We start from the raw sequence: 57,671 nt of genomic DNA, 5'->3' as shown, positions 1-57,671 counted from the left end.
GATGTTGGTGTTCTTAATTCATGAGATGCGTCAGATGTAAATTGTTTTTCACTTTCGAATGATGTCTCCAATCGCTCAAACATTTTGTCAAAGGTTTGTGCTAAATGATACATTTCGTCTTTCGGTGAACCTTGTAAATTAATTCTCTTCGAAAGGTCTTTACCATCACCAATTTTACTGGCTGAATCACTCATTTGTTGCACAGGTCGAAACGCTCTTTGCGTAATAAAATATCCCCCGACTGCCGCAATGAGAATAAGTAATGGGAATGAGATGATTGTTACCACAATAAGCGTATTCATCGTTGAGGATAATTGGTTCATAGTCATTATTCCACGAACCCAGACTTGCTCATCGCCGCCTGCATTATGGAGAAAATCATATACAATCCATTCTTTATTGCCGTCTTTAATGGTTTGTATTTCATCGGATTTAAGCGATATCTTTTTATTAAAGCTTGTTGGACTATGTCCTACCAACAGCTCACCTTGTTTACTATAAATACTAATATTTACTCCATCTTCTAAGGTTTCAAAATCATCGTCAATCTTTAACTGCCCATGCTTATATTTGATATCTTCCATGCTTTCTTTTACTGTGCTCTTCAATTGATCTTTCATATTAAAAAGCAAAACTTTATCTGAAGAAGTTAAAATAAAAGCTAACACGAGTGCCATAATAATTACAATTAGCCCCGTATACCACAGGGTCACTCTCATTTTTATTGATAGTCTATTCATGATTCTACTCGCAATACGTAACCAGTTCCGCGCACTGTATGAATTAACTTCGTTTCAAACTGGCTATCAATTTTTTTACGAAGATAGCGGACGTAAACATCAATAATATTCGATCCGCCTTCATAGTCGTAATTCCACACATGTTGCTCAATTTTATCTCGTGTCAGCACAACTTCTTTATTACGAATCATATATTCTAAAATAGCAAATTCTTTACTGGAAAGAGTGATAACTTGGTCTCCTCTTGTTACTTTATGCATATTGCAATCTACCACTAGGTCAGCGATTTCAAACACATTAGATGTATTTCCTGTTTTTCTTCGCATTAACACTCGAATTCTTGCTAACAGTTCATCAAAAGCAAACGGCTTTACTAAATAATCATCTGCACCTAAGTCGAGTCCTGTTACACGATCATCAATTGTATCTTTAGCTGTAAGAAGCAAGACAGGAGTTGCATTATTGTCCGCGCGTAATCTTTGTAATACGCGTAAACCATCTATTCCGGGAATCATAATGTCAAGGACAATCAAATCGTAGGTAGCCATGTTTATATAATCCAGGGCATCTTCTCCATTCCCACATGCATCGACACTATAATGTTCTGCATTTAATCGTTTCACCAATATATTTTGTAAGTCTTGTTCATCTTCGACGATAAGAACTCGCATTAACATTCTCCTTCTCTTCTTATTAATATGTATCACTATAATTCCAAAACATTAAAGAAAGATTAGAAACTAGTTAATTATATCATTTTATCCCGCATTAACGGGCAGTAAGACTCCTCCCTCAAAATTCGGTGAATGCGAGGTAGGTAGGGATTAACTGCCTGTAAAAGCCTTCACTTTATTTTTTTGTACATTAATCTTCCTTTAATGTTTGTTCAGTAATATAAAGGCAAGGATAAGGTGCACATGTAAAGGGAGGAAAACAGAATGGGAAAATGGATGCTGATTGGAGCAATGTCCTGTTTATTCTTAACAGCTTGTTCTACTCAAGTTGATAACAATACAGAAGTACAACAACTGAAAGTGGAAAATGATAAATTACAAAAAGAAGTCGCTCAACTACAACAAGAACCAAACAAAACACAAGCTGCTACAAATGATAAGAAACAAATACAAGATTTCAAAAACGAAGTCTCATCTATTGTAGAAAAGGCAAATAACACGAAACCAGTTGGAGCAAAAGAAGATAACTTAAATACGTACTTAGCAGCAAAAAAAGAAATTGACCAATTGGATGACAAGATAGATCTATCTGATAATCAGCTAGAAGCAGATTATCACGCTGGAACGATAACTGTTGAGCAATATCAAACGCAAGAAAAAGAACACGATATACTGGAAGATCAATTAGAGCAAGCAGAAAATGCACTTGAAGCAAGATTTGGAATAGAGGATTAATCATTAAGGAGTGGATGAAAATGTTAAAACATAAAAAGAAAATAATTATAAGTGTAATTACTATTTTAGTAAGTGGTATTGCTATTGTTGGTGGATATTATGGTATGGGTTACAATTATGCAAAAAAGAATGAAAACTACACAGAGAAACAAGTTCGTGAAATTTCTTTAGCTCATACAAATGGAGAAATTATTAATGTGAAAAAAGAATTTGAATTAGAAGATGACAACTTAGCACAATCAAAATTTGAATATGAAGTGGAAATCAAGACACCTGATAATCTGTTAAATATTTTAAAAGTTAGTGCTAGAACAGGTACAATAGAACTCAATAATGAAGATTAAATAAATATCGCTTATTTGAAAAAACTCCTAACAAAATTTGTTAGGAGTTTTTTCATGTTTATACTTTACTATTTTAAAATGTGGAAAATCTCCATACTTCTACAATCTATATAAATGACTCAAGCTTCGTATCTTTTGAATGCCCTGAAGTGCTAAACCTAAGTAAAATAATGAACTATCCTATGGAAGAAAGTTGAGGGAGCTAATCGCATATATTTTATTGAAAGGATGTGATTGAATTATGGAACGGCCGAATTGGGGAATTGGAGGATTAGTATTCGTTGGCTGTATGTTTCTTGGTGGAGGAGTGGGATCTATGTTAGGTAATGCCCAAACTGGATGGCTAATAGGAATGGGCATTGGATTTCTTGGGATGGCTTTAACGAGACTAATGAGAAAATAATGTAACTGAGATTCTTCTTCTGGTAAATAAGGAAATATGTAAGTAATTCATGGCATCAGAGCTCTATAAATTATAGTTAGAAGCTTCTCTTTTCTAAATTTCTCCATACATAGATATGATTCTCAAATCGGAGAATGGCACCTTAAGGTGTCTTTTTTATGCTCTTTAAAAATGTCTTAACATATATAGCCGAGTTAATTTAAATAATCAAGAATAATTGAGCTAATAGCTCTCGGTAGATTGCCATCATTTTTTTAATAGATTAGATTCATTACCGTTTCAGACCTATGTATTCATTCATAACTTAACAGTAAAAGGGGGGATGATTAAAGGTATGGCGTTTAATGATGAATTAATTTGTCAACAGTTTGCAAGAATTATCGGCGGGCAAGAAGGATTCGCCGGTGGGAAATGCGTGGCAACAATAAACAGGGATGAAATACGAGCAACAATCTTAGGAAAACGTTTTAGAGTAACAACTTCCTTTTCATTCGAATCACGAGACAATAAAACTGGACGGGCATTATGCCTAGGCCGAGTAGCACTCTTACAAAAAGAAGTCACTGAATTTGTGGCGACAATTATTAAACAAGGAATAATCGTTTCGTCTATACACAATGAGTGGTTATGTGATGATCCAAATTTGATTTACGTTAATATCGAAGACGTTGATGATCCACTAAATTTTGCAAGAAAAGTGAGAAGAGCGTTATGCACGTAATCAATTTCTTTAGTTAAACGAGTGATTATATTAAATTGAAAAGTTCAGCGTGTTGGATGGTTTTATAAAACGAAAGAAGGTGTTTCATATTTGGAATGCCTTTTCTTTATGTTTTCGTTACTAATGTGGGTGGTTAACGGATTATATGCTGTTTATCTTGCAACAGCAAAAACTGGACGAGGTATCTTTAAAAGTTTTTGACTGTCCGTATATACCATATTTTATCAAATGTTATTAGCATATCATAAAACGACAGGGGAGAAATCGCCAGAGAAATACGTCAAATTAGTCATTCCTTCTATAATCTAAGGGGACGTTTTTGTTTTCGAAAAATAATAGGTAAATCATTTGACAATTAAAATAATCTACTTTAATATATATGCCATAGCATATATATGGTGAAACAAATACATTCATTGTGAATGATTGACTGGTATGCTATATCCTTTTATATCTTAATTTATAGAGGTGATATATGAACTTACATGATTTAATAGGCTATCTTGTTCATCGTACTGATGTGAAAATGACCAACTATTTTACGAAGAAATTAAAGCCTTATGGAGTTACGCCAGAGCAGTGGGGGATTATTAGTGTTCTTTGTAGCCAAAGGAGCACTACTCAAAAAGAGTTGGCGGAAGCTATTGATAAAGATCAAACTACTGTTGTTAGAATGATACAGTCAATGGAGAGAAAAGGGATTGTAAAGAAGGCTTTGAATGACCAAGATAGGCGTTCACATAACCTATTTTTAACTGAAAAAGGTGACGAGTTAAAGAAAACAATCTTGCCTGTAGTGAAAGACGCTCACCATTTCGTTACGAGTAATTTCAGCGAGGAAGAAATTAAAGTATTACAATCGTTATTAAACAAATTGTATGATACACACTATTAATATTTGTTCCTTATTGATGCTACGCTATTCATAAGGAACAAACTTTGTTTTAGGTATTGCATATGCTATAGCATATAATTTTTGTTTGGACGAATGGGAAGATAACTTTATTTTGTATGATATCTGATTCAGGGTCACTTTTTTGCCTAGTACCAGTCAAATTTTTGTATTATATATGCTATAGCATATAATTTTCGGCCCTTTAATATTGAGAAGGGTAATGTAAATTGAAGCGACTTCCATACGGGTAATCTCAGGAAATAGGGTAAAGGTAGTGACTACTACCTGAACAATACTGAGTTTTTATCAAATAATAAGAAAGGTGTGATTACTATTTTAATTTTCATCAATATTGTAAAAGTAGTGTTGTTTCTGTTCTTTTTAATGACAGGAACGAAAATTATATCCGGGAAAATGGCAGATGAATTCAAACGATTTGGTTTACCTTCGTTTTTTAATTTCTTAACTGGAGCTTTTGAGATTGTAGGAGCGATTGGAATGTTGATAGGAATTTGGATTCCAACAGTAGCTTTATTAGCAGGATTGTTATTAGGCGGTACGATGCTTGCAGCCGCATTAACTCTAATTGTATTAGCGAGAGATCCCTTTAAGAAAGCAATACCTGCACTTGTTTTGTTTGTCCTTAGTTTAGGGATAAGTTTGTATCACATTTTTTAAACATAACTGAAAACTATTAAACTTTCACTTTATGCGTTCAAGTTACTATCGTTTTGTGATTATGTTACAAATAGGGGGATTCTCCAATTAGTGCTTGAATAATAATAGCAATACGAATTTAGACATTACGATCATTCGGATCATAATCAGTAAAAGAATGGGAAGAATTTTTATACAAAGGAATTCCCGATGAATTTTATATTAAAAATAGGAGTGAGTGAAAATGGCATATTTATTACAAGTTGATTTTCCGTTTGAAGGTCCTTTTGGTGAAGAAATGGAAAAAGGATTTTGGGATTTAGCAAATAGTATTAACGAAGAAGAAGGATTCCACTGGAAAATATGGACTGAGAATGAAGAAACAAAAGAAGCTGGAGGCATTTATATATTTGAAGAAAAACAAGATGCTGAAAAATACGCGGAAATGCACAAGAGCAGACTTGAAGCAGCTGGTGTTAAAGATATTAGAGTAAGAATTTTTAACATCAATGAAAAATTAACGGAACTGAATCGTGGGTATATTAAATAATTTCGACAGTTGGAGCAAGCGTAAAAAGGAGGGGGATAATCCCCTCTTTTTTTAATTCTTAAATTGATGGTAAGGGGGCTCACATAAAAAATAATCAATTATAAAAGTGATTTTGAACGTAAGGAATTTGTAAGGAAGAGGTAAGAAAAAAGAGATTTTCCTTGTGTAAGATGAAAATGGAAAGAAGAGTGAGAGGAGAAAAATACTATATATTTCTATAAAAAACAAATCAATTAATAAGACTTGTTTGGAGGAAAAGAGACATTACAGATTCAATGTCGTCCTTTTGCAGTGGGTTAAGAAGAAAGCTGTGTGATTAGTTCCAAACAGCAAATAACCATTTATACAATATGAATAGGGGAGAGGATTATTTTGATGAAAAAGCATCGTCAAATTACATGTACAGGTTTAGCCCTTTTAATAACTGGAGGTTCCCTGTTTTATACAACTCCAACCTCAAGTGTAAAAGCGGAGTCCATTCAAAATGTATCTAGTTCGTTACAAACAAGCAACCAAAGAAATCGAAATTCCGTCAAAGAGGCCATGCGGGATACATTGAAACTTGGATATCCAGGGATACTTGCTAAAACTTCTGAGGGTGGAAAAACATGGAGTTATGCGGCTGGTGTAGCTGATCTGAGTAACAAGAAAGCAATGAAAACAGATTTTCGTTTTCGGATTGGCAGCGTGACAAAGACGTTCACTGCAACAGTTGTGCTTCAATTAGCAGGAGAAAACCGCCTAAATCTAGACGATTCTATTGAAAAATGGTTGCCTGGTGTCATTCAAGGGAATGGATATGATGATAAACAAATTACTATCCGGCAATTATTGAATCACACAAGTGGTATCGCTAATTACACAAGGTCAAAGGATTTTAATATGATGGATACAAAAAAATCCTATACTGCTGAAGGATTAGTAAAGATGGGAATATCCATGCCTCCAGATTTTGCTCCAGGAAAGAGCTGGTCGTATTCAAATACAGGATATGTATTACTAGGAATTCTTATTGAAAAAGTAACTGGGAACAGCTATGCGGAAGAGATTGAAAATCGAATTATTGAACCACTTGAATTAGCGAATACATTCTTACCTGGAAATTCAAGCGTCATTCCAGGAACCAAGCATGCCCGTGGATATATCCAATTAGACGGAGCAAGTGAGCCGAAAGATGTTACTTATTATAACCCAAGTATGGGGAGCTCGGCCGGAGATATGATTTCTACAGCTGATGATTTAAACAAATTCTTTTCTTATTTACTTGGGGGCAAATTATTGAAAGAACAGCAACTAAAGCAAATGCTTACAACAGTCCCTACAGGAGTAGATGAGCTTGGCGATTCCGGGCTTGGAATTTTCAAAATGAAGCTTTCAAACGGTGAATCGATATGGGGGCATGGAGGAACCATTCCTGGCTTTTTAACTTTTGCTGGGGGCACACTTGGAGGCAAGCATACATTGGCCGTCAATTTAAACAGTATTAAAGCTGATAGTCCTGATCCTTTTAAAAATATTTTACTTGCTGAATTTAGCAAGTAGGTCAAAGAGGAGAACGGATAAATTTTATCATATTTTCATAGTGGAACAAACAAATGATGAAAACGGTCACTTATCTAAGGAGGTAATTCCGTGATGAAAAATAAGCTAACTGGTGTGTTAGCCACTGCATTAGCGGTAACTATGATTCTACCAACAGGAGTGAAAGCATTTTCTGAAAGTGAGACTACAGTTGTAACTGGTGAAGAAGTAGCTAGTCAGGAACTGAAGAAGATTGCAGCAGAGAAGGCGGAGCTACTTACAAAGTCTTATGAAGCGAATAGCGTGCAGTATGCGCTAATTGATAATGGAAAACTTATTTTGTCGGGTCAGGCTGGCAAGAATGATTTGGAAGGGGAAAAGCCGCTAACCAAAGATACTCAATATGGGATTGGTTCAGTCAGTAAAATGTATGCAACAGCGGCTGTAATGAAATTGGTCGATGAAGGAAAAGTCGATTTAGATGCTCCTGTTGTCCGCTATGTTCCTGATTTTAAGATGAAAGACGGTCGATATAAACGTATTACACCACGTATGTTATTGAACCACTCCTCTGGATTGCAAGGTTCTACGTTAGGTAATGCATTTTTATTTAACGATAATGATACCTATGCCCATGATACCTTGTTACAACAATTGTCAAATCAAAACTTGAAGGCGGACCCTGGTGCTTTCTCGGTATACTGTAACGATGGCTTTACGCTGGCCGAAATTTTGGTGGAAAGAGTTAGTGGTATGGGCTTTACCGAATATCTACATCAAAGCTTTACAGGACCCTTAAAGATGAATCATACGAAAACGCCGCAGGACAAATGGAGGGATGAAAATCGGGCTGGACTATATTTCCCGGCGTACCAAGGACAACTTCCAATTGAATCGGTGAATGTTATTGGTACGGGAGGCATATCTTCTACGGCAGAAGATATGGTGCGATTCTCACAACTATTTATGGGACAGGGAAAAGGAATCCTCTCTGATAAGGTAGTCAAGGCGATGGAGCAAGATGAATATAAAAAAGGAATGTGGCCGGGGGATGGTGATAATATTTTTAACTATGGTCTTGGCTGGGATAGTGTGAAACTATACCCATTCAGTGAATATGGGATCAAAGCTTTGACTAAGGGCGGCGATACGGCACTGCAACATGCTATATTAGTCGTGCTTCCGGAACAGAAAATAGCAGCGGCTGTATTGTCATCTGGTGGACGGAGCTCTACAAATCAACTAATGGCAACTGAATTGCTACTCGCCACGCTTAAAGAAAAAGGTACTATTAAGGACATCAAGCCGAACAAATCCTTTGGCAAGCCGGTCAAAGTCAAAATGCCTCAAGGCGTAGCAAAGAAAGCTGGATTTTATGGTAATAGCGAAACTCATTTTAAGATTGAAATTACGAAGAACGGTGAACTATTCTTACCATCTAATCCACAAGAAAAATATGTATATACTGCTGATGGAAGCTTTATTAATGAGGGGGGTACTTCCAAGCTCAACTTCGTAACCGAGAAGAATGGAAGAACTTATTTGAAGGAGAGCACATATAAATCGCATCCAGGTTTAGGGCAAAGTGTGATGACCCACTATTTAGCTGAGAAACTAGAAGACAACGTGCTTTCGAAGAAAACCGCTGCTGCATGGGCAAAGAGGGAAGGTGTCAAGTTTTATCTTGTGAACGAGAAATTTAGTTCTATTCAATATCTCGTTCAACCGAAACTTCTTAGTACTCAAATTACTCGCAAGGAAGGCCCAGCAGGCTATTGGGATGGCAGAAAAATTACAGGTCCGAACACCGCGGTGCATCAGATCCAAGTACCCGTGATGAATGGTCGTGATACGACGGAAACGCATTTCTATACAGAAGGCGGCAATGAATATATGGAGATGGCTGGATTGTTATACGTAAGTGAATCTAATGTAAAACCAATTGATGTAGGCCAATCATCCAAAGTTACGTTGGATGCAAATGGATATGCGAAATGGTTTACAATTCCACAAGCGGCAACAGACAAAAGGATGACCGTAACGCTGCCATCAAATGGTTCATTTGCGGTGTATGATGAGAAGGGAGTTTGCGTCAACTTCACCATTGTGAGTGGCAATAACAAGGTGGAACTTCCGAAGAACGGAACAATCGTATTCGCTGGGGCACCGAAATCGGAATTTGCAATCTCGGTGAACTAGCTATAATTTAAGATGATCTTAAACAAAACCAGTACGGTACAGAAAAGATGTATTACTGGTTTTGTTTGTATTTATGCATTCTCAATGAAAAAACTTGAATAATATCACTCTCAAGCACTATAAAAACATCAAAACTAGAAAATTAGTATCTCTAGAAGATGTACAGTTTTTTGGGAGTTGAATAATTTTAACAGCGTAGAGAGATTAAATTTCTACTCTTTTTCTTCTTAATTGGGGTACGACCTCAATTAAGAAGGTTTCTTCAATTAATAGAAATGTATGTACATACACATTGTATTTTCATTCCATAACTTTTAAAATTTTGTTCACGATAGTTTGATATTGTAAAAAAAGAAAATATGTGGCACGACATCACTTTGTTTTTTATATAGCTTTGTAATTAAACTATAGTATTATATTTTTTCTTCATTATTGAAATTAGTAATAATAAAATGTATTATTGAAAAGCACAATTTATAATTCAAGTAATCAAGCATATGTACCTATAATAATTTGAACATTCAGAAATTATAATATTGTCTAAAAACGAGGTGAGATTCATAGAAACAGTACATATTAAGTGGTATGGCATGTATAGTATAAATGACTTTTATAATAGGGAAGAAGCTTCTAAGAAGGGGATATTTGCAATCTCTAGAGTATATGCTAAGAATGTAACATTGCTCTATATAGGACAAACCAAAAGAAGCTTTATACAAAAGATAAGAGAACTTAATAAAGAGTGGACTTTTGATGAGAGCGAATTAAAGATTACATTAGGAATAATAGAATTTCCTAGTGGTGAAATTTACTCTGAAAAGAAGGTAAAAGAGATAAAATCTCTTTTGATTTTACGACATACCCCATTAGAAAACGAAACATCTTTATTATACTATAGAGGGAAATTTAATTTAAAAATTATAAATAAGGGAAGAAGAGGCTTAATTGTTAAAAAGCTTTCTACAGGAGATCTAATGTGGACGTAATTGGAATCACCTTTGAATAAAATTGAAGGTTTCTTAAGTGCAGAAGCTTATCAATTTTTAATGTATTAAACTATTTTGAATAACATATGTCAGATACTTGAAAAAACACAAATTATATTATGATATGAAATCCTGTATGGAAAGTGTAGTTTATTTCTATTGTTTAATAAAAATATTAAGAATTTTAGGGATAATACATAAAGAGTAGAGGAGAAAGTAAAAACGGAGGTTTGAAGAATGGGACAAGTAAGCAGATTTCAAGAAAAACAACAGAATCGTCGTCAAAAGGCAATTTTTAATATTGCATTTACTTTGGTATTAGTGACAGTTGGTATAGTGACATACCAGTTGTTTACCCCTTCTAATACATCAAAGAAAGCAATTGCTCAAGAAAAGAAAGTAACAAAGATAGAAGAGAAGAAAACTGAAGATAAAGAAACAGCAAAGATAGAAGAGAAGAAAACTGAAGATAAAGAAATGGCAAAGATAGAAGAGAAGAAAACTGAAGATAAAGAAACAGCAAAGATAGAAGAGAAGAAAACTGAAGATAAAGAAGCAGCACAGTTAGAAGGGAAACAAAAAGTAGAAAAATCGGTAAAAACGAGCGGAAATGAAAATAAAGAGGAAGAAAAAACGGTATCTCAAGAAAAGGATTCTCAAACTAATCCTTCATGGAAGCCAATTGGTACAGAGCAAGGAGCAAAACCTGAAATGAAATTTAAAGAAGGAACAGTAGATTGGAGTGAGATGAAAAAAGCAATCTCTTATGCTGTTAATGTTCCAGAGAGCCAATTGATTTTCGATTTTATTGGAAATAATGGTAATAATAAAGCCTACGGTAATGTACGAGATAAACAAAGTAATAAAAAATATAAGGTTAATATTGATTGGGTAGAGAATCAAGGGTGGAAACCAGCATCTGTACAAGTGGTAAAATAAAGAATAGAAATGTAATTATATGTTTAAAAGTTTATACTTGTAAAAACTCATAAAAGAGTTTGTTTCAATCAGGACTCTTTTTGTTATGTTGACAGCATTAATTACTCAGGCTCAATTGTGAGATCCTGATGCAGACAAAGTTTGAAGTTTATTAAAATCTACCTGATTTAGTGCTTCGAAAGGTTCAAAATTGCATTTTTAAAGCACTAAATAATTTATGGTACCTTTTGAAATATTTTTGGTCTCATTTCATTAGAAACAATTTCGTCTATATAACTAAAAAATGTATTATAATATCTATTGAACAGATGAATAGGATAACAATTACCTGCTGTTAGCAAGTTGCAGTATATCTAATGAAAAGATCACTTGTTTCTAAGACAAGTGATCTTTTCATATACATTTCCTTTACTTTACTATTTTTGAAATTGAATAGATATTTCAATCTGTGTAATTACAATAGACTTGATTAAAATTAAAACTGCAACAAGGATAATACCGTCCATATTTGTAGTAAGAAATATATATATAATATCTTAATGCAAGGTTGGCCTATATTCTATGAAGATATTAAAAGATTATAGGAAACACTGAGAAACCGGAATTATTTTTATTACAATATTTATGCATATTTAGGTCTAAATAGCTGGGTATTAGCTAAGAAACTTGAGATATTAGACTCCTATTAAGTTAAAAATGGCCTTAAGTATATTTCCCATAAAGAAAATTATGTAAATAAGCTGTCCATATGGGCAGCTTATTGTATTTTTTGGCTTAGCTTGTTTTTTCCGAAGTGCTGGCGCTTCCTCTACAAGTATTCTTGCATTTAAATTATTTTTAATATATTATATTTATATGGTTATATAGAAATGGACGTATACAAAAAGTCTCAAATCTATTAATAAGATTTAAGTCCTTTTCAAAGATAAAAAGATTGTACCGAAATGGAATAAAACTTATACTTTTCTTTTTAATATGTATCTAGTAAAAAGACATTTTTCATCAATAAAATTGTATTTTCAATATAAACGGAAGTTTATTTATTTTCAATGATAGGAAATAGTGGGTCTAGAACATAGAGGAACAAGGAAACATATAGAGAAATCTGAAGAACCTGAAAACTATTGTATGTAGTTTGTTCATCTCAAGTACAATAAAAGAGTCTTACCTCTGTAGGCAAGACTCCACTAGTGTAGCTGTATAATATTTACATATCAACTAAAAAACAGAAACCATATAACACCAAGTAGCAGAATCCTAATATTCCTCCTACAGCTAATACTTGTTTAAACCAACTCTTAAATTTTATATTACTGTAAATATCTTGAACTTTTTCCATATTTCCTCCTATTAAGGCGAATCCTTAAAGACTCTCACTTCGTTATGGTACCATTAAAGAATGGCTAATAGAGGTCAAATATTGTCAAAACGTATAAATATGCAATATTGCATACAGAAATGTATTGTTACAAATGTAAGCGTTTACTATAATAAGTGTATAAAGTTTAATCACATCCCAGTACTAACAAAAGAGGAGGAAATAATATGGAAATCGCAATGGCAGTTTTAAAATTTATAGGTGGAGCAATCCCATTAGTTCAAGAGCTTCTAAAAGCATTTATGTAAATTCACTATTTAGCAATTATTTATAAAAATTATCATTCGTATGAGTAAAGCCCCTTTAACAATATTAGGGGGCTTTTTAAATTTCTACATATTTAAGGTTACGTCACATCAATATCAAGTTAAAAGTAAATTTTAAGAATAAACCTATAGAGGATATTTTATAGTGAATCAAGATCCTTTTACAAAGTTGTAGGCATTAAACTCCTACGGCTTTTATTATACTTTATTGAAGTAAAAAGTCTCTTCAGATTATCTCTCCGTTTCAAAAAACTCAATCCACTCCCCATCAGGACCAGCGAAGAATATGTAACGTGTTCCATCTGGTAATGTTTCGATTTCTTCTCCTAGTAAAAAGGTTACTGCGTGTTTCTTTAGTCTCTCGATTTCATCTTCTAATGAATCTACCTTAAAGCATATGTGATGTACTTTTCCTTCTGCTGGCAAGGAAGAATTGTAGCCTTCAATTAATTCGAGTATCGTTTCTTTCGATTCTTCCACACCTAAAAAAGCGAGTTTTAAGTCTGGATTCGGGTGCCCCATACGTTGAAGGAGCTGTAAGCCGACTACTTCTTCATAAAATGAGATAGATGCTTCTAAGTTTGCAACCATAAGTCCTACGTGTTCAATTCTTCTAACTGGCATGTAGATTCCTTCTTTCTGAAAATTATATACAATATATTATTGAAAATTAAGAAAATAAGCAAGATAAAAACCTTACAAATTTTAGCGTGTTGTATGGTATAGTGAGAAAGTATGTTTGGGGAGAAGGAAGGAGATTATACGATGAATACACCTACTCAAACTCCTTCATTATCAGAAACGATGAAAGAGTGGCATTATGCATTAGCATATGAAATTAAACATTGGAAAACGATAGGTGGTAGTAAAATTTCTATCATGAACGGTCGTTTTTTATATACAGATTATGAGAATACAGTGTATGTATTTCAGCTTATTTCGGAAGTAAGCTTACCTGAAGGTTCACCAATTCGAATTGAGTTCGATGGTGAGGAAGCGACAGGAGAAGTATTATCTGTACATGGATTAGAAATAGAACTGAAATTAAATGATTATATACAAGGTGAAATAAGAGAAGCGGTTTTATACAGTGAACCGTGGCAACTTTTAGAGCAACTGCAAGAGCGATTGAAAGAAGCACGTAAAGATAAGCTAAAACGTAATCGTATAAAGCGTCTCGTTGATGGGACGAGCAGTCCGAAACATATTGAGAAGATGAAAAATCCGAAAAATGAACTGGCATATCGCGCATTTTACAATCCGACAACGTACGTATGGGGACCACCTGGAACAGGGAAGTCTTACAATTTATCACGTATTATTTCGGCTCATTATCAAAAAGGAAAATCGGTACTTGTGTTAGCTCATAGTAACGCGGCAGTAGACGTATTAATGAGTGAAGTAACGAAGCAAATTGAAAAGAAAAAGAAATGGACGCCTGGCGAAATTGTTCGTTACGGTTATAGTCAGCATGAACATATACGAAATCATGAAACGTTACTTGCATCGAAATTAGTTGAAACGACGAACGGATCATGGGGTGAGGAAAGACTCTACTTAGAAGAGACACGCCAAGATCTTCGTGAAAAAATCTTATCGTATAAAGCAACATCTGCTGATAAGAAGCGTATACAAGAGATTGAAAGTGAGCTTCGAAAGCAAAAGGCGAAAATTAAAGAAGTAGAAAAAGAATATATTGAAAATGCGAAAGTAATTGGTGCAACTTTATCGAAATGTGCCATTGATTCACTTATTTATGAGCGTACATTCGATTTAGTTGTCGTAGATGAAGTGAGTATGGCGTTCGTTCCGCAAATCGCATTAGCTGCTTCACTTGGGAAACGTATCGTCGTTTGCGGTGACTTTTTACAGTTACCTCCAATTGCGATGGCGAACCATGAACTCGTTCGCAAATGGCTTGGGGAAGATATGTTTTACCATGTTGGGATTGTTGAGTCTGTTAATAAATCAGAAGCACACCCAAACCTATTTATGTTGCAGGAACAAAGACGTATGCATGCGGATATATCGAAGTTTACGAATTCGTTTATTTATAAAAATAGAGTATACGATCATCCGTCTGTTTCAGAGCGTAAAGAACTTGCGCAATTGCAGCCGTTCGCAAATGAAGCGAGTGTTTTATTTGATACGAGCCAAATGGGAGCTTTTTCGTTAAAAGATGCTGCTTCTGGTTCCCGTTTTAACATTATGTCTGGTTTAGTAGCGATGCAAATGATGTTAATCGGATTGTTAGACGGTGTTCAGTCGATTGGTGTTGTGACACCTTACAGGGCGCAGTCACGCTTTTTATCGACGTATATTAGAGAAATGTTGCAGAGAACGAAATATCAAAACATACCAGTTTTAGCGGCGACAGTTCATAAGTTTCAAGGTTCTGAAAGAGATATGATGATCTTTGATACGGTTGACAGTTATCCGCAAGAACGACCTGGCGTGTTATTCTTTGACCATAAAAATCATCGCCTCGTCAATGTAGCAGTGACAAGGGCGAGAGGGAAGTTCATTCAATTATCAGATTGCCATTATATGCGTAAAAATCTTTCTAGAAAACAAGCGTTATCACAATTAACAGCTCATATAGAACGTCACGGAGATGTGTATGATCGCACGACATCAAGACAATTGTGGGAACGGAAAATTTCGAAACGTTTACGCTGGTTTATGGAAATGAATCTTGAAGAGCCGAAAGGGCTATTAAAAGATATTTTAGCCGCAAAACGAAAAATTATTATTTCACTGCCAAGTACGAAACAAGTAGATAAACGAGTATGGCAAGCGTTAATGCGTACAAATGCACAAATAACAGTTTATAGTGATGGACCAGTTCCGCTGAAAAATGTAAAGTTACAAAGACAAAATAAAGCATTCCCATTCTTAGTAATTGATGATGAAATCTTCTGGGCAGGCGCACCGCTTACATCTCAAATGATATTTGAAGGTAGTACGGAATTTTCGTACGTATGTGCAAGACTGCAAGCACCTGAGACAATTGGTGTATTAAAAGGATTTTTAGATATTCGGTAAATTCGGATAGGAATTCCTTGACTTTTACTTGGAATGAACTTAGAATAAAAAATAATTTAATATAATTTTATGAAAATTCTTATCACGAGAGGTGGAGGGACTGGCCCTATGATACCTCGGCAGCGGATTCGTTATGAATACTGTGCCAATTCCAGCAAGGTAACTTGAAAGATAAGAAAGAAGCTCATTTTGACTGTATATACAGAAGCCTCTTTCTATCTTTTAGAAAGAGGCTTTTTTACGTGAAAATAAAAGGAGGAAGAACAATGGGAGCGACAGGAGTAACGTCACAAAGAAAAACAATTGAAGAGAGTATCGAAAGAAATAAGGAAAAGTACATAGAAACAAGTCATGATATTCATGCGAATCCAGAGATTGGTAACCAAGAGTTTTACGCATCTAGGACGTTAAGTTTATTGCTAGGCAGTGCAGGATTTCAGTTGCAGCACAATATAGCTGGACATGAAACGGGGTTTATTGCGCGAAAAAGTTCTGGAAAACAAGGACCGGCAATTGCATTTTTAGCGGAGTACGACGCTTTACCAGGATTAGGCCATGCGTGTGGTCACAATTTAATTGGCACAATTAGCGTTGCAGCAGCAATTGCATTATCAGAAACACTTGAAGAAATTGGCGGGGAAGTTGTCGTGTTTGGTACACCAGCAGAAGAAGGTGGGCCAAATGGTAGCGCGAAATCAAGTTATGTAAAGGCAGGTTTATTTAAAGACATTGATGCGGCGCTTATGATTCATCCGAGCGGAAAAACAGCGACAACGAGTCCTTCACTAGCAGTCGATCCACTTGATTTTCATTTTTACGGAAAAACAGCTCACGCTGCAGCTTCACCAGAAGAAGGGATTAATGCATTAGATGCGGTTATTCAGCTCTATAACGGTATAAACGCACTTCGCCAACAACTTCCGTCAGACGTGAGAATTCATGGCGTCATTACAGAAGGCGGAAAAGCACCTAACATTATTCCTGACTATGCCGCGGCTAGGTTCTTCATCCGTGCAGCAACGCGAAAGAGATGCGCGGAAGTAACAGAAAAAGTAAGAAACATTGCTGAGGGAGCAGCGTTAGCAACAGGTGCAAAAGTAAAAATCCATCAATTCCAAAATGAAATCGATGAATTACTCGTAACAAAAACATATAACGATATCGTAGCGGAAGAACTAGAACTATTAGGTGAAGATGTAAATCGTAAAGAAAGAGTAGGGATTGGTTCAACCGACGCAGGAAACGTCAGCCAAGTTGTGCCGACAATTCATCCGTACATTAAAATTGGTCCAGATGACTTAATTGCGCATACGAATGAATTTAGAGAAGCAGCACGTTCAGAACTAGGAGATAAAGCATTAATTACATCGGCAAAAGCATTAGCGAATACAGCGTATCGATTAATTACAGAAGAAGGGTTGTTAGAGAAGGTGAAGGAGGAGTTTAGGGAGGCACAGAGGAATCAGGGGTAAGGGGATTAAGGCGCTCTTTTCGAAGAGCAATCTAATTAATAAGTAGAGATATAAAAAGAACATTGAAAAATCAATGTTCTTTTTTGTTTGCTAGTCATTGATTTTGTTGGTTTTTCTCAAGAAAGAGAAAATTTTACTGTTAGTGAGGATAATACGTATCCCTTTATTAGAATGACAATTTCTCCTCGAACTCACTCTTTAAAACAATTAAAGGAGATGATAATCCGAATTGCATTAACGAGTCTAAAAACGCAGCGAGGGAATCCATCGAATCGCTCATGACCTTCATCATATAATTAAATTCCCCGCTAATTCGATATAAATCAGTTACTTCAGGAGCGGCATTACAATATTGGATGAAATCAGAGCATTGGCTCGTTTTAAACATGATGAATGCTTGAATGCTTTTATTAATTTTGGAAGGCTCAAATTTCGTTCGGTAAGCCGCTATAACTCCTTGATCTTCAAGTTTATTCATACGCTCCTTTACAGCAGGTTGCGTCATGGATATAATCCGTCCTATTTCTGAAACAGAAATTCTCGCATTTTCATATAACAGGTTCATAATTTTATGATCGATTTCATCCAATTTTACAGCGTTTTGCATTGTGTAGCCTCCTTATTATGTTTTCTAAAGTGAATCACAAATTATAACTATAATATCATAAGTGAACGAACTAAATTACCTATAAATCTGTATTTAAAATGTTTGGTTTTTGCATGAAAATATAAGTATAGGATTTATCAAAAGGGAATTTAGGAAGGTTGGAAATATATGAAGAATCTTGATGGGAAAGTAGCGTTAGTAACAGGGGCGAGTCGAGGAATTGGTCGTGCGATTGCGATGAGATTGGCAAACGACGGTGCATTAGTTGCGATTCACTACGGCCGAAATAAGGCAGCTGCAGATGAAACAATTAGTGAGATTGAATCTAATGGAGGAAAAGCGTTTTTAATTGAAGCAGAACTCAATTCAATGGATGGTGTCAAACAGTTAGTAGAACAATTGAAGAATGAATTACAAATAAGAGTTGGTACATCAGAGATTGATATTTTAGTAAACAATGCAGGGATAGGTACACAAGGGACGATTGAAAATACGACAGAAGAAATTTTTGATGAAATTATGGCCGTAAATATTAAGGCGCCATTCTTTTTAATTCAGCAAACATTACCGTTACTACGAGTAGAAGGGCGCGTTATTAACATTTCATCAGCGGAAGTAAGACTTGGTTTTACAGGGTCCATTGCATACGGTTTAAGTAAAGGTGCACTAAATACGATGACACTTCCTCTAGCTAAACATCTTGGAGAAAGAGGTATAACAGTGAATACAATTATGCCTGGATATACGAAGACAGATATAAATGCGAAATTGCTAGATGATCCGGAAATACGAAATTTTGCTACGAATTCATCTGCGTTCGGACGAATAGGGCAAGTTGAAGATATTGCAGATGTAGTAGCATTCCTTGCTTCTTCTGATAGCCGCTGGGTAACAGGGCAAATTATAGATGTCTCTGGAGGGTTTTGTTTATAGGGGCACTACTCCATAACCAGCAAGCTAATTAAGTAAATTACTAGTTATGAAACGATCCTCGTTTCATAACTAGTAATCTATAGAAAGGTAGGGATGATAAAGAAGTCTATTAAAACGTGATTTTTTGGCTAGGCAACTTGAATAAGGGGGCATTTCTTTTTCTTAAGTTGATGGGTATGTATGGTGACCTCTATTAGACGATAGTGAATTAACAATTTCGGGGTTCAGTTCAACTTTATTCAAAATAAGATTTTTTTGCAGTAAAATCAATGTTAGTGGAACTTTTTTAATCAAACTTTTTTAAAAATTAACATAAATACTTGCAATGTTTAAATTAGTACTATATAGTTCTAGTTATGACAAAGGTAAAATTAATGAATCAAAAACGTGTGATTGAAGTAGCTGCAACATTATTTTTAGAAAAAGGGTTTGCTTATACAAGTATGGATGAATTAGTACGTGTAAGCAAAGTTTCAAAGTCTAATGTGTATTATCACTTTTCTAATAAGGAAGTATTATTAGAAGGGGTCGTTGATTATTGGATTGAAATGTATCAATCTGCAATTGATGACGTACTTTCTCAGAACCAATTTTTAGTTGAAGATCGTATCCAACTGTTTTTAAAGCAATTATCACAAGGAGTTCAGTCGAGAGAGTATAAGGGGAGCTGTCCATTTATTACTCTTTATATTCAAAGTCCTAAACAGGCCACGCAAATAAAAGAAAAAATAGGTCTTTTTTTTACAGGATTACAAAAGAAAGTTTCTCTATTACTTAAACAAGGGGTAGAGAATGGAGAATTTAGAAATACGATTCATATTGATGAGGTTGCATCACTTTTTATTACAAATCTTGAAGGAGCGTTATTTATTTCAGAAACATTGAAGGATGCAACTGTAATCACGAAAACAGCAGATCATTTTTTAAAATTGCTTCGATAAAAGAAGCATTTTTTTTTAATCAAATTAGTACTGATTAGTACTAAAAGGGGGATTTTATATGAGAACAGTATTTTTAACTGGTGGAACAGGCTTTATTGGACAGCAATTAGTGAAAGAATTAGCCAAAGAGGATGTTAAAATTCTTCTTTTAGTAAGGTCGAAAAGTAAAGCAATACGCCTTTTTCAAGAAAGAGGAAACTTAAAAAAGGAAGTTATGCACTTTATTGAAGGTGATTTGACGAAAATAGATTTAGGTCTAAGTGCTGAAGATAAGGAGAGGGTATTGAAAACGGATGTGATTATTCACGCAGGAGGCCCCATGGATATTCAAGCGACAAGTAAAGAGGCAGCTTCCGTATTTTTACATGGTGCCAAACATATTAGTGACTTAGCTAAAAGTATTCATCAATTGAAGGGCTTACAACAATTTATTCATGTTGTAGGTTATATGAGTCCCTTTGATGATAAAAATAGCAAGATTGCAATTGATGTGTTTCAAGAAGGAAATAATTATTTGAAAATAAAAAATCCATATGAGAGAACAAAATTTTTAGCAGATCTTTATATCCGTCAGCAGGCATCAGCAGTAGGTTATCCGCTTTCTGTAATTAATCCGCCAACTGTAGTCGGTAGTAGTAAAACAGGGAGTACAGAGCAGATAGCAGGATTAGGTTTGCTTGTGATGAGTATGCGAAGAGGGCTCATGCCAATGATTCCTGGAGGTAAGGGATATAGGTTACCACTTATTTCAAACGATGAGCTTGCGAAGTTTATTGTGCAGGTTTTCAGATTAGAGCAACCGACTATTCAAACATATACACTTGTTGAAGACAAACAGCACGATCAGAACATTGCTGAGTTATTAAGTATTATGTCAGAAAGTATGAATATGAGGGCACCAAAGATCTCGGTTCCAATGCCGCTTATGAAAACAATTATGAATAGTGGGGTAAGTAAAATAACAAAAATTCCTTCTGATGGACTGAATTTTATTACAAAACGAAAATTTTCAAATGTTTCAGCGAAAAAAATTATGGGAGGGGATTGGTTTAAGAAGACGAGTGTAATGAAATTTCTCCCTGCCGTAGTAGCTGATCTGGATTATCGAATGATAGATCAAAATGGCCAGCATAATCATTTATTTAAACGAACATTATGCGATAACACTACCCTTTACCAATTACAAGGAGAGGGTAAACCGTTTATTTTATTACATGGTTTATTGAGTGATGGAGAGGATTTATTTCCTTTAGCACAAGAGCTTCATGAAAAAACTGGTCAACCTGTATGGATCTTGGATCTTCCAGGTTTGGGACGTTCTCCTTTTAAACGAGAGAAAAATCTTCTAGATATCTATTTGAATGTAGTGAAAAAGTTATTGGAGAAAGCTACTAATGGTGCACATCTAATTGGTCATTCATTCGGTGCATTTATTCTTCTGGAAGCATTGGTACAAGAGTACATAGATAAGAAGTATTCAATCACTTTACTTCAGCCACCTGTTGTTAAAAAAAATGCTAAATCGCTAAATGTTCCTCAATTTATGAACAAATGGAAATTAAAACTGGCAACTACTAATTTCATAGAGCGATATTTATTAAGTAATGGTTTGTTTGAAAGTATAGAGAGCATCCCTGAACATTATATTGAAAAAATAAGGAACAGTTTTACTTCTCCTAGAATTTTAAATACTACGGTTCAGCTTAACAGTTTACTACTGAAAAACGATCAAGGTGATTTCAATGAAGTAACAAAGTATAATCTTCACATTATTTGGGGGGATTATGACAGAGGTTATTCTGCTCCATCGTATCTTGGTAAGGTTGATTTTGTTCCATATGGCCATCATTTTCCTCTTAGCCATCCGAGTGAAACGGCAAGATTAGTAATGAAAAATAGTAATACTAGCAGATGAGAGTTTGGGATAAATAAAAAGTGTGTAGTAAAATCGTTGTGTTTTTGAAATAAAATCGTACTGTGTGGGGGCCCACCCCATCACTATCAGACTAAGAAACGCAAATACCTCAAAACGAAAAAATGAGCATTTTATTACAAGATAGTACAAAATTTCGTTCTGGGGATGCTATAAAATTTTAGCTTGATGGCGATGTGGTGCTACCCCACATCCATCAACTTAAGGATTTTGTGCTGGTTTAAAATAAAGTTTGGTTAAAAAATCATTCTAAACCCATAATTTCAATGCATATAAAAAGCCATTGTTTTAAACAGTAATTGAACAAAACGATGGCTCTCTTTTATTTTCCAGAACTGTTTTTCATAAAAAAGTCTGATTAATTTAATTTTCCTTATACCACTAACGCACCATTTAGTTTAATAAGAATGAATGGATTTAAACTTTCTTCCAATAAAGTTAGCAGGTACAGGGTTGAGTTCTATTTCTCTTGACCAAACAGAGAGTTGACCAATGTGGTGAATCTCATGAGCAATTATATGATGTAATATTTCCTCAACAGTATATTTATCTTCATCCCAAGCAACACATACAGCTTTCTCTTTTAATTCATCTAAATTTTTTTTGAGAAATTCAGCTATTTCATTCCGGAATCTATCTGAAAGAGATTTAACCCTTTCAAGTGTATCATAATCAGCAAATTCAACTACTATGTCTTCTTTGCCTTGAATACCACGAACCCAACTATATTCAACATCAATAATGTGAAAAAGGGTATATAAAATACTTCCTACTCCTCCAGTTCGCTCTTTTATCAACTCTTCATTTGATAGTTGATTACACCATTCAAACCATTCGTCTCTTACTTGCCAGTTATATTTAAAAAAATTTATCAATGTAAATACTCCCCTATATAATTGTTTATAGCAATAAGAATTAGCTTTTGTCACTAAAACCCCTCTTTTTATTGAAGTAACCTGCCCTGGTAGTTCAATAAAACAAGCTCTAGATAAGTAATCTCGAGCAAAAGCGTTGCACCTTATTAAAACAACACGTCTTTTTTAAACTTCGTGACTTTATTCCAAATCCGTATATAGACTATTTTTGGAGTTAAAAGCACGTTACTATTCTCTTATATTAATGAGAAAGGGTGACGTACTTTTTATGAATATCCACCAAAAACAAGAGTTATCTTTATTTGCCGAAGAGTTATATCGATATATGTCTCCCGCTACACTTAATCAATTAGCTATAGAAGCAGGCGGGATGAAACGAAAACGTAAGTGCCATGGGCACCATTTCTTATCTTTGTGTGTATGGTTAAATCAACAAGTCGCTACTACCTCTCTTACTCAACTTTGTAGTCAGTTAGAAACCTCAACAGGAATTTTATTAAGTCCGGAGGGACTTAATCGACGCTTTAACTCAGCCTCTGTAGCTTTCTTTCGAACTGCATTTACTACACTTCTACAAGCTAAAATTGGAGGTTTATCTAAGATTTCTCATTCTCTTTCAGCTTACTTTGAGCGCATTCGCATCCTTGATTCTACAACCTTCCAAGTTCCAGATCGATTCGCAGCTACTTATCCTGGTGCCGGAGGATGCAGTCATAAAGCTGGTGTGAAAATTCAACTAGAGTATGACTTGTTGAGTGGGGAATTTTCTGATGTGGAAATTGAACCAGGAAAACGAAGTGATCAGGCATATAGTGCGACTCGAACAGGTATGGCACAAAAGAATGAACTATATATTCGTGACTTAGGATATTTTCGTTTACAAGACTTTAAGTCTATTCAAGACAAGCAAGGATATTATTTATCACGTCTTAAGTTACCAACTAAAATATACAGAAAAAAGTTCGAAACAGTTGTATTTAAAACAAAGCCCACTCAATTGAGACCGGTATATATACAAATTCATTTGGAAGACATCATGACACAATTACAACCTGGCCAAGTGTATGAATTACATGATGTTTATGTAGGGAGTAAAGACAAACTACCTACTCGCATTGTGGTTTATAGATGTACCGAGGAGCAAAAACAGAAACGCCTACGTGACCGAGCTATTCGCGAAAAGAAAAAAGGAATTACTTATACAGAGCGTACGAAGCTTTTACAAGGTATTACGGTATATATGACAAACATTCCTACGGAATGGGTACCAAAAGAGAAAATCTATGATTTATATTCACTACGTTGGCAAATTGAACTGTTATTTAAAATATGGAAATCTTGGTTTCAAATTCATCGTTGTAAATCTATTAAACAAGAACGATTAGAATGTCACCTTTATGGGCAACTCATTAGTATTCTATTATGTTCTTCTACCATGTTTAAAATGCGAGAACTCCTGTTACGGAAGAAACAGAAAGAGCTAAGTGAATATAAAGCGATGTACATAATTAAGGATTATTTTTCACTTTTTTACCAAGCATTACACAAAAACACCCAAGAATTATCAAAGGTTCTCCTTCGTCTGTTTAACCTCCTACAGCACAACGGACGAAAATCTCATCGATATGAGAAAAAGACAGTCTTTGATATTTTGGGTGTTGTGTATGATTATACCACTTCTACTCATCATGTAGCATAGTAAAAAATTGAAGCCTGTCAGGGTTTATTTGATATGCCCACTTTTATAAAATCTATAAAAGATAATAAAAAGCTATATGGAAAGACCGCATTTTGTATAAAAATATACCTTAAGTTGATGGGCATGGGGTAGCACCACATGCCCATCAACTTAAGAATGTAGAACTCCCCAAAAAAATTATGAGTTTTTTGTTACAAGTTATCACAAAATTTCGTTTTTGGGTAGTTTTATTTTCTTAGCTTGATGGCGATGAGCGGTACCCCATAAAGGCCCCTGATACATAATTGATGTTCTGCCATTTGTAGAAAACAATCCACTTATACCATTTTAACAAGAAGAAATATCTCGTCCATGTTGTAATATTGGCTTACGTTAAGCTTGTGAAAAAAACATATTCATGTATAATACAATTGATGTATGATGCATTAGTTGTAGGAGGGTGACCTATTTGAAAAGAGAAGATGCCTTAAAACTAAGAACGGATATTAAGAAAATGATTATAATAACTGGGGTTTTTGAATCTCAAAATTTGCCCAATGGACCATTTGAAAAACCTTTACCAACTTCTCAAATGATGGCGTTAGAGGAACTAGAGGTGGAAAAATTAACTGTTTGGCAACTATCCAATAAACTTAGATTAGAGACTTCAACTGTAAGTAGATTGGTAGATAAGTTAGTAAAAAAGGGGCTTGTTTATCGTGAAGTAAATGAAAAAAATAGAAGAGAACTTTTTCTGCACCTCACAGAAAAAGGTCACATAACTGTTAATTGCTTAAGAGAGCAATCCATTACATTTTATCAAAGTATTCTCAATAATTTATCAGAATCAGAACAAAAAATAGTTGTGGATGGTTTTGAATTATTTATTGATTCTATTTCTAAGTCTTTTGATTAGAGTGAGGTAAGTCATAACATTTGGAGGATAAAATGAGTTTGCATTTTGAACGTCCTATTATTGAATTAAAAGAGAAATTTGATGAATTAAAGAAAATTATGAAAGAAAATAATGTAGATTTATCGTCAGAAATTCATGAATTAGAAAAACGTTTAAATAAAATGCAAGATAAAATTTATTCTAATATTACACCTTTTCAACGAGTTCAAATTGCAAGGCTACGTAACCGACCCACGACATTGGACTATATACCTTTATTGTTTACAAACTTTCTCGAACTTCATGGTGATCGATTATATGGTGATGATAAAGCAATGATAGGTGGTATTGCAAAATTTAAAGGAATGCCCGTTACGGTTATTGGTCATCAAAGAGGTAGAAATACAAAGGAAAGTATAGAAAGAAATTTTGGAATGGCACATCCAGAAGGTTATAGAAAAGCGCTAAGACTTATGAAACAAGCTGATAAATTTAATCGCCCTATTATTACATTTATTGATACAATAGGCGCCTATCCAGGGATAGGGTCTGAAGAACGTGGAATTTCTGAAGCGATAGCTCGAAATCTATTTGAAATGACTACACTTAAAGTGCCAATTGTTTGTATTGTAATTGGAGAGGCATCAAGTGGTGGAGCTCTTGGCATTAGTGTCGGTAACCATATCCATATGTTAGAGTATTCATGGTACTCGGTGATTTCGCCAGAAGGAGCAGCATCTATCCTATGGAAGGACGCTAAGTATGCTCCAGAAGCTGCTGAACATATGAAAATTTCAGCAAAAGATTTAAAACATTTAGGAATTATTGATGAAATCATTCCTGAAATTAAAGGTGGAGCACAAAATGATATAAAATCACAGGCAAAAATGATTGAATCTGTAATCGAATTATCTCTAAAAAAATTGATACTATTATCCTCAGAAGAGCTTATACAACAGCGGTATGAAAAGTATAGACAAATAAAGAATTATAAATGAAAATATTTAAAGTCCGTATTACATTTCGGAGGATTCTCGCGGAAAAATTTTAAATATTTTGTAAGTAACCTCTTAAACTGGGATATGCTGATACTATTACTCTACAAAAGATGTGTGATCGGTATGGAAAAGGAAAATTTGTTCAAATGGAAGCATTATCACATACCCATCAACTTAAGAAATTGATTGTTCCCCAAAACGAAAAAATGAGCTGAATTCTCATAAATAATTGTAAAAAGGTGAAAATTTCGTTATGAGGGGGATCACAAAAGCTTAGGTTGATGGCAATGGGGTACCGCCACATCGCTATCAAGCTAAACTTCTGAAATATCCCCAAAACGAAAATTTCATCCTTTCATAGTTGTCCATAGGATCTTAGGGTGATTTTCATTTTTGAGAAGAATACATTTCTCAAATTGATGGCAATTATGGAGGGGTAAAAATAATGTTACGATGTTTATAAAAAATATGCGAAGAAATATGTTAATAGATTTTTTAATAATATTCATATAAAATACTATTTTGACTTAGATTAAACTTTGTTTCAAACAAACATTAAAATTTATTTTAAAGAAAGGGAAATATGGTAGAAAATGAAAGCAAATATTAAAATTATTGAAAAGCTTAAAGAAGAATCTTGTACCTTCTACATTCACAAAGTAACATCTTTTATTCTAGATATGGTATCAACACTAGAGAATAGTTCTGATAACTATTTAATAGTTAATTCTACTCACAAAGGTGAACAAGAAAAAATTTCTTGCTCAACTGTTATTTATTTGGAATATCTTGAAAGGAAAATTTTTGTTTATACAAAAGAAAATATATTTGAGATAAAAAGTCCTTTATATAAATTACAATCTGAACTTCCAGATAATTTCACTAGAATTTCAAAAACTATAATTATCAATATTCATTTTTTAAACAAATTCTCCGCTAAAGCAAACGGAAATTTGGAAGCACTGCTTTCAAACAGAGAAAAAGTAATTGTATCAAGAAAATATGTTTCTTCATTAAAAAAACAGCTAAAAAACCATTCCCGATAACCACTTATGTATTGATTTTTACCACTTATGTTTAAAAGCATTTCTTTATATCTCCTTTGATGTAAATATTAATAAAAACAAAGGAGGATATACAATGTATACTATGATTAAAGAAGTATTTATAAGAACTCCATTATGGGTATGGATATTATTATTCATTTTAATAAAAAGGGGTATTGCTATTTCTCAAGAAAGACCAATTAATTTATCTAAAATGTTCCTTGTTCCCATGATTTTTATGATATGGGGGTTAGATAAAATTATCACTAAATTTTCTTACTTAGGATATTGTTTAATAAGCTATACGATTTTCATTCTTCCAGGTATTATGATTGGATATTTGTTATATGTAAAATATCAAATTTTCTTCAAACAAGAGACGGTTACTTTCAGGAAGAAATGTTACCTTCCATTAATAATTATATTGATTAATTTCTTTGTAAAATATCTCTTAAATGTAACTTTAGGAATGTATGCATCATTTTATGATGATATTTCGTTTAATATAATTTATTCTGCCATAAGTGGACTATCTGTAGGTTTATTTTTTGGCGGAATATTCTACACATTTTATATACAATCAAAATTAAATAACCTTATCTTAAAATCATAAAAAAAGAAGGGAAAGACTTTATTGAAACTAAAAAAACGACTGTATACAGGTTTAGGAACTGGTTCATTTATATACATGATAGTTTTACTATCAAGAAACTATAACATATCTATTACACGAGCTGAGATAATAAGTGTTCTTATAATCTCAGCTTGTGCAGGCATTTTTACATTCATTTTTGATATTGAAAAAATCAGCTATTTGTTCGCCTTGGTAATCCATTTTTTCATGATGATTATAGTTGTCTTTCTTATATCTACATATAACCATTGGATAGAAATATTCCCAACTGCTGATTTTCTTGAAAGTATAGTTTTAATATATGTATTTTCTTGGTTAATATCATTTTTAAATACAAAAAAAGATGCTAAAGAATTAAATATGTTACTAAAAAATAAGAAAAACATTTAAAGTGTCCTTCTTATAAGAAGGATTATGGTAATTAATCAGGTCGCTTGTTTAACAAAAACAACCCTTTTTACGTATGTAAACTTTGGTTAGTTTACGTTGTCTTCCGTTTTCGAACCTCATGTCATCTACGTTTACAATACGATAGCTACATGAAAATAAAAAATAAGTAAAAAAGTGGAGGGTGATTTGTCTAAAAATATAGAATTTTTAACAAAAATTCATAAATATGTTATATAATGATGTTAACAAACTATATTTTAGGCATTACCCCCGATTGTGTAGAATAAATAATTTTTCGATGAGCTAAAGTATTTGGCTAAAAGAACTTGTAGCGGGGCCTTGCTACAAGTTCTTTTATTTTTTCAGTAAAGGAAAATAAGAAAAAAGAAGGGGACACGAGTATGATTGGAAATTTAAAGAAAGCAGCATTGAATTCGTTAGATGGGAAATGGGGGGTAGGTATAGGAGTATCAGCTTTATTCTATTTTGTACCAATCTTAAGTGCATCAGCAATCGCCTTTTTTATGTATTTAATATTTGTACTGTTTATCGGGATAATTGGTCCTGATGCATTATTTATTTATTCAATAGGTGGGCAACCACAAGTAGATCCGGTAGCACTTGCTGCACTTATTCTAAGTTATATTGGTTTATGGGAGGTATGTTTCCTAATTTACAGTGTCATTCAAGGTATCTTTAATTATGGATATTCTGTTTTTACTTTACACTTAGGGAAACAAGAAGAAGTTAAGGTAGACGATGTATTTTCAGGATTTAAAAAGAAGAATTTGTTTAAATCAATGAAGTTAGGTTTAATGCAAGCTATTTTTATTTTTTTATGGAGCCTATTATTTATTGTTCCAGGTATTATTAAATATTTTTCTTATTCCATGTCGTATTACATATTAGTTGAGAATCCTGATTATACAGCAAGTGAAGCATTGAGAGAAAGTAAAAGAATAATGAAAGGACAAAAGCTAAAGTTATTTGTTCTTTGGTTATCATTTATAGGTTGGTTTTTATTAGCAGCATTTATCGGAATGTTTACATTTAATCTATCATTTATTTTTATTTCTCCTTATTACAACACAACTGTCTCACATTTTTACTTAGATTTAGTTAAAAAGCAGGATATTGGAGAAGCGAAGGTAAGTATATAAATAGGAAAAAAGTATGTTTAAGGTGAAAAATATTCGTAGTTGAAAGTGGATATGTGTTTAAGCATATCCACTTTTTAATATTATATTAAAAGTCTTAAGCTACTGGTTATTGTGATTTGGATAAGGATACCGCAAACGTGTTGCAAGTTAGATGGGATAGGGCAAGAATACCGCAAACGTGTTGCAAGTTAGATGGAATAGGTGTAGCACTACATCACTTGTAAGCTACGGTTATAAAATCCTCCTGAACAAAGAATATCCCTTTACAATTACTTATGAGTATTTAGTTCAGCTTTATCAAGCATATACTTACCTACTGTTTGCTTTTTATATATTATAGTAAAGACAGAAATCGGTTATGGCTATAATTCTATATAGGCTTTTTCTCCACCTGGAATCTTGAATGTATTTACATCAAATTCTTTAATTATATATATCTTTATCGCTTCAAAATCCTTACCAAAAGCGAGAGATGGATTTTTTAAGAAATATATTATTTTTTCCTTGTCATAGATTCGGGCTGTAATTATTTCTTTGTCCGAGTGAAACGATAAATTGACTCCTTTGTAAAAATATTCGTAATATCCCTCTTCATCCTGCTCACTCTTATCTTCAAAAGGAACAGATTCAATATAATATATAGTGCCATTTACATTTATTGATTTCATATAGCATTACTCCCTTTTCAAGAATATCCATAAGGAATTATATAGTCTCTGTGTATTATACCAAAAATAGGGAATCTACTTTTGGAATTGTAAATAATATATAGGATCAAATTAAAATCTTTATATTATTTTTCATATTAGGGGTCGCCATATGTGCCCATCACTTAAGAATTTAAACCCTCAAGATGAAAATTTTGTGTATTTTTTACAGAAAACAACTAATTTTTCATCTTGGGGGTATTTGCTTTTCTTATCTTGATGGCAATGGGGTCCCGCCAACAAGATAAGAATTTTGCACGCTAAGCAAAAATACAATAAGCTGTCCATATGGGCAGCTTATATACATAATTCTCGTTATTGGAAGTTATTCTATATTGTTCTTAAATAAACTTAATATTTGTTGAGCATCTGTATCCCTTATTATATAATGTTCGAGATTTTTTTGTTCTTCATTGTCTTGACGAGCAATTACAACTTTTTTATTCTCTAGCCAAATTAAATATGTTTCACTGGAACTATCTTGGTAATTTACATTCATTTGATAATCAATATTTGCTTTGGCCTCATCATCTAGCAAAAGAGGAATAACTCTTTCTCGATCCTTATCTATTCCTGCATGTTCCATAGATTTAATAATTTGATCAAACTCTAGATTTATAGCTGTTTTTTTATTTTTTACCTTAGTTGATATAAGCTCAATTTTCTTTATTTCCTTTCCTTGAAAGAAAATTTGTTTGCGATTTTCCTCTTGTTGTATTGAGGCAGTTTTTACTTTTGGTTGTTCAGTAGTAGATGTACTACCAGTGTTTGTCTCAGTCGAACAAGCGGATAAATATAGGAATAATGATAAGGTCAGAAATGATATATTTTTATTCATAAATTAACTCCTTTTTTTATGGATAATATTCTCTTTCACCATGTAATAAACCTTTTTAAAGGGGAGAAGCTATCTACTCTTCGTATGAATACCTTATACACTTGAAGTTAACATAACGTCTCATTGTCGGTAGCAAGTTTTTCATAGCATCCTTATTTTTACTAAATTTTTTGTCTCTATGTCTATCTATCACTTATACAAGATTTTATACATCATTGATATAGCGGAGATTTTAGGGATCTTCGCTATTCTTTTTCGCATAAAATCTTGTATAAAAAAGTAGTTAGACTAGTGTGTTTTACTCCAATTCATTTCAAAATATAATTGGAAATTCATCTTTAAATTTAAAAAAGAAGGGGTTACCTATATATATTAATAACTTCGAAATATTGTATAACAGATAATTTTTATTGTGCTAACGAATCAGGATAGTGTGGCGACCGACCAACTAAATAGTTGCTTCTCCTCAATTATTAGAAGGGAAGTTCTATCATTTCGCGAATTTATTAGACATAGATGAGTGCTATAATTTTCTATATTTACATAAAGAGGTGACTATGCATGAATCAAAGACCGTCAGAAGAAGAATACGCCGGGAACTCCGGTGAATATATCCGTTTGGTGCCGGACGGTAACATCATCAACATTCTGCTCGCCCAGGAAAAGCAAATGACTGAGCTCCTGGCATCGTTGACCGAAAGCCAGGCCGCATATCGGTATGCGGAAGGAAAATGGACGCTGAAAGAAGTCGTGGGCCACATTACAGACGCGGAACGCGTCATGACCTACCGCCTGCTCCGGTTCGCAAGAGGGGACCAGACGCCGCTGACCGGTTTCGATCAGGAATTGTTCATGCCTCCTTTTGGAAGCTGGACAATCGCGCAACTGGCCGAAGACTACCAGGCCGTCCGGCAATCAACGATCACATTGCTGCGCGGGCTACCGGCTGAGGCGTGGAATCGTAAGGGTACAGCCAACAACCTAAGCATTACGGCGCGCGCCCTCGCGTACGGCATCGCAGGACACGAACTTCATCACATGGGGGTCATCCGAAACCGGTACTTGAGTTAATCGTCGGCTGAGGCCTTTTGAATGGAACTAACACCTTTCATACAATCTTAGATACCGTTCTTATTGGGGCCCGCCCCACAACCATCAACTTAAGGATTTAGACTATTTTTGAAATTGAAAGCACGTTACTATTCTCTTATGTTAATGAGAAAGGGTGACGTGCTTTTTATGATTATGCACTAAAAACAAGAGTTATCTTTATTTGCCGAAGAGTTATATCGATTTTTCTCATTTTGGGGTATTTGTTTTTCTTAGATTGATGGTGATGGGGCACTACTCTATAATGATCAAATTAAAATTTAAAATAGTTATAGAGACTCCATTTCTCGGAAATATTGTAACTATTAAGTTGTAAAAAGATATAATGGGAGGAAGTTTTTCTAAATCAAAAAAATTGATTAATAAGTTGCATAATAAACTCACTAGCGTATATACTATAAACATCAAAAAAAGTTGATGAAGGGAAGTGAACTACAGTGGCACAAAATTTTCAGTTATATGAGAAAAAGTTTAAAGCGTTGGCTGATCAAAAACGTTTAGAAATCATGTATGAACTTTGCCAGCGAGGCCAGACTTGTGTATGTGATTTAACAGAGATTTTTGAAATGACGCAATCTAAATTGTCCTATCATTTAAAGATTTTATTAGATGCAGGTTTAATTGTAAAAGAAACAAAAGGTACGTGGAGTTATTATGATTTAAATGATGCGGAAGTGAATAATTTGTTATCAGAAGAATTGTGCTGTATCTTTAGAAAAACAGGCAAAGGTAGTTGTTGTTAAAATTTTGCGTTATTAATCAAAAAAAATTGATTAATAACATATAAAGAGGAGGAATAAGCTATGAGATATGTTCATGTCGGTATAAATGTTACGGATTTAGAGAAGTCTATTGAATTCTACGAAAAGGTATTTGGTGTGTCACCAGTTAAGGTGAAAGTAGATTATGCAAAATTTTTATTAGAGACGCCAGGACTTAATTTCACGCTAAACGTACGAGATGAAGTGAAGGGAAATCAGGTAAATCATTTCGGTTTCCAAGTGGATACAGCTGAAGAAATTACGTTACATAAAGAAAGATTAGAAAAAGAAGGTTTCTTTGCGCGTGATGAGATGGATACGACTTGTTGCTATGCGGTTCAAGATAAGTTTTGGGTAACGGATCCTGATGGGAACGAGTGGGAATTCTTTTATACAAAAGCACAGAGTGATGTTCATAAAATAGAAGAGGCACCTTGTTGCACGACTTCTAACGTAGTAGAACAAAATTCTTGTTGTTAATAGGAGATGGAAAATAAAATGAAACGTTTATCTTTTCTAGATCGATATTTAACACTATGGATTTTTCTAGCTATGGCTGTTGGGATTGGTTTAGGGTTTGTATTTCCTAGTGTAGTAGACGGATTGAATACATTACAAGTTGGAACAACGTCTATCCCGCTAGCTGTTGGTTTAATTGTCATGATGTATCCACCGTTAGCGAAAGTTCGTTACGAGGAAATGGGCCGAGTATTTAAAGATGTAAAAGTATTGGTTTTATCTTTAGTACAAAACTGGATTATTGGACCTGTACTTATGTTTGTTTTAGCAATTATTTTTCTTCCTGATAAGCCAGAATACATGGTCGGACTCATTATGATTGGTTTAGCACGTTGTATTGCAATGGTAATTGTTTGGAACGATCTTGCAGATGGGGATAAAGAGTATGCAGCAGGTTTAGTGGCTTTTAACTCAGTATTTCAAATGTTATTCTTCTCCGTTTATGCATACGTGTTTGTAACAGTCATTCCAGAATGGTTAGGGATTGAAGGGGCTATTGTCGATATTACAATGGGAGAAGTAGCGAAATCAGTATTTATCTATTTGGGAATTCCTTTTATAGCAGGCATGTTAACACGTTTTGTACTCGTTAAGTTAAAAGGAAGAGAATGGTATGAAAAGGTGTTTATACCGAAGATTAGTCCACTTACATTACTTGCATTATTATTTACAATCATCATTATGTTCTCTTTAAAAGGGGAGATGATTGTTAGCGTACCATTAGATGTGGTAAGAATAGCGATTCCGTTATTAATCTATTTTATTGTAATGTTTTTTGTATCTTTCTTTATGGGAAGAAAAATTGGTGCAAACTATCCGGTGACGACAACGTTAGCATTTACAGCAGGTAGTAATAACTTTGAGTTAGCAATTGCTGTAGCAGTTGGGGTGTTTGGTATTCATTCAGGCGCAGCATTTGCAGCAGTTATCGGACCATTAGTTGAAGTACCTGTAATGATTGCACTTGTAAACGTTGCTTTTTGGTTTAAACGTAAATATTTTAATGACCAACCAGTCTAAATATAAAATAAAGGTGGAAAATACCATGGAAAACAAAAAGACAATCTATTTCTTATGTACAGGAAATTCATGCCGAAGCCAAATGGCAGAAGCGTGGGGCAAACAATATTTAGGTGATAAATGGAATGTATATTCTGCAGGAATTGAAGCACATGGAGTAAATCCAAATGCAATTAAAGCAATGAACGAAGTAAATATCGACATAACAAATCAAACATCAGATATAATTGATGCAAACATTTTAAATAGTGCTGATTTAGTCGTTACGCTGTGTAGTCATGCGGATTCTGTTTGTCCATCTACTCCGCCGCATGTAAATCGTGTTCATTGGGGATTTGATGATCCAGCAGGAAAAGAGTGGTCCGAATTTCAACGTGTTCGTGATGAAATTGGTGAACGTATAAAGCGATTCTCTGAAACAGGGGAGTAAATAAAGGAAAGAGTCAATCTTCTATCTTATAGGGGAGTGACTCTTTTTTATTATGTATTTCATTTACTTATCGCATCGCTTTAAAACCACTCTTAGAAATAATACAGAATATTATGTGAAGATGGTAAAGTTTCATTTTATAATTTTTACTTTATTAAAAGTTGATTTGTTAGAAAGGATAATCATTTATTGATATAATGAATGGATGCGTGGCAGGGAATAGATAGAAAGATACTGCTAGTAATTTATACTTCAAATGTTGGGAGATTGGACAGAGTTATGGGGACAGAAAAAGAAATTAGTTCCGCTAAATTAATATGGAAGATGACGCGCCCGCATACATTAACGGCGACGTTTTCTCCTGTAATTTTAGGGACAGTGGCATCACTTTATGTTGCCAAAATTGATTGGCTTTTATTTATTGCGATGATGCTTGCATGTTTAGCGCTGCAAATAGCAACGAACTTATTTAATGAGTACTATGATTTCAAACGTGGATTAGATACCGCTGAATCCGTTGGCATCGGTGGCGGAATTGTCCGTCATGGATTGAAGCCAAAAAATGTGTTAACAGTTGCGCTTTTATTGTATGTCGTAGCAGCATTTATTGGCATTTATATTTGTATGAATAGCAGCTGGTGGTTAGTTGTCATTGGTTTAATTGGGATGGCAGTTGGCTATTTATATACAGGCGGTCCATTACCAATTGCGTACACTCCGTTTGGAGAATTAGTTTCTGGGCTGTTAATGGGGACATGTTTTGTAATCATTGCTTTCTTTATTCAAACGAATACTGTAACGATTGAAAGTGTATTGATTTCCATTCCAATTGGAATTTTAGTAGGTGCAATCAATATGTCAAATAACATCCGAGATATCGAAGAAGATATTAAAGGTGGAAGAAAGACATTAGTAATCCTCCTTGGGAGAGAAAAAGCTGTGGTAACACTAGCGGTAGCCTTTTTCATTGCGTATTTATGGATTGCCGTAATTGTATTAATGGGTTATATAAGCCCTTGGGCATTAGTTATGTTCCTAGGTTTGAGAAAGCCAATTTCTGCGATTCAAAGTTTCCAAAAAGGGGCAAAGGATCCTGGATATATGCGCATCGCAATGAAATCAACAGCGATGACAAATACGATTTTCGGCTTCTTGTTGTCAGCAGGATTATTAATTAGTTATTTGTTTTAAATAACTTAACCCCAATTTCTCGATTTTAGTATAGAGAAATTGGGGTTTTATTTTGAGTTTTTTACGTTATAAACTATTATCATTTGAAATGTATATACCAATAAATTGCAACTTCATCACTTGTCTTATCCAAACCTTTATAAACAAGAAAATCAAACCCACCAATTACAAATCCACATTTTTCATAAAATTTACATGCTGCGACATTATTATTTTGCGTTTCAAGCATGATACCTGGCATATTTCCTTTTTTTGCCCACTGCTTTGCTTGATCAACTAATCTTTTACCAACTCCGAGTGTACGATATTTTTTATCTACCGTTATATCTTCTATGTAAGCATAGTGGTTCCAATTCTTTTTCAATACCATTAATCCAATGATTTGGTTATGTAACAGTGCTATGTAAATGACTTGATTAGGTTTATTTATATATTCATTGTAAGCCAGTTCTTCATTATCATCTTGATTTTGTAAATAACTTTTTTCATAACTTGGAACGTCTTCTACTGTATATTCTATACGTTTATTTCCTTTGGAAAGAGAAAGAATTAACCGAGCATTCACTATAAAACTGTCATCAATCTCCGGGAGATTATCTAAATCATTTGTTTCTAACTCTCTAATTACAAGGTTCATCGGGGCACCTCCACATAATAATATTTCTTCTAGTTCTTCATTTGGTTCAAATGAATTCCAATTACAAAATTATAATAGAATTTCAATAGTACGGCTATCTTTGTATTTTATCTTTATACCAGTATGTTGTTATCTTGATATAAAAATATTGTTTAGAAAGAGTAGTATCTTTTATTTTGGGTGTATATCCAGTTTTCAAATTTAACTGTAGTAGAGAAACAAATATTTTTTTAAAGAGTGGATGCCATACGTTATTCTTTAACTAAATTCGACATTATCTGCATTTTATCTTCATCTTCCTCTATTAATCTATTTATTGTAAACATCAGCTGGAGTTAATGCTCAGCTGTATAAATAATGAATATAAAAATTAATAGGGAAAGGATCGAAAAATAATGAAAGAATCACAAAGTAAGAAAAAAACAAGTCGACTAACTAAGGTAATAATATCTCTAGGAGTTGTTTTAGCAACGACCTTTTTCACCTTCTTTTTAATTGGAAAATGGAACTCTATCCCAGCGAAGGGAATAGCTAACGAAAGTAGTAATCAAGTTAACACGCAACAACAAGAAAAGAAAAAAGAAACACCACCGGCAAAACAGAAAAGACCTGATGGAAAACCGGTAGGAAAGGTTGTTTATTTAACATTCGATGACGGTCCTAGCGAATTAACTGGGAAGTTTTTAGATGTACTAAAAGAGCAAAATGTTGCGTCGACATTTTTTATGCAAGGTAGCAATTTACAAAATACAGGTTTTCAGGAAAACGTAAAACGAGCGGTAAAAGAAGGACATTATATTGGTGCTCATAGTATGACACATAATAGTGATAAGCTATACAAAAAAGGACAATTTGTAACGGAGATGAAAGAAACGTTAGCTCTTATTCATAATATTACGGGTACAATTCCTAAACTAGTCCGTCCCCCATATGGATCTGCACCAGGATTAAAGGGCGAGGACATTCGTAACAAAATTGTAGAAGCAGGAATAAAAGTTTGGGATTGGACGATAGATTCAAATGATTGGAAATTAAAAGATAATCCCATTCAGATTATCGAAAATGTAAAGAAACAGACAACAGAAGAAGTTGAAGTTGTATTAATGCATGAAAAGGCGCAAACATTACAAGCTCTTCCTGAAATTATTAAATTTTATAAAGAGCAAGGGTATGAATTTGGGGTATATAATGACGAGGATCATTTTCGTCTAAACTTCCAAAAAGATCAACGGCTATAGTATAAACATAGTTATTTTAAAAAGGTGTTTTTATTACTAAATCAATAATTAAGCCAAAAGACGATTTCCTATACAATAAAGAAATCGTCTTTTTTTATAAAGTTGACTTTTGGATCAAAAAGGTTTATTCTACTTGTGCAAGTGAATACTTACATTCGGGTTTGGATAAAGATTATGTGAAAGTTGGATGAAACGTGAATGAAATGACAAATACATCAGAACGTATTATTGAGGCTTTTTTAGAATTATTCCGCACTCATGGCTATAAGGGAACGACGACACGCTCGATTTCGGAACTAGCGGGCGTAAACGAAGTAACGATCTTTCGGAATTTTGGAAGCAAAAAGAATATTATGGAAAAAGCTGTCGAATCTTTATCGCGTGATATGGAATTGAATAAATTAATGCCTGGAGAGATGACTTGGAATCTTGAAGATGACTTGCTATCTATTGCAGAAGGATATCTTGCATATATAGAAAAGTTAAAGGATTTAATTTTGATTAGTTTTCAGGAAGCTGAAATGTTCCCAGAGCTCAAAGAAAAAATTGCATTAATTCCTAAACAATTAAAAGATAATTTGGTTTCATATTTCATTGAGATGAGAGAAAAGGGAAAGCTTATTGAAACTGATATGGAAGCTCAGGCGATGAACTTTATTTGGATGAATTTCGGTTACTTTCTTTCTAACTCACGCTTTGGTGACAATTTATTTTCCAATTCAAAAGAGATTTTTTTAAAACATAGTGTCCAACTATTTTCTAGGGGGCTAACTCCCTAGGTCTTTTTTTTGTACCTAATGCAAGTAAGTACTTGCTATAATAAAACAACAAGGAGTACGACAATGAAAACTTTAAAAAATTTCTTTAAATTCCCTCCAACATTCATTGGAATTGCAACAGCATTTGCCTTTCTGTTAATTTTCTTTTGTGTGTGGATGACTGCATACGATGGTGTTACGGATCGGGTAAACCAATTAAAAGTCGGATTAGTTAATGAAGATAATCAAATGGGAACCGATATTGAAAAAAGCTTGAAGGAAAATCTACCCTTTAAAGTTAAAAGCTATAGCTCGGTAACGCACGCCCAAAAAGATATGGATAACAGGAACTTAGATATGGTTATTCAAATTCCTGCAAATTTCTCAAGCCTATTGAAAGAAAATAATACTACAGAGATTAACTATTTCATCAATCAAGCAAACTCATCTTTGGCAAAACAGATTATGGAAGGCGCGGCAAAGGATATTACGCAAACAGTTAATAAAAATGTATATGCGTATAAACAAAAGCTTATTTCATCTAACCTATCTAACGAATTAAGTACAGTGATGCCGTCAGAAGAATTGGTCCAAAAGTTATCAGAAAACATTACGAAAGCTATGAGTTCATTAAACATTGATTCTGTGCAATCATCTGTCGAAAAAACAAACAATACAGATGGCTTTGCAGCAACCATGATTCCATTTTTAATTGTTCTTGCTTCATGGGTTGGAGCGATGCTTATGAGTTTAAATCTTAATATTGTTGCAACAATATTAAAAAACACGCACGGAAAATGGTCTATATTTTTATCAAGACAAGTTATTAACATTGTCGTATCTGTTATTTTAGCTATTATCACGTTATTATTAATGACCTTATTTAATGTTAAATTGAATACAAGCTTGTTTGAAACATGGATATTCCAAACTCTTGTCTTTTTCTCTTTTTTAAGCGTAACGCAAATGTTTATCGTTCTATTTGGTCCTGCTGGTATGATGTTTAATATCATATCGCTGTCAGTACAATTAGTTACTTGTGGAGTAATTGTTCCAAAAGTGTTGCTATCCAATTTTTACCAAATTGTCGGTTCTCTTTTCCCTGGAACTTATGTAGCTGACGGATATCAAACAATAATTTTTGGTGGGGGAAATCTATCACACGATATGAATATTCTTCTTTGCACTTCAATTATTACCATTCTTATAGCGGTGGGGAGAATTATGCTGCAAAGAGATAGTAAAAGTGAATTGATCAAACAAACTGCCAACAGATAAAAAGCTTATATTACATGTGAAGTGCACCCTGATTGCTAAACAAAGTCTAACAAACAATCGAGGGGCACTTTTTTTAGTCAAATTCTCTTAGCGTACGAAATTCGCGTTTTTCTCCGTAGCGAAATAGGGCTCATATGCTCTAACCTCATTCTATTAGTAAATAGCCTGCAATCATTGTCCTCTGTACATGAAATAAATTTGGTTTGTAATATAATCTGAACTAAAATGAAGTCCGTTTTTTATCCACCACATAATGATTCCTACCAATGAAGCGGTTTTAATCTCAATGGCAACATAATCTTTGGGTAGCTCTGTCTCACTATTATTTCTGCGCGTTTCTACTAATTTCTTTATTAATAGAAATAATTGTTCCTCAAAATGATTCATATTAAATAAAACAGATAAATAATTTCGATGAATATATAAATAATCAAGCAATTGTGTTAGCTGTTGTTTTTCTGATAAATTGCTTACGTGTATTAAAGCGGTAATTTTATTAGAAAGTTCGTTTAAAATTTCATCAGTGAGTTGCATGAGTAAATCCTGAATATCTTGATAGTGTAAGTAAAATGTTGTCCGATTTAATCCAGCTTCGTTTGCAATTTTCTGGACTGTTAAATTTGAAATAGTGGATTCCTCTTGTAAAAGGGAATAGACGGCATTTTTAAACATTTCTCTTGAACGAAGTGTACGAGGATCCTCTTTTTTAGATGTAGACATTTTGAAACTCCTTTATAGATTTTTCTTTGACTTTCTCGACATAGCATATTTTCAATGTCGATTAATGAACATTTTTAACAAAATTGTTCATGGTCAGGAATATGTATCTTTGTTACTATGAATTTTATCGACACTGTGTCGATAATGCAACTATAGAAAAAGGGAGTTTACAAATGGAGAAGGGAATAACAGAAAAAAATAAGAAAATTTTATTACTTGTACTAATTGCTGGATGTTTTTTATCAACATTAAACCAGACGTTACTTAATGTGGCAATGAGTAACTTAATGGAAGTATTTGATGTTACAGCTACAACTGTACAATGGTTAGCAACAGGTTTTATGCTCGTAAACGGTGTTTTAGTGCCAATTACGGCATTTTTAATGAAACGTTTTACAACGAGGCAATTATTTATTAGCTCAATGATTTTTTTATTAATCGGAACATTACTATGTGCCGGTGCCATCAATTTTGGCATGTTATTAACAGGAAGAATGATTCAAGCAATTGGGGCAGGAATTATTATGCCGCTCATGATGACAGTTATTTTATATTTATATCCTAGTGAAAAGCGCGGGAGTGTTATGGGAACTATCGGCTTTGCTATGATTTTTGCGCCAGCCATTGCTCCAACGTTATCTGGTTTTATCATTGAATATGTATCATGGAGATGGTTATTTATTGGATTAGCTCCATTTGTATTCATCGTCATTATTCTTGCGCTAAAATATTTAATGAACGTTGCAGATACGACAAAAGCAAGATTGGATATTGTAAGTGTCATTTTATCAACGATTGGCTTTGGTTGTGTTTTATTTGGATTCAGTAGTGCAGGAAGTAAGGGATGGGATCACCCGATTGTTATTACGACAATTATTACCGGGGTACTTGTTACAACGCTATTTTGCTTACGTCAAATAAAGTCTAACGATCCATTATTAAATTTATCCGTATTTAAGTATAAAATTTTTACTCTTACATCAGTGATCAATGTACTTATCACGATGATTATGTATGCTGATTTAATTCTTTTACCGATTTACTTACAAAACGGAAGAGGCTTTACCGCATTTGAATCAGGTTTACTTCTATTACCTGGAGCGGTCATTAATGCATTCTTATCACCAATTACAGGTAAAATGTATGATAAATACGGAGCAAAACCACTCTTTATTACAGGGTTAGTATTTATCATTATTTCGATGTGGGGGGTAATTGATTTAACTGAATCCACAACGTATATGTATGTAATGGTGCGTACTATTCTTTTACGGATTGGGTTAAGTTTCATTTCAATGCCTTTAAATACAGCAGGACTAAATGCTTTACCTAGAGAATTAGGTTCACATGGTTCAGCCGTAAATAATACGGTTCGTCAATTAGCCGGTGCTATTGGAACAGCTGTTGTTATTACTATATATACAACTCAAGCAACTTCACACGCTTCAGAGTTATCTTTAGAAAATGGAAACATTACAGCTATTCAACTAGCTAAATTATCCTCTATTTTCGGCTCAAGTGATGCGTATCTATTCATGTTATTTTTATCTTTCGTAGCATTAATCTTTGCATGTTTCATGCCTAAAAAAGTGGCAACTCAAAAACTTGAAAGTAAGGCAAGTAATTAGAATCGTTTATAGAGTAGTTTAGAAAGTATATGATGGAAGAAAAGCAAGGGATCTAATAATTAAGGTCATTTGCTTTTCTTTTTGTTTATGAACTTAACTGTATTTTGTAAAGATATTAAAGGAGACATGAAAAAATCCACCTACAACAATTAAAAGATTGATTGACCGAAACAATATAAAAAGGACTCGTAAATTTATCCCACTTTAATGGGCAGTAAGACCCCTACCTCAAAATTCAGCGAAAGCAAAGAAGTTAGGTAGGGGAGGATCAACTGCCCATAAAAGTCCGATTGGTGAGGGCTGATAATCAGTGGGGGATGAAGAAAACCTCCACTGATTAAAGTTTCACTTTATAAGAGTTCTTTTTTGCAATCCCAATAAATTCTTCTCAATAATTGAAAATAAAATCAATCCGGATTATTATATTGTTATTGTAAATTTATTTTATTGAAGGAGGATACATAGATGAAAAGCTCAAAAGGCGCTATTGAATCAGAGATAAGCAAAGCAATTACTCACTGGGAAAAGGACTACCTAGGACGCGGGTCTATATCCGTTAAGACAGATATATTACGGGATATGATTATCGTAAATTTACAAGGTGTTTTAACGCCGGCTGAATATAGTGTTTGCGAAACAAAAGAAGGTATGCTAACGATAAAGAAGAATCGTTCGGAGCTAGTTGAATCTGGAATTGATGATCTGAAAGAGATTATACTAGAATTAACTGGAGAGAAAGTGAAAAGCTTTCATACGGATATAAGCTCCCGTACAGGCGAACGAGTAATGATTTTTAAATTGCTTCATAATCTTGAGGAGAAATTTTAAAAATACCTTAAGGTTAGTGGAAGGATTAAGAAACCTACAAGTTTTGCACTTTATTAACAGGCTAATAATTAAAAACTTGAAGTTATTTAGGTATAATAAATCTTAATTCTAATAACTCTTAAAAAACGGATAAAGAAATTGACAAACTGCTTAATATGGTTTATCTTATAATTGTTTTAAAAAATTGATAGATGCTCATTTTAACAGCTTGCTATAATTAAGGCTTTAGCATTTTTTTAATATGTAATATTGACTAAATGAAAAAGTTTCTTAATTAAAAGATAGCGTATAACATAAATTGATATATTGATTGCATAATCTAGGAGATCAGAAATATACATTTCTTTTTAACAGGAGTAATACATACATTATTATCCTCTATAAAATGGGAGCTCTTCAAAAAACTTTATTGAAGTTAGTTGAAGTGAAACCGACAATCTCCATAATTCAATGATGATATAAAATCATTGAATTATGGAAGTTGTCGGTTTTTTTTATGGGAAAAAACGATGCACTAAAAAGAGTGAATGAAAATTGAAATTTAAAAAACTATCGTAATTAAAAGGAATTTTTATAGGCTATTTTCGCTTAGAAGGGAGTATTTAACATGTTAATTTCGCTGAGTTCATCAACACTGTTAACTTTATTTTTTATGGCGCTTAGTGCTTCTTGGCTAAGTGGATTATTGTTTTTAAATGCAAGGATGCCTTTACGTTTTGTTCATATCCATATTGGTATCGCTGCTTTGCCTTCATTGGTTTCTTTACTCGCACTTGTTAATAACAATGGAGATAGAGTTGTGGGGCCTTGGCATCTAGATACTTTAGCTTGGTTAATGGCTTTCTTTGTTCTTACAATTGGTTTAATCATTCAGCGTTTCTCTGTACGTTATTTAATGGGAGATCGCTCATATCGAAAATACTTTGCACTTTTTACATTTACTACAGGTGTATCTTCGGTTGCATGGTTAAGTGATGATCTTCGCTTAATGATCATTTGTTGGGGAGCAACGCTTATAGGATTGGTTCTACTCATAGGACTAAATAAAGGGTGGAAAGTAGTTAGTGAAGCAACTAAAATCTCTGGCTATTTATTTACAATAAGTTGGATTGCGTTGCTATCAGCTATCATTTGGCTTTTTCAAGTAACTGGACAGTGGCAGTTAACGTCAGTTTTAACGAATGAAGATGTAGCGCTACATGGAACATTGGAGAGAACAGGAATTAACTTATTAATTATATTAGCTGTGATGATTCCAGCAGCACAATGGCCTTTTCAAAGATGGTTAATTGAGTCTGCTGTTGCTCCAACTCCTGTTTCTGCTATTATGCATGCGGGTTTAGTAAATGCTGGCGGTATCATGTTAACTAGATTTTCACCTCTTTTTCATGATGATATTGCACAAATAATTTTACTAATTTTCTCTAGTATTTCTGTCTTAATAGGTACAGGAATTAGTTTAGTCCAAGTTGATTATAAACGTCAGCTAGTAGGTTCAACTATTGCACAAATGGGATTTATGCTTATTCAATGTGCATTAGGCGCTTATTTAGCAGCTGTTATTCATTTAATTTTACATGGTTTGTTTAAAGCTACACTATTTTTACAAGCTGGTTCTTCAGTGCAACGTTTTGGGGTAGTGAATCAGTCTAATGAAAAGATGGCCAATTTATGGATTATAGTCGGGCGTGTTTTAGGATTATTTATAGCAATTACTTTCTGGTTTATGACTTCTGGAGAGGGGTATCAACTAGTTAGTGCGTTAATCTTAGGCTGGTCACTATACTTTTCATGGAAACAGCTTGTTGTTTTTGGAGAGGGAAGAATGGGACGAATTGCTGGCGTAATTGTTTTGATTGGATGTTCTCTCATTTACTTTACTGTTCATAATTCTCTTTATAAATGGTTGCATACTGATATTTATCAAAGTGTTCAACCTTCAGCTCCAGCCGTTATCTTTGTTATATGTATTTTACTATTTAGTAGTGTTATTAGTACTTTCGTTACTCGTCATCAATCTTCTACTTTATTCGCTGTACTTTATCTTTGGTTAGTTCGAGTAGGTGAGGCGAGACGAAAGTCAGTAGAAAGTCATCCAAGCTATCTGAAACATTATGTATCAAAGGGAGGTAATTCGTGATGAGCATACCGTCAATATTAAAGAAAGATACAAACATTGATATACAAAAAAATAATATAAATGATTTAGTTGCATCTGCTAGCCGAGTTATTGCACCACTTTGGCCTATCTCTACGTTTGCAGCTCACCATCCTTGGATGGGACTTGAAAAGCAATCATTTGATCAAGTTGCAAATTGGTTAAAAGAAGCTCGTAATGTGGATATGTATCCTAGTACTTCCATGATTCATTCGGCAAAAGCGAAAGGTGAGATTGAGGAATCATTTTTACAAAGTAGTTTGTCTCGTTGGCTGGATTCACAATCTTTTCATATTCCGCGAGAGAAAGTAGAGCGATTTTGCCAAGCGGCTTTAAAGTTAGAAAAATTACCTTCTAGTCTATTATCATCGCCAGAATTAAATAAACTGGCAGACGAAATGAGTTATATAAATACAGGGAGTATGAAAGCCTTTGTTATGCAACCAATAAGTTCGCTTATAGAGAATCAAAATGGTGAAAACCTATCTGATATTCTTAATTATCATATTATTAAATGGTGTAAATTATATCTTGATGACTCCGGATCAAGTTGGACGATGCCAAATCGAGAGAAAGGTTTTTATCGTGCATGGCACCACCTTATTAAATTTGATCCAGCGCTCAGTAAAAATGAGCGTAAAGTTTTAAAAGATTGGCCACAAGATGCCGAAGTAGCTTTAGCGAGAGTATTATCTGAACTAGGAATTTCTGAATCTAACATACAATCTTACCTTGAAGGGCACTTGCTTTCTTTGCCTGGGTGGGCAGGAATGATACGATGGCGCTCACAACAATCAATTCAGGAACAGGAACTTCCCATAGAATATTTAGCAGTTCGAATTTCTATGGAGCTGGCTATTGCAAAACCTTATTTACCTTTAAAAAATCAAAAGGTTGAGAAAAAAGTTCCGATCGTCCCACTTATAGCTTCTTGGATCTATTGGGGGAATATTTCAACACGGGAATGGTTACAAATGCCTGCTGCTGAACAAAGTGAATTATTAGCATTCGCTTATCGTTTTGATGAAAATATTCGCAGGAAACTTTGGCTGGAAGCTTGGGAACAAACGCATGCAGAGCAATTAAGAGAGAAGATTGCTTCTAAACAACGTGTAACCAATGATAAAAAGCGTGTATTAGCTCAATTAGCATTTTGTATTGATGTACGTTCAGAACCGTTTCGTCGCCACCTTGAAAAATTAGGTCCGTTTGAAACATTTGGAATAGCTGGTTTCTTTGGTTTACCAATTGCAACTAGTGCACTAGGTAGTAATAACAACCATCCTTCTTTGCCAGTTATACTTAAACCGAAACATCAAATAAAAGAGCTCACAAATGAAAATGAACTTAAATCTTATGAGCAGCGTAAGAGGGTAGGCAGTTCGGTACGTTATACATTTAAAACGATGAAACAGAACGTAATGACAAGTATGGCGCTACCTGAGTTAAGTGGTCCTTTACTTGGTCTACAGATGGTGACAAGAAGCTTTGTCCCAAGAGGAGTTGGTGGTTTCATTCGTAAACTTCGTAAAACTATGTTACAAAAACCTGATACAACATTCTCGCTTAATCATGTTCATGACACAAAGGGTGAGATACCTATCGGTTTTACGAAAGAAGAAAAAGTGAACTATGTGCGTCAAGCTTTAAAAATGGTGGGACTGACAGAAAAATTTGCTCCTTTAATTGTAATGTGCGGACATAGTAGTCAAAGTACGAACAACCCTTATGCTGCAGCACTTGAGTGTGGTGCTTGTGGCGGAGCAGCAGGAGGATTCAATGCAAGAGTTTTTGCTACTTTATGTAATCTTCCAGAAGTGAGAGAGGCGTTGTTTGCTGAAGGTATTAAAATTCCTGAGGATACCATTTTTGCAGCAGCTGAACATAAAACAACAGTGGATGAATTGGAATGGATTTACGTCCCAGAACTTTCGGAAACTGCGCAAGAAGCATTTGATTGTATCAAGTCGATTATGCCAAATGTGAGCCAACATGCAAATAGAGAGCGTTTAACGCAATTACCAAATTTAAAAACGAAAATAAAAAATGCGAGTAAAGAGGCACATCGATTTGCAGAAGATTGGAGTGAAATACGTCCAGAATGGGGATTAGCTCGTAATGCATCTTTTATTATCGGGCAACGGGAATTAACTCAAGATTGTGACTTAGAAGGTAGGGCTTTCCTCCATAATTATGATTGGAAACAGGATGAAAGTGGCGATATATTAGCTAACATTATTGCAGGACCAGGAACAGTAGCTCAGTGGATAAATCTACAATATTACGCTTCAACTGTAGCTCCTCATTATTATGGTAGTGGAAATAAAACAACCCAAACCGTAACGGCGGGTCTTGGTGTTATGCAGGGAAATGCAAGTGATTTGTTGCCAGGCTTACCTTGGCAATCCGTTATGCAGTCAGATAGTGAGACGTATCATTCACCACTTCGTTTACTAATTGTAATTCAAGCGCCTATTCAATATATAGAACGTTTACTAAATAATGATTTCACATTTCGAGAAAAAGTTCAAAATGGATGGGTTAGACTTGCAAGTGTTGATCCTGAGGGACGCTGGAAAAACTGGTAACAATTATTATTGTTACTAGCTTAAAAGTTTCATAAATACAATAATGAAGAAGGAGTGCTCCATATGAATTCAAAGAATAAAAAAGTTTTATTATTAACAGACATTGAACACGGAATAGAGCCTAGTATCCAACAAGTAACTAATATTCAACAAGAAAACATGTTGACTATACACAGCTATGATTCTGTAATTGTACATCCTTATGGAGATATAATGAGATCTATTATTATTGCTATTTATCAAGAAAATGTTAAAGAAATTTTTGTTGTCGGAATAGAGGATAAAGAAACTGATGTAGTTAATCTACAAATTCAACGTGATTCCATAAAAAATAACAGGGAACTAGATTATCTCTTTGAAAATTGCATGCCTGAATTTTTAAGTGGTAGCCTTGATGAATGGCTAAGTGGAAAAGAAAATGTTAGTGAAAATATTGAGAAGAGTATAGATATGATTTGTCATCATCCATTAGTGCCTTCTGATGTTAAAGTTCATGGTTTCATAATTGATAGAACGGGTGAAAAAGAAACGGTTGTTAAAATTTCTGCTAATAAAGTACTGAAACAAATGCATTTTTATGTGTAAGTTATCGATAGATAAGCAACTTTTATTTGGACTTGTGTCCTTTACAAAGAGCAAAAGAAATCTTCTATAAATGGGGATCTTTTGCTCTTTTTGTTTGAATTTTTAATGTGTTTTATAGGAGATATCTAATATGTACATAATAAAAATATATAACCTTTTGCATGAAATTTTAAGGACGGATTAGCAGGTGATAATAAAGTTAATCGTAAAATAGAAGTGTATATTGTGATTTATCCCGCATTAACGGGTAGCCCTATTGGTGAGGGCTGATTAAATTTTCACTTTATTTTAAGATTATTGCTAAAAAGAATGGAGATTCTTTAATTATGAGAATAAAACAGTTAAAACCTAAAATGATATGGAAAAAAAGAATGTTGCTAACTCTTTTTATTGTTTTCGGATTGATTATTGCGGGGGGGATTTTCTGGAATGTTTCACCTATTCCGAAAGCGTTTCTCATAAAAAAAGCATTTGAAGGTGGAATGTTTGTTCAATCTAATAATTATAAAAACGCTCTAAAAGAGACACGAATTGTTAAAGATATCAATTATAATTCTAAATTTCCTGATGGTACATTAGACATTATTTATCCCAAAAATTTTATAGGGAAAACACCTGTTATTTTTTGGGTGCACGGGGGTGGATTTGTAGGTGGAGATAAATCAGACATTACTGGTTATGCAGTAGAATTAGCTGCTCGTGGTTATACAGTGATAAATATAAATTACGCTCTTGCTCCTAAAAGAAAGTATCCTACACCAGTACTACAACTTGGTGAGGCTTATGAATATATAAAAGCAAATGCAAAGAAATATAATGTAAAACTAGATGACCTATATTTTGCAGGAGATTCTGCGGGAGCGCAAATATCTGGACAATTTGTTACTATTCAAACATCTCCAGATTATGCGAAATTAACCGGAATTGACGCTATTGTTACTCCTTCTACAATTAAAGGTATACTGCTATTTTGCGGCCCGTATAATATGCCTGCATTAGCTAAAATGGAAACATCCAAAGAAGTGCAAGACTTTATGCGTACTACTGGCTGGGCTTACTTTGGGAAAAAGAAGTTTGAAACATTACCTGAAATGGAAATCGCCTCTATTTATAAACACGTTACAAAAGATTACCCACCAACGTTCATCACAGATGGAAATACTGCATCATTTGAAGATCAAGGTAAAGCATTAGCTTCTACTTTACAAAATAAAGGAGTACCTGTAGATACACTTTTCTTTGATAAAAATATCTCTGGCGAGTTAGCGCATGAATTTCAATTTAAAATGAACACTCCAGCAGGTGAAGAAGCTTTTAACCAAGTTCTTAAATTTCTAAATGAAAATAAATAATATATATACTATTAACTTTTTATAAGCCTAGTTTAATACCATATATGGGTGAACAAAATATTGCATTAATAATCTAATGGTAGCAAAAATAAATTTGATAAGAAGTATATAGTAAGAATGATTTGGAGATACAGATGGGGATATAACTATTTTATTTAGGACGGTGCACTTTAAATGGATTTACAGAAAGGGAAATTATATTGGAACACAACTTTTTCTAATACACCTTCTTATCCTCGTTTGGACGAAGATATTAAATGTGACGTACTAATAATAGGAGCAGGAAGTTCAGGTGCTCAATCAGCATACTATTTAAGTGAATCAGATTCAAATATTGTTGTCGTTGATAAAAGAAAGGTAGGACATGGAAGTAACCTTACAAATACAGCACTTATTCAATATTTAGGTGACAAGATGTTTTTTGAACTTGTAAATACATTTGGAGAAGAGTATGCAGTTAAGCATATGAAATTATGTGAACAAGCTATTAATGATATTGAATATGCTGATCAAAACTTGCCTTATTGCTCTGATTTTAAACGACGTGACAGTTTATATTATGCAAGTTATGAAGAGGATATAAAGAAATTAGAAAAAGAACTGTATTATTTACATAAGCATGATTTTAAAGCGACTTGGCTATCAGAGGAACAAATTGGACAGAGATATCCATTTAAAAAACGTGCAGCTATTTATACGTATAATGATGGTGAAATAAATCCTTATAAATTTACACATAGTTTATTAGAACAAGCTTCTAATAAAGGAGTTCAAATTTATGAAGATACAGAGATTGTTGGCAAAAAGTTAGAGAAAGAATGTGCTATCTTTTATACAAAGGGGGGCAATTCTATTACTGCCAATAAAGTAATTGTGGCTGCAGGATATGAAGGATTGGAATTTAAAAAGGAAAAGAACGCTACACTGATTAGCTCATATGCAGTTGTTACTAATCCTGTAGAAGATTTATCTTCTTGGTATAAACGTACTCTCATTTGGGAAACTGCGAGACCATATATTTATATGAGAACTACTGCAGATAACAGGATTATTATAGGTGGGCTAGATGAAGATACAAACATTGCTCAAGAAAGAGATTCAAAATTAATCCATAAAAAAGAGAAATTAGTAAATGAATTTAATAAGCTCTTTCCCAATATAACAGTTGAACCTGAATTTTATTTAAGTGCTTTTTATGGTGGTACTCATGATGGTTTACCTATAATTGGAATGTATGAAGAGTTTCCAAATTGTCACTTTATCTATGCGTATGGAGATAATGGATTAGTATATAGTATGGTACTTTCTAAAATTGTTCGAGATATAATTATTAAAGGTTCAAGTCCGGATTTGAATTTATATTTACAAACTAGACCAAAACTAAATGAGTAAGTTGCATGTATGCAAAATCAAGGTAGTATAAAAAAGTAATAGTTTTTACGGTTTTAATTACTTTATATAGGAAGCAATTCTACAATTATAATCTCTCCAATATATTTGGGGGGATTTATTTTTTTTTATGATTTATTGAAAAATAGTCTAATTAGACTATAATGAGTATATAGTTTAATTAGACTATATATTTTATTGAGTGTGAAAAAAGGAGGGAAGAGGCATGGTTGCAAAAGAGAGCAACTTACGCTTAGTGATAGCTGGGTTAATGCTAGGCATTTTAATGGCTGCAATGGATAATACAATTGTTGCCACTTCAATTGGTACAATTGTCTCAGATTTGGGTGGATTGGATAAATTCATATGGGTTACTTCTGCTTATATGGTTGCAGTTATGGCGGGTATGCCTATTTTCGGGAAATTATCTGATATGTATGGTAGAAAGAGGTTTTATATTTTTGGTTTATTAATCTTCTTAATTGGTTCTGCATTATGTGGTACTGCGCAAAGTATTGTTCAGCTAAGTATTTATCGTGCAATTCAAGGTATAGGTGGGGGGGCACTGATGCCAATCGCCTTTACCATTGTATTTGATATTTTTCCTATTGAAAAAAGAGGGAAAATGACTGGATTATTAGGGGCCGTATTTGGTTCTTCAAGTGTATTAGGACCTTTATTAGGTGCGTATATAACAGAAAATATTAATTGGCATTGGATTTTTTACGTCAATATTCCAATTGGTCTAATGTCATTAATTTTTATTTTAAAAGCTTATAAAGAAAATAATCCACCTACTAAGCAAAATATTGATTGGTGGGGGGCGATAACACTCGTCATAGCAGTAATTAGCTTAATGTTCGCTTTAGAATTGGGAGGAAAAGAATTTAAGTGGGATTCGATACAAATCATTGGGTTATTTGCATCGTTTATTGTATTTTTTGTTGGCTTCTTATTGGTAGAAAGAAAAGTGAAAGATCCGATAATATCATTTTGGATGTTTAAGCGTAAGGAGTTTGCAATATCACAAATTATTACGTTTTTCTATGGAGCAACATTTGTTATTTTAACAGTATTTATTCCTATTTTTGTTCAGGCTGTATATGGTGGAACAGCAACTAATGCTGGATTAATTTTAACCCCAATGATGTTAGGTTCTGTAGTAGGTAGTGCAATTGGTGGAATATTTCAAACGAAAATTAGTTACCGCAACTTGATGTTATTATCTATAATATCCTTTGGGGTAGGTATGTATTTGTTAGGAACGATGGATCCGCAAACAAGCCGTGTACTTTTAACGATATACATGATTATAACGGGATTTGGAGTTGGATTTTCGTTCTCTTTGCTTCCCACAGTTTCTATTCATAATATGGAACCGAGATTCCGTGGTTCAGCTACTTCGACAAATTCATTCTTTCGTTCACTAGGTATGACAATTGGAGTAACGATTTTTGGCTCCATTCAAAATAGTACCTTTACAGCTAACTTAAAGGATGCTTTTAAGGGAATAGAACATGGTTCCAGCATGTTAAATAATCTAGGTGATCCAAGTGCAATATTTCGCTCAGATGTAAGATCCGGTATCCCTACGTTTATTCTTGAAAAAATTATAGCTGCTATGTCATCTTCAATTACTACTGTTTTTCTATTAGCTTTAATTCCAATTATCGTTTCGTTTATAGCAATATTATTTATGGGAAATTCCAAAGCTGGTACAAAGGATAATAAAGTGAATTTGAAGTCATAAATTTTATAAAACAAAAAGATTCTTTACTTATTTTTAGCTTATACTATTGGTATAGGTTATTAAGGAGTGGAGAGTTATGAATACAAAGCTTTTTATGCTGGGTCTTCTTATGGAGAAAAATAGGCATCCGTATGAAGTCCAGCAACTTTTAAAAAATAGTGAAATGAAATATTATATAAAAATTACTAAAGGCTCTTTATATTATACATTTGAGCAACTTGAAAAGAAGGGCTTTATAGAGGTTGTTGATATTATTCGTAATGAACAACGCCCTGAAAGGACTATTTACGGTATTACTAAAAGTGGTAAACAAGAATTTGAGCATTTATTATTAGAGCAAATGATAAAGAAAGAGGATATGCATCGTCCTATATATGAAGCGCTACTTTTTGCACAATATGGGGAGGAAGAATTAATTCTAGAACAGCTAAAAACTAAAATTTCTCAACTGACGTTATATCTTACTACCCTTCAAAAAGTATATGAAGAAAAGTGTGGAAAAGAGAGTGTAGCTAAGTTATATATATTATCTAGTGTCATTTTACATTTAAGAACAGAGTTAAAAGTTTTACAGAGTTTATATAACACCATAAAAAATGAAAAGATAGATAATATAGGAAATGATGTACTTAGAGAGATAGAAAATCAATGTTTATAGTGAAGAAGATTATAAAATAAAAAGGATGATTCTTATAGTCTTTTAAAAATAACAGAAGTACTTGTTCTCATAAAGAATGAATTGTGCTTTAAGAATTAGAAGGGATAGCCATGCAAAATAAAATTATTGTTATGTTTCAAAAAGATTTTCGTTTATATGATAACCCAGCTCTATTTGAAGCTGTTCAGTCTGGTGAGGTTCTTCCGGTATATATACAAGATGAAACTTTTTCAATAGGAAGTGCGGCAAAGTGGTGGTTACACCATGCTGTAAAAGATGTAAAGAAGCAACTTGAGGCATTGGGCTCTACTTTAATAATTCGTAAAGGACGTACGGAAGAAGAAATACTTTCTCTCATAGAACAATTAGATATAACGGCTGTATATTGGAATATTTGTTATGATCCGGACAGAGTACAATCTAATCAAAAAATGAAAATGATGTTAGAGGATAAAGGTATTATCTGTAAGGAATTTAATTCGCATTTATTATTAGAACCGTGGATTATAAAAAAGAAGGATAACACTGAATATAAGGTTTTTACGCCTTTTTATAATGCATTTCAAAAGCAGGTAATACCTAAACCTATTAGAAAAGTGCAGAGTATAAAGTGGGGAAGCTCTTTGCCAGCAAGCTTATCTGTTTCAGAATTACACTTTTTGCCGACTATACCGTGGACATCTCATATGGAAGCAATATGGGATCCGACAGAAGAAGGGGCATATAAAACATTCAAGAAATTTTTCTCTAGCAAATTAGCCTCTTATAGTGAAGGAAGAGATTTTCCAGATCAAAATGTCCATTCGATGTTGGCACCGTATCTTTCATTTGGTCAAATATCAGTAAAGCTAATGTTTCATTACTTAATAAATAAAAGTACCGAAAGACAATGTAGTCTTTTTGAAAAACAAGTTAATAGCTTTATACGTCAATTAATTTGGCGAGAGTTTTCTTATTATTTACTATATCATTATCCATTTACAGTATCTAAACCTCTTAATAAGAGCTTTGAAAATTTCCCGTGGGATAAGGAAGAGGAGTTATTAAGCGTATGGCAGAAGGGTGAAACTGGTTATCCGTTTATTGATGCGGGAATGCGGGAGCTTTGGCAAACAGGTTTTATGCATAATCGGGCAAGAATGGCTGTAGCCTCTTTTCTTGTAAAGCATTTGTTAATTCCATGGCAAGAAGGAGCAAAATGGTTTATGGATACACTACTAGATGCTGATATTGCAAATAATACAATGGGATGGCAATGGGTTGCTGGAAGTGGGGCAGATGCATCACCGTACTTTCGTATTTTTAACCCCATCACACAAGGAGAAAAGTTTGATAAAAATGGAGAGTATATAAGAAGATGGGTACCAGAATTAAGCGATATACCGAATAAATATATACATAAACCATGGGAAGCGCCTGCGCATATTTTACAAAAGGCCAATATAAAGCTTGGGGATACATATCCTTATCCGATTGTTGATCATAAGGCAGCACGAGAGAGAGCCCTTTGTGCATATAAAAGTATGAAAGAATTTGTATAAAATAGGTTAAACAATATGTATTTGGAATTTAAATATTAGAATTTTATCCATTACAAGGGCATACTAATCATATAAAGTTTCTATAATCTTCTAGTAAAAAGGAGAATGTTTATGAAAAAATCTAGTATTATAGTATTTTTACTAACATATGGTTTGTTTTATGTTTCTAGTGTTTTATTCCCTATTGATCGTACTTGGTATGATGCGTTAGAAAAGCCGTCTTGGACACCTTCTGGTATGACAATCGGAATGATATGGGCTGTATTATTTGGACTTATTGCATTATCAGTTGCAATTATTTACAAAAACTATGGATTCAAGCCAAAAACATTTTGGTTTTTATTCCTTTTAAATTATATATTCAATCAAGCGTTCAGCTATTTTCAATTTAGCCAAAAGAATTTGTTTTTAGCAACAGTAGATTGTTTACTTGTCGCTATTACTACGTTACTTCTCATAGCGGTTTCTTCCAAATTATCTAAAGTATCGACATGTTTGCTAATACCATATTTTTTATGGTCTGCATTTGCTACATATTTATCTTGGACAATTTATAGTATAAATTAAAGACGGAACTAAAAACTTGAGCACAATAAAAATGCTCGAGTTTTTATGTGTGTTAATGATAATCCGAAATATGGAATATATACATCTTATGGAGGTCATCTTTGTGAAGAAATGGATAAAAATTACGCTGTACTCTTTACTAGCTATTTTAATTATAGGAAGTTTTACTTTTTTGACTTGGTCTCAGTTTACTTATAAACCGACGAAAGAGGCTTTGTCGTTAGTAGATGATAAAAAAGATGAAGATAATATCGTTTTTGGAGCGAAAGATGCGAAAGTAGGGGTTATTTTTTATCAAGGAGCTAAAGTAGAAGCTGAGGCTTATAGTTACTTAGGAGAAGCGCTTGCAAAAGATGGGCACTTTGTAGTAATGCCTAAGTTACCATTAAATTTAGCGATACTTGGAATAAATGAGGTAGACAGTGTAATTGAAAAGTATCCGGAAGTTCAAAAATGGTATGTTGCAGGGCATTCAATGGGAGGAGCTATGATTTCTAAGTATGCCTTCCAACATGAAGACAAGGTAGACGGGATTATTTTCTTAGGTTCGTATCCTGCAGATGACTTTTCTACAAAATCGATTCCGATGTTATCAATTTATGGGGAAGTAGATGCTTTAGCAACTGTAGAAAAAATAGAGAACAATAAAAAGTTCATGTCAAAGAATACAACTATGCACATGATAAAAGGGGGAAATCATGCTCATTTTGGCATGTATGGTGAGCAAAAAGGTGATAATGCGAGTTTAATTACGGCAAAAGCACAACGAGATGAAACAGTAAAAGTAATTGAACAATGGTTATTGGAACAATGATAACGAATTTAATAAATCTACCGAAAGAATTATCCAAACGGTAGATGGGAGAGAGAATAAAGAGCCAAATCGTATGAATTGGCTCTTTTATTTATTTGCTATCTCCAATTGTCCCCTTATTTTCTCCGGAATATCTTCTTTAGAAATAATATCGTAAGAATACACATATTTTCCTTTCACATGAATTTTTAAGTAAGTTTTTCTTATAAAATCATTAGGCGTGTTCGTTCCAACTGTATATTCTTTTTCATTACTTAATTCGTCAACAGCTTTTAGTGAGTACATAGCTTTTCCTTTATGATGATAATCTGGAACACCATATCCTTTCGCAACGGCATATACATTTTTTTCTTCAGCAATCGGATTAAATCTGTCTAAATCTCCACGTAATATGAAAGGTAGTAAGTATATAGGGAGGCCTATTCCTAGTATGCAAATTACAAATTTCTTCATGATTGTTTCTCCTTTTGTCTATTTACATTTTTGAGTATAGAAAAAAGTTCTTATGAATATAGAGGGAAATTCTTTAAGTTTTTCTTAATAAAGTTTAACTTTGTGAAAAAAACTAATTTGAGCATTAAGTTTACGAAATGAATAGCCAAATAACCTGTTTTCTTTATTTTTTGATGGTAGGTTATTAGGCTTTATATTGGTATGAGTGAATTAAGAAATAAGTGAGATTTAGGAAATATATAAGTTGAATTTAAGCTTTACAATTGAACGCACAATCGATTAATCACTTTTTCAGGTGTGCGATTTAACTCCTGGATAAAAGCCTGTACATTTTTTTGAATCTCGTAGACCGATGAATAAAAAACGTTATGGATGACGTCAGATTTGAGCCATTTCCATAATCCTTCAATTAGATTTAAATCCGGGCTGTAGGGAGGTAAAAATACCAATTCTAAGCGATGCAGATGTCTACTTAAAAACGGTTGGATGAGCTTCGCATGATGAATACGCGCATTATCAAGAATTATGGCTATCTTCC

56 protein-coding genes, 1 pseudogene and 1 riboswitch (1 of these 58 running past the window's edge) are annotated in these 57,671 nt (G+C 33.7%); of the genes and pseudogenes, 45 read left to right on the top strand and 12 right to left on the bottom strand.

What is annotated here, in order from left to right; translation table 11 throughout:
- Nucleotides 1–740 carry the 5' portion of a sensor histidine kinase gene (locus ATL10_RS13740; protein WP_098566996.1) on the bottom strand. The gene continues 634 nt to the left of window position 1, outside the view, so 740 of the gene's 1,374 nt are visible here — the first part of the coding sequence; it begins with the start codon at nucleotides 738–740; the stop codon falls past the left edge of the window.
- Nucleotides 737–1,411, bottom strand: coding sequence for a response regulator transcription factor (locus ATL10_RS13735; RefSeq protein WP_001264528.1), 675 nt, complete (start codon nucleotides 1,409–1,411; stop codon nucleotides 737–739). The genes ATL10_RS13740 and ATL10_RS13735 overlap by 4 nt, the downstream gene beginning before the upstream one ends.
- Nucleotides 1,412–1,678: 267 nt before the next feature.
- Between ATL10_RS13735 and ATL10_RS13730 the strand changes: the two genes are divergently transcribed.
- The 11 genes from ATL10_RS13730 to ATL10_RS13685 all read left to right on the top strand — a co-directional run bounded on the left by ATL10_RS13730 (nucleotide 1,679) and on the right by ATL10_RS13685 (nucleotide 11,364).
- Entirely contained in the window at nucleotides 1,679–2,149 is a 471-nt protein-coding gene (locus ATL10_RS13730; protein WP_029442741.1) for a hypothetical protein, read from the top strand.
- A 20-nt stretch (nucleotides 2,150–2,169) separates the two neighbouring features.
- A complete protein-coding gene (locus ATL10_RS13725; RefSeq protein WP_000912137.1) occupies nucleotides 2,170–2,493 on the top strand; it encodes a PepSY domain-containing protein in 324 nt (107 codons plus the stop codon).
- A gap of 241 nt (nucleotides 2,494–2,734) precedes the next feature.
- Nucleotides 2,735–2,896 carry a hypothetical protein gene (locus tag ATL10_RS31260; protein ID WP_000441010.1) on the top strand — a complete coding sequence of 54 codons (162 nt, stop codon included), beginning with the start codon at nucleotides 2,735–2,737 and terminating at the stop codon, nucleotides 2,894–2,896.
- 322 nt (nucleotides 2,897–3,218) lie between these two features.
- Complete coding sequence (locus ATL10_RS13720) at nucleotides 3,219–3,617, top strand: DUF1259 domain-containing protein (protein WP_000589730.1); 399 nt, start codon at nucleotides 3,219–3,221, stop codon at nucleotides 3,615–3,617.
- Nucleotides 3,618–4,092: 475 nt separating this feature from the next.
- A complete protein-coding gene (locus ATL10_RS13715) occupies nucleotides 4,093–4,512 on the top strand; it encodes a MarR family winged helix-turn-helix transcriptional regulator (protein WP_110497021.1) in 420 nt (139 codons plus the stop codon).
- 327 nt (nucleotides 4,513–4,839) lie between these two features.
- Nucleotides 4,840–5,190, top strand: a complete 351-nt coding sequence (locus ATL10_RS13710; protein ID WP_033657524.1) for a DoxX family protein — start codon at nucleotides 4,840–4,842, stop codon at nucleotides 5,188–5,190.
- A 223-nt stretch (nucleotides 5,191–5,413) separates the two neighbouring features.
- Nucleotides 5,414–5,719, top strand: a complete 306-nt coding sequence (locus tag ATL10_RS13705; protein WP_016512594.1) for a monooxygenase — start codon at nucleotides 5,414–5,416, stop codon at nucleotides 5,717–5,719.
- A gap of 375 nt (nucleotides 5,720–6,094) precedes the next feature.
- The gene (locus ATL10_RS13700) at nucleotides 6,095–7,261 is read left to right on the top strand and encodes a serine hydrolase domain-containing protein (protein WP_072939515.1); all 1,167 of its coding nucleotides are present in this window, start codon (nucleotides 6,095–6,097) and stop codon (nucleotides 7,259–7,261) included.
- Nucleotides 7,262–7,354: 93 nt separating this feature from the next.
- Nucleotides 7,355–9,439, top strand: a complete 2,085-nt coding sequence (locus tag ATL10_RS13695) for a serine hydrolase domain-containing protein (RefSeq protein WP_142669957.1) — start codon at nucleotides 7,355–7,357, stop codon at nucleotides 9,437–9,439.
- Nucleotides 9,440–9,990: 551 nt separating this feature from the next.
- Complete coding sequence (locus ATL10_RS13690; protein WP_002094078.1) at nucleotides 9,991–10,425, top strand: hypothetical protein; 435 nt, start codon at nucleotides 9,991–9,993, stop codon at nucleotides 10,423–10,425.
- Nucleotides 10,426–10,662: 237 nt separating this feature from the next.
- Nucleotides 10,663–11,364 carry a YrrS family protein gene (locus tag ATL10_RS13685; protein WP_098284649.1) on the top strand — a complete coding sequence of 234 codons (702 nt, stop codon included), beginning with the start codon at nucleotides 10,663–10,665 and terminating at the stop codon, nucleotides 11,362–11,364.
- Nucleotides 11,365–12,571: 1,207 nt separating this feature from the next.
- Here ATL10_RS13685 and ATL10_RS31870 read toward each other — a convergent pair.
- Complete coding sequence (locus tag ATL10_RS31870) at nucleotides 12,572–12,703, bottom strand: hypothetical protein (protein WP_000416932.1); 132 nt, start codon at nucleotides 12,701–12,703, stop codon at nucleotides 12,572–12,574.
- A 99-nt stretch (nucleotides 12,704–12,802) separates the two neighbouring features.
- On the opposite strand from ATL10_RS31870, the pseudogene ATL10_RS32200 reads away from it, so the two are divergent.
- Nucleotides 12,803–12,990 (top strand): annotated as a pseudogene (locus tag ATL10_RS32200) (hypothetical protein).
- Nucleotides 12,991–13,239: 249 nt separating this feature from the next.
- Here ATL10_RS32200 and ATL10_RS13675 read toward each other — a convergent pair.
- Nucleotides 13,240–13,632, bottom strand: coding sequence for a VOC family protein (locus tag ATL10_RS13675; protein WP_001145271.1), 393 nt, complete (start codon nucleotides 13,630–13,632; stop codon nucleotides 13,240–13,242).
- A 111-nt stretch (nucleotides 13,633–13,743) separates the two neighbouring features.
- On the opposite strand from ATL10_RS13675, the gene ATL10_RS13670 reads away from it, so the two are divergent.
- Nucleotides 13,744–16,053 carry an AAA domain-containing protein gene (locus tag ATL10_RS13670; RefSeq protein ID WP_142669956.1) on the top strand — a complete coding sequence of 770 codons (2,310 nt, stop codon included), beginning with the start codon at nucleotides 13,744–13,746 and terminating at the stop codon, nucleotides 16,051–16,053.
- 76 nt (nucleotides 16,054–16,129) lie between these two features.
- Nucleotides 16,130–16,231: riboswitch (SAM riboswitch) on the top strand.
- 88 nt (nucleotides 16,232–16,319) lie between these two features.
- Nucleotides 16,320–17,525 carry a M20 family metallopeptidase gene (locus ATL10_RS13665; protein ID WP_000501367.1) on the top strand — a complete coding sequence of 402 codons (1,206 nt, stop codon included), beginning with the start codon at nucleotides 16,320–16,322 and terminating at the stop codon, nucleotides 17,523–17,525.
- Between the two features lie 166 nt (nucleotides 17,526–17,691).
- Here the strand turns inward: ATL10_RS13665 and ATL10_RS13660 are convergent, their stop codons facing one another.
- Nucleotides 17,692–18,132, bottom strand: a complete 441-nt coding sequence (locus ATL10_RS13660; protein ID WP_065229048.1) for an Lrp/AsnC family transcriptional regulator — start codon at nucleotides 18,130–18,132, stop codon at nucleotides 17,692–17,694.
- 168 nt (nucleotides 18,133–18,300) lie between these two features.
- Between ATL10_RS13660 and ATL10_RS13655 the strand changes: the two genes are divergently transcribed.
- From ATL10_RS13655 to ATL10_RS13645, 3 genes are all read left to right on the top strand, one after another.
- Complete coding sequence (locus ATL10_RS13655; protein WP_098284648.1) at nucleotides 18,301–19,065, top strand: SDR family oxidoreductase; 765 nt, start codon at nucleotides 18,301–18,303, stop codon at nucleotides 19,063–19,065.
- A gap of 374 nt (nucleotides 19,066–19,439) precedes the next feature.
- Entirely contained in the window at nucleotides 19,440–20,006 is a 567-nt protein-coding gene (locus ATL10_RS13650) for a TetR/AcrR family transcriptional regulator (RefSeq protein ID WP_001072318.1), read from the top strand.
- Nucleotides 20,007–20,064: 58 nt separating this feature from the next.
- Nucleotides 20,065–21,921: an alpha/beta fold hydrolase gene (locus ATL10_RS13645; protein ID WP_071714276.1), complete on the top strand. Its 1,857-nt coding sequence runs from the start codon at nucleotides 20,065–20,067 to the stop codon at nucleotides 21,919–21,921.
- A 416-nt stretch (nucleotides 21,922–22,337) separates the two neighbouring features.
- Here ATL10_RS13645 and ATL10_RS13640 read toward each other — a convergent pair whose 3' ends face one another.
- Nucleotides 22,338–22,814, bottom strand: a complete 477-nt coding sequence (locus tag ATL10_RS13640) for a DinB family protein (protein WP_033667686.1) — start codon at nucleotides 22,812–22,814, stop codon at nucleotides 22,338–22,340.
- A 268-nt stretch (nucleotides 22,815–23,082) separates the two neighbouring features.
- On the opposite strand from ATL10_RS13640, the gene ATL10_RS13635 reads away from it, so the two are divergent.
- The 7 genes from ATL10_RS13635 to ATL10_RS13605 all read left to right on the top strand — a co-directional run bounded on the left by ATL10_RS13635 (nucleotide 23,083) and on the right by ATL10_RS13605 (nucleotide 29,615).
- A complete protein-coding gene (locus ATL10_RS13635; protein ID WP_110497015.1) occupies nucleotides 23,083–24,513 on the top strand; it encodes an IS4 family transposase in 1,431 nt (476 codons plus the stop codon).
- A 448-nt stretch (nucleotides 24,514–24,961) separates the two neighbouring features.
- Complete coding sequence (locus tag ATL10_RS13630; protein WP_002094076.1) at nucleotides 24,962–25,408, top strand: MarR family winged helix-turn-helix transcriptional regulator; 447 nt, start codon at nucleotides 24,962–24,964, stop codon at nucleotides 25,406–25,408.
- 32 nt (nucleotides 25,409–25,440) lie between these two features.
- On the top strand, nucleotides 25,441–26,385 hold the full coding sequence (locus tag ATL10_RS13625) for an acetyl-CoA carboxylase carboxyltransferase subunit alpha (RefSeq protein WP_000052084.1): 945 nt from the start codon (nucleotides 25,441–25,443) through the stop codon (nucleotides 26,383–26,385).
- A 593-nt stretch (nucleotides 26,386–26,978) separates the two neighbouring features.
- Entirely contained in the window at nucleotides 26,979–27,431 is a 453-nt protein-coding gene (locus ATL10_RS13620; protein ID WP_061660782.1) for a LytTR family DNA-binding domain-containing protein, read from the top strand.
- A 94-nt stretch (nucleotides 27,432–27,525) separates the two neighbouring features.
- Nucleotides 27,526–28,044, top strand: a complete 519-nt coding sequence (locus ATL10_RS13615; RefSeq protein WP_061660781.1) for a hypothetical protein — start codon at nucleotides 27,526–27,528, stop codon at nucleotides 28,042–28,044.
- Between the two features lie 21 nt (nucleotides 28,045–28,065).
- A complete protein-coding gene (locus tag ATL10_RS13610; protein ID WP_061660780.1) occupies nucleotides 28,066–28,455 on the top strand; it encodes a DUF3021 domain-containing protein in 390 nt (129 codons plus the stop codon).
- A 401-nt stretch (nucleotides 28,456–28,856) separates the two neighbouring features.
- Nucleotides 28,857–29,615 (top strand): DUF975 family protein, encoded by a 759-nt coding sequence (locus tag ATL10_RS13605; RefSeq protein WP_110497013.1) that lies wholly within the window; start codon nucleotides 28,857–28,859, stop codon nucleotides 29,613–29,615.
- Nucleotides 29,616–29,977: 362 nt separating this feature from the next.
- Here ATL10_RS13605 and ATL10_RS13600 read toward each other — a convergent pair whose 3' ends face one another.
- Together ATL10_RS13600 and ATL10_RS13595 are read right to left on the bottom strand one after the other, a co-directional pair.
- Nucleotides 29,978–30,283, bottom strand: coding sequence for a hypothetical protein (locus tag ATL10_RS13600; RefSeq protein ID WP_061660778.1), 306 nt, complete (start codon nucleotides 30,281–30,283; stop codon nucleotides 29,978–29,980).
- Between the two features lie 364 nt (nucleotides 30,284–30,647).
- Nucleotides 30,648–31,160 carry a hypothetical protein gene (locus ATL10_RS13595; RefSeq protein ID WP_061660777.1) on the bottom strand — a complete coding sequence of 171 codons (513 nt, stop codon included), beginning with the start codon at nucleotides 31,158–31,160 and terminating at the stop codon, nucleotides 30,648–30,650.
- A 561-nt stretch (nucleotides 31,161–31,721) separates the two neighbouring features.
- Here ATL10_RS13595 and ATL10_RS13590 point away from each other — a divergent pair.
- The 6 genes from ATL10_RS13590 (at nucleotide 31,722) to menA (ending at nucleotide 36,191) form a co-directional block, all read left to right on the top strand.
- Complete coding sequence (locus tag ATL10_RS13590; RefSeq protein ID WP_097924022.1) at nucleotides 31,722–32,231, top strand: DinB family protein; 510 nt, start codon at nucleotides 31,722–31,724, stop codon at nucleotides 32,229–32,231.
- A gap of 476 nt (nucleotides 32,232–32,707) precedes the next feature.
- On the top strand, nucleotides 32,708–33,013 hold the full coding sequence (arsR, locus tag ATL10_RS13585; RefSeq protein ID WP_000068188.1) for an arsenical resistance operon transcriptional regulator ArsR: 306 nt from the start codon (nucleotides 32,708–32,710) through the stop codon (nucleotides 33,011–33,013).
- 60 nt (nucleotides 33,014–33,073) lie between these two features.
- On the top strand, nucleotides 33,074–33,511 hold the full coding sequence (locus ATL10_RS13580; protein ID WP_004411740.1) for an ArsI/CadI family heavy metal resistance metalloenzyme: 438 nt from the start codon (nucleotides 33,074–33,076) through the stop codon (nucleotides 33,509–33,511).
- A gap of 18 nt (nucleotides 33,512–33,529) precedes the next feature.
- Nucleotides 33,530–34,570: an ACR3 family arsenite efflux transporter gene (arsB, locus tag ATL10_RS13575; RefSeq protein ID WP_000826557.1), complete on the top strand. Its 1,041-nt coding sequence runs from the start codon at nucleotides 33,530–33,532 to the stop codon at nucleotides 34,568–34,570.
- 25 nt (nucleotides 34,571–34,595) lie between these two features.
- Nucleotides 34,596–35,000 carry an arsenate reductase (thioredoxin) gene (gene arsC, locus ATL10_RS13570; RefSeq protein ID WP_000428354.1) on the top strand — a complete coding sequence of 135 codons (405 nt, stop codon included), beginning with the start codon at nucleotides 34,596–34,598 and terminating at the stop codon, nucleotides 34,998–35,000.
- Nucleotides 35,001–35,279: 279 nt separating this feature from the next.
- On the top strand, nucleotides 35,280–36,191 hold the full coding sequence (gene menA, locus ATL10_RS13565; protein WP_000536367.1) for a 1,4-dihydroxy-2-naphthoate polyprenyltransferase: 912 nt from the start codon (nucleotides 35,280–35,282) through the stop codon (nucleotides 36,189–36,191).
- Between the two features lie 79 nt (nucleotides 36,192–36,270).
- Here menA and satA read toward each other — a convergent pair whose 3' ends face one another.
- Nucleotides 36,271–36,828, bottom strand: a complete 558-nt coding sequence (gene satA / locus ATL10_RS13560) for a streptothricin N-acetyltransferase SatA (RefSeq protein ID WP_001054993.1) — start codon at nucleotides 36,826–36,828, stop codon at nucleotides 36,271–36,273.
- A 395-nt stretch (nucleotides 36,829–37,223) separates the two neighbouring features.
- On the opposite strand from satA, the gene ATL10_RS13555 reads away from it, so the two are divergent.
- The 3 genes from ATL10_RS13555 (at nucleotide 37,224) to ATL10_RS13545 (ending at nucleotide 40,102) form a co-directional block, all read left to right on the top strand.
- Nucleotides 37,224–38,066, top strand: coding sequence for a polysaccharide deacetylase family protein (locus ATL10_RS13555; RefSeq protein ID WP_061660773.1), 843 nt, complete (start codon nucleotides 37,224–37,226; stop codon nucleotides 38,064–38,066).
- A 194-nt stretch (nucleotides 38,067–38,260) separates the two neighbouring features.
- Complete coding sequence (locus ATL10_RS13550; RefSeq protein WP_001004645.1) at nucleotides 38,261–38,845, top strand: TetR/AcrR family transcriptional regulator; 585 nt, start codon at nucleotides 38,261–38,263, stop codon at nucleotides 38,843–38,845.
- Nucleotides 38,846–38,908: 63 nt separating this feature from the next.
- The gene (locus ATL10_RS13545; RefSeq protein WP_080451119.1) at nucleotides 38,909–40,102 is read left to right on the top strand and encodes a YhgE/Pip domain-containing protein; all 1,194 of its coding nucleotides are present in this window, start codon (nucleotides 38,909–38,911) and stop codon (nucleotides 40,100–40,102) included.
- A 171-nt stretch (nucleotides 40,103–40,273) separates the two neighbouring features.
- Here ATL10_RS13545 and ATL10_RS13540 read toward each other — a convergent pair whose 3' ends face one another.
- The gene (locus ATL10_RS13540; RefSeq protein WP_098399045.1) at nucleotides 40,274–40,822 is read right to left on the bottom strand and encodes a TetR/AcrR family transcriptional regulator; all 549 of its coding nucleotides are present in this window, start codon (nucleotides 40,820–40,822) and stop codon (nucleotides 40,274–40,276) included.
- Nucleotides 40,823–40,995: 173 nt separating this feature from the next.
- Between ATL10_RS13540 and ATL10_RS13535 the strand changes: the two genes are divergently transcribed.
- The 12 genes from ATL10_RS13535 (at nucleotide 40,996) to ATL10_RS13480 (ending at nucleotide 56,680) form a co-directional block, all read left to right on the top strand.
- Entirely contained in the window at nucleotides 40,996–42,450 is a 1,455-nt protein-coding gene (locus ATL10_RS13535) for a DHA2 family efflux MFS transporter permease subunit (protein WP_000410730.1), read from the top strand.
- Nucleotides 42,451–42,915: 465 nt separating this feature from the next.
- A complete protein-coding gene (locus ATL10_RS13530) occupies nucleotides 42,916–43,278 on the top strand; it encodes a Na-translocating system protein MpsC family protein (protein WP_072938919.1) in 363 nt (120 codons plus the stop codon).
- 607 nt (nucleotides 43,279–43,885) lie between these two features.
- Entirely contained in the window at nucleotides 43,886–45,418 is a 1,533-nt protein-coding gene (locus ATL10_RS13525; RefSeq protein WP_075720374.1) for an NADH dehydrogenase subunit 5, read from the top strand.
- Nucleotides 45,418–48,024, top strand: coding sequence for a DUF2309 domain-containing protein (locus ATL10_RS13520; RefSeq protein ID WP_110497011.1), 2,607 nt, complete (start codon nucleotides 45,418–45,420; stop codon nucleotides 48,022–48,024). Before ATL10_RS13525 ends, ATL10_RS13520 begins: the two co-directional genes overlap by 1 nt.
- A 63-nt stretch (nucleotides 48,025–48,087) precedes the next feature.
- Nucleotides 48,088–48,609: a carbonic anhydrase gene (locus tag ATL10_RS13515; RefSeq protein WP_097947003.1), complete on the top strand. Its 522-nt coding sequence runs from the start codon at nucleotides 48,088–48,090 to the stop codon at nucleotides 48,607–48,609.
- A 326-nt stretch (nucleotides 48,610–48,935) separates the two neighbouring features.
- On the top strand, nucleotides 48,936–49,961 hold the full coding sequence (locus tag ATL10_RS13510) for an alpha/beta hydrolase (protein ID WP_097924015.1): 1,026 nt from the start codon (nucleotides 48,936–48,938) through the stop codon (nucleotides 49,959–49,961).
- Between the two features lie 174 nt (nucleotides 49,962–50,135).
- A complete protein-coding gene (locus tag ATL10_RS13505; RefSeq protein WP_097924013.1) occupies nucleotides 50,136–51,353 on the top strand; it encodes an NAD(P)/FAD-dependent oxidoreductase in 1,218 nt (405 codons plus the stop codon).
- A 223-nt stretch (nucleotides 51,354–51,576) separates the two neighbouring features.
- Nucleotides 51,577–53,100, top strand: a complete 1,524-nt coding sequence (locus tag ATL10_RS13500; RefSeq protein ID WP_110497009.1) for an MDR family MFS transporter — start codon at nucleotides 51,577–51,579, stop codon at nucleotides 53,098–53,100.
- Between the two features lie 76 nt (nucleotides 53,101–53,176).
- Nucleotides 53,177–53,758 (top strand): PadR family transcriptional regulator, encoded by a 582-nt coding sequence (locus ATL10_RS13495; RefSeq protein WP_001093176.1) that lies wholly within the window; start codon nucleotides 53,177–53,179, stop codon nucleotides 53,756–53,758.
- 110 nt (nucleotides 53,759–53,868) lie between these two features.
- Complete coding sequence (locus ATL10_RS13490; RefSeq protein WP_110497007.1) at nucleotides 53,869–55,299, top strand: cryptochrome/photolyase family protein; 1,431 nt, start codon at nucleotides 53,869–53,871, stop codon at nucleotides 55,297–55,299.
- Between the two features lie 111 nt (nucleotides 55,300–55,410).
- A complete protein-coding gene (locus ATL10_RS13485) occupies nucleotides 55,411–55,866 on the top strand; it encodes a TspO/MBR family protein (RefSeq protein WP_142669955.1) in 456 nt (151 codons plus the stop codon).
- A 103-nt stretch (nucleotides 55,867–55,969) separates the two neighbouring features.
- Nucleotides 55,970–56,680: an alpha/beta hydrolase gene (locus ATL10_RS13480; RefSeq protein WP_000758821.1), complete on the top strand. Its 711-nt coding sequence runs from the start codon at nucleotides 55,970–55,972 to the stop codon at nucleotides 56,678–56,680.
- A gap of 87 nt (nucleotides 56,681–56,767) precedes the next feature.
- Here the strand turns inward: ATL10_RS13480 and ATL10_RS13475 are convergent, their stop codons facing one another.
- Entirely contained in the window at nucleotides 56,768–57,133 is a 366-nt protein-coding gene (locus ATL10_RS13475) for a YxeA family protein (RefSeq protein WP_000714887.1), read from the bottom strand.
- Between the two features lie 257 nt (nucleotides 57,134–57,390).
- On the bottom strand, nucleotides 57,391–57,671 hold a 281-nt coding region (locus ATL10_RS13470; RefSeq protein WP_181419326.1), incomplete at its 5' end, for a transposase.

The sequence above is a fragment of the Bacillus sp. 196mf genome (assembly GCF_003217275.1).
Taxonomy (GTDB): Bacteria; Bacillota; Bacilli; order Bacillales; family Bacillaceae_G; genus Bacillus_A; species Bacillus_A thuringiensis_S.
This window is presented reverse-complemented; position numbering and strand designations above follow the sequence as displayed.

Bases quoted from the DNA above. Each gene is read 5' to 3' on its own strand.
- ATL10_RS13660 (WP_065229048.1), bottom strand. From the start codon at position 18,132: ATGCAAAACGCTGTAAAATTGGATGAAATCGATCATAAAATTATGAAC.
- ATL10_RS13495 (WP_001093176.1), top strand. From the start codon at position 53,177: ATGAATACAAAGCTTTTTATGCTGGGTCTTCTTATGGAGAAAAATAGG.
- ATL10_RS31260 (WP_000441010.1), top strand. From the start codon at position 2,735: ATGGAACGGCCGAATTGGGGAATTGGAGGATTAGTATTCGTTGGCTGT.
- ATL10_RS13720 (WP_000589730.1), top strand. From the start codon at position 3,219: ATGATTAAAGGTATGGCGTTTAATGATGAATTAATTTGTCAACAGTTT.
- ATL10_RS13615 (WP_061660781.1), top strand. From the start codon at position 27,526: ATGTATACTATGATTAAAGAAGTATTTATAAGAACTCCATTATGGGTA.
- ATL10_RS13715 (WP_110497021.1), top strand. From the start codon at position 4,093: ATGAACTTACATGATTTAATAGGCTATCTTGTTCATCGTACTGATGTG.
- ATL10_RS13485 (WP_142669955.1), top strand. From the start codon at position 55,411: ATGAAAAAATCTAGTATTATAGTATTTTTACTAACATATGGTTTGTTT.
- ATL10_RS13595 (WP_061660777.1), bottom strand. From the start codon at position 31,160: ATGAATAAAAATATATCATTTCTGACCTTATCATTATTCCTATATTTA.
- ATL10_RS13635 (WP_110497015.1), top strand. From the start codon at position 23,083: ATGAATATCCACCAAAAACAAGAGTTATCTTTATTTGCCGAAGAGTTA.
- ATL10_RS13685 (WP_098284649.1), top strand. From the start codon at position 10,663: ATGGGACAAGTAAGCAGATTTCAAGAAAAACAACAGAATCGTCGTCAA.
- ATL10_RS13705 (WP_016512594.1), top strand. From the start codon at position 5,414: ATGGCATATTTATTACAAGTTGATTTTCCGTTTGAAGGTCCTTTTGGT.
- ATL10_RS13600 (WP_061660778.1), bottom strand. From the start codon at position 30,283: ATGAAATCAATAAATGTAAATGGCACTATATATTATATTGAATCTGTT.
- ATL10_RS13580 (WP_004411740.1), top strand. From the start codon at position 33,074: ATGAGATATGTTCATGTCGGTATAAATGTTACGGATTTAGAGAAGTCT.
- ATL10_RS13555 (WP_061660773.1), top strand. From the start codon at position 37,224: ATGAAAGAATCACAAAGTAAGAAAAAAACAAGTCGACTAACTAAGGTA.
- ATL10_RS13475 (WP_000714887.1), bottom strand. From the start codon at position 57,133: ATGAAGAAATTTGTAATTTGCATACTAGGAATAGGCCTCCCTATATAC.
- ATL10_RS13515 (WP_097947003.1), top strand. From the start codon at position 48,088: ATGAATTCAAAGAATAAAAAAGTTTTATTATTAACAGACATTGAACAC.
- arsC (WP_000428354.1), top strand. From the start codon at position 34,596: ATGGAAAACAAAAAGACAATCTATTTCTTATGTACAGGAAATTCATGC.
- ATL10_RS13530 (WP_072938919.1), top strand. From the start codon at position 42,916: ATGAAAAGCTCAAAAGGCGCTATTGAATCAGAGATAAGCAAAGCAATT.
- ATL10_RS13655 (WP_098284648.1), top strand. From the start codon at position 18,301: ATGAAGAATCTTGATGGGAAAGTAGCGTTAGTAACAGGGGCGAGTCGA.
- ATL10_RS13665 (WP_000501367.1), top strand. From the start codon at position 16,320: ATGGGAGCGACAGGAGTAACGTCACAAAGAAAAACAATTGAAGAGAGT.
- ATL10_RS13735 (WP_001264528.1), bottom strand. From the start codon at position 1,411: ATGCGAGTTCTTATCGTCGAAGATGAACAAGACTTACAAAATATATTG.
- ATL10_RS13730 (WP_029442741.1), top strand. From the start codon at position 1,679: ATGGGAAAATGGATGCTGATTGGAGCAATGTCCTGTTTATTCTTAACA.
- ATL10_RS13490 (WP_110497007.1), top strand. From the start codon at position 53,869: ATGCAAAATAAAATTATTGTTATGTTTCAAAAAGATTTTCGTTTATAT.
- satA (WP_001054993.1), bottom strand. From the start codon at position 36,828: ATGAACCTTGTAATTAGAGAGTTAGAAACAAATGATTTAGATAATCTC.
- ATL10_RS13625 (WP_000052084.1), top strand. From the start codon at position 25,441: ATGAGTTTGCATTTTGAACGTCCTATTATTGAATTAAAAGAGAAATTT.
- ATL10_RS13645 (WP_071714276.1), top strand. From the start codon at position 20,065: ATGAGAACAGTATTTTTAACTGGTGGAACAGGCTTTATTGGACAGCAA.
- ATL10_RS13695 (WP_142669957.1), top strand. From the start codon at position 7,355: ATGAAAAATAAGCTAACTGGTGTGTTAGCCACTGCATTAGCGGTAACT.
- ATL10_RS13510 (WP_097924015.1), top strand. From the start codon at position 48,936: ATGAGAATAAAACAGTTAAAACCTAAAATGATATGGAAAAAAAGAATG.
- arsB (WP_000826557.1), top strand. From the start codon at position 33,530: ATGAAACGTTTATCTTTTCTAGATCGATATTTAACACTATGGATTTTT.
- ATL10_RS13700 (WP_072939515.1), top strand. From the start codon at position 6,095: ATGAAAAAGCATCGTCAAATTACATGTACAGGTTTAGCCCTTTTAATA.
- ATL10_RS13605 (WP_110497013.1), top strand. From the start codon at position 28,857: ATGATTGGAAATTTAAAGAAAGCAGCATTGAATTCGTTAGATGGGAAA.
- ATL10_RS31870 (WP_000416932.1), bottom strand. From the start codon at position 12,703: ATGGAAAAAGTTCAAGATATTTACAGTAATATAAAATTTAAGAGTTGG.
- ATL10_RS13590 (WP_097924022.1), top strand. From the start codon at position 31,722: ATGAATCAAAGACCGTCAGAAGAAGAATACGCCGGGAACTCCGGTGAA.
- ATL10_RS13675 (WP_001145271.1), bottom strand. From the start codon at position 13,632: ATGCCAGTTAGAAGAATTGAACACGTAGGACTTATGGTTGCAAACTTA.
- ATL10_RS13540 (WP_098399045.1), bottom strand. From the start codon at position 40,822: ATGTCTACATCTAAAAAAGAGGATCCTCGTACACTTCGTTCAAGAGAA.
- ATL10_RS13520 (WP_110497011.1), top strand. From the start codon at position 45,418: ATGAGCATACCGTCAATATTAAAGAAAGATACAAACATTGATATACAA.
- ATL10_RS13525 (WP_075720374.1), top strand. From the start codon at position 43,886: ATGTTAATTTCGCTGAGTTCATCAACACTGTTAACTTTATTTTTTATG.
- ATL10_RS13725 (WP_000912137.1), top strand. From the start codon at position 2,170: ATGTTAAAACATAAAAAGAAAATAATTATAAGTGTAATTACTATTTTA.
- ATL10_RS13500 (WP_110497009.1), top strand. From the start codon at position 51,577: ATGGTTGCAAAAGAGAGCAACTTACGCTTAGTGATAGCTGGGTTAATG.
- ATL10_RS13620 (WP_061660782.1), top strand. From the start codon at position 26,979: ATGAAAGCAAATATTAAAATTATTGAAAAGCTTAAAGAAGAATCTTGT.
- ATL10_RS13650 (WP_001072318.1), top strand. From the start codon at position 19,440: ATGAATCAAAAACGTGTGATTGAAGTAGCTGCAACATTATTTTTAGAA.
- ATL10_RS13545 (WP_080451119.1), top strand. From the start codon at position 38,909: ATGAAAACTTTAAAAAATTTCTTTAAATTCCCTCCAACATTCATTGGA.
- ATL10_RS13505 (WP_097924013.1), top strand. From the start codon at position 50,136: ATGGATTTACAGAAAGGGAAATTATATTGGAACACAACTTTTTCTAAT.
- ATL10_RS13535 (WP_000410730.1), top strand. From the start codon at position 40,996: ATGGAGAAGGGAATAACAGAAAAAAATAAGAAAATTTTATTACTTGTA.
- menA (WP_000536367.1), top strand. From the start codon at position 35,280: ATGGGGACAGAAAAAGAAATTAGTTCCGCTAAATTAATATGGAAGATG.
- ATL10_RS13670 (WP_142669956.1), top strand. From the start codon at position 13,744: ATGTTTGGGGAGAAGGAAGGAGATTATACGATGAATACACCTACTCAA.